We start from the raw sequence: 54,085 nt of genomic DNA on the forward strand, positions 1-54,085 counted from the left end.
TGTAGGTCCGAGATAAGTAGACCCCATTCCCATATCAGATGCTGCAACTTCAAAAGCACATCTTGTTCTTGTACTGTCTTTTTCAAAAATCAGCGCAACATTTTTCCCTTTGTAGTGGTCCACCGGAATTCCTTTTTTCTTTTTCTCTTTTAATTCTGCTGATAAATCAAGCAGGTATGTAATTTCTTCCGGAGTAAAGTCTTTTAATGTCAAAAAATTTCTTCCCTTTAAGTTCATGTCTTTCTTCTCTCCTATTCCCACATATAAACGTGTATATCTTGGTAAATATATATGGCAAAACTATGATTCATGTGTAAATTCACACGTTTTGCCCTGTACCTATTTACTACAATACCATATTCCAGTGATAAATCCAACATTATTTTCGTCTCTGTCTTGCTGCTTCAAACATCAAAATGGAGGCTGCAACTGCTGCATTCAAGGATTCTGCCTGTCCCAACATAGGAATCCGTATCCATGTATCCGCACAATCTGCCACTTCTTGTCTCAGTCCATTTCCTTCATTTCCAATCAGATAAGCTGTGCCATTGAGATAGCACTCCTCATCATACGCATTCTTCCCATCCAAATGAGCCGCATAAACCTGAATCTGATGTGCCTTTAATTCTTCTATTGTATCTGTCAATTTCTCCACATACACAAATGGCATACGGAAAATCGCACCCATCGTAGAGCGGATCACTTTCGGATTGTAAATATCCACGCTGTCTTTACTAAGAATAATCCCTGTAACCCCCGCTGCCTCTGCAGTTCTAAAAATGGTTCCAAGATTTCCCGGATCCTGAAGATTATCTAACACAAGCAGCATTTCTTTTTTTTCTGTACCTTTTTTTAAAATATCTGCCAACGTGTATTTATTCTGCCATACAATTGCCAATACCCCTTGAGGTGTTTTTGTATCTGCAACATATGAAAACACCGTCGGAGTTACAAACTCCGGCTTCACATTTCCCGGCAGTTCTGCTTTATGCTTTTTATAAAACTCTTCTGTTACATAGAGTGCTTTTAGCTTATCCTCAGGTATTTCCCTTACCATACGGATTCCTTCTACAATAAATACACCCTCTGTATTTCTTGCTCTGTTTTTCTTTTGAAGCTGTACAATCTCCTTAATTCTCTGGTTACTTGTACTTGTGATCATTCGTCTGTTAATCCTTTCTTTACCTTAGCTTAAACTTCTCTAAATCAGAATTTTTCCCGATAATAAATAACATATCATCCGGTTGCAATGGTTTTGATGGATCTAATGCCATATCCATCTTGTCTTCCTTTAAAATTCCGATTACGTTAATCCCATATTTTTCGCGGACCCGCAGCTCTGCCAGACTCTTTCCTTCCCATTGTTTCGGAAGCAGTTTCTCTGTCAGACTATAATCCGGAGATAACTCAATCCAATCAATAAATTCTGTCGATATCAGCTTTTTTGCTACACGTTCACCCATATCGATTTCCGGATACACAATCGAGTCAGCACCGACTTTCTCAAGAATCTTTCCCTGCAGTTCGTCCATTGCTTTTACCAATACATAAGAAATTCCCATTTCTTTCGAAATCATAGTTGCCATGATCGCAGCTTCAAGATTTTCTGAAACTGCAATCACTGCCCCATCCAGATTGCGGGCTCCTATCGTTTTCATAAATTCTGGCTCTGTTACGTCTCCGCACATCGCATATGAAACCGAATCTGCAATATCCTGTATCTTCTCATAACAATTATCAACTGCGATCACATCGCATCCAAAACTCTGCAAGGTCAATGCTACACTTTTTCCAAAGCTTCCAAGACCGAACACAGCAAATTGTTTTCCCATCTTCTATCTCCTATCCTATCATAATCTGTTTTTCCGGTAATTCACGATACTGTTCTGCATTTTTCCCTTTTCCTGCAAAAATCATTGCCATCGTGACCGGTCCGATTCTTCCAATATACATTATCACCATCAGTACATACTGACTTGCTCTGCTCAAGCTAGGTGTCAAATCTGCCGATAAACCAACTGTAGCAATTGCCGATGTTGTTTCATATACAATTCTCAAAAAATTCACCTGTGGATCTAAAATCGTGATGATAATTGTTCCCGACATCCAAAACATAATTGTCAAAAATAAAATTGTCACCGCAGATTTTACTTGTGAGAGTGGAATTTTTCTTCCATAACACTCTATATCACGACTTCCTCTTACTACACTTAAGCAAGTCAATAACAGCAGCGCAACCGTTGTCGTTTTGACGCCCCCTGCTGTTCCTCCGGAAGAACCTCCAATCATCATCAGCATACAGCCGATTGCCTTCGATGCGGCTGTCAGCCCTGATTGAGAAACTGTCGCAAATCCTGCTGTTCGTGTTGAGATAGATTGAAATAATGACGCCTGTACTTTCTGCCAGAATGTCAATTTTCCCATTGTCACAGGATTATGATATTCCAATAAAAGAAATGCAAACATTCCAAACAAAAGCAGCCATGCCGTCATTGTAAGTACAATCTTGCTCTGCAAAGACAGTCTGTGAAAGAAATTTCGCCTCACATCTTTTATATTTCGCACTTGTTTTATATTATTCAAAATATCATACCACACTACAAATCCAAGTCCTCCGCTTACAACGAGAAATATCGTCGTAAAATTAATGATTGGACTTGTGACCATATGCATATAACTGGAGCTCCCGAGTATATCAATACCTGCGTTGCAAAATGCTGATATAGCATGGAATATCGCATATGCAATTCCTTTTAACACTCCATATTTTGGAACGAAGTAAAAACTATAGGCAAGTGCACCGATCCCTTCAACGAAAAATGTGCCTTTTATGATCCGAATAATATATTGTACCATTCCACTCAGCGTATCCAACCCATAGCTTTCCTGGATCATAACTCGTCTTCTCAGGGAAATCCTTTGTCCTGCAAGGATCATAAATGCAACAACGCATGCAATAATTCCAAGTCCTCCAATTTGAATCAGGAATAATAAGATTACTTTTCCCACCACAGTAAATTGTACTGCCGGAGTAACTGTAACAAGCCCTGTCACACAGACTGCTGTAACCGACGTAAATAATGCATCGGTAAATTTCATCGGTGTTGTCACGGAAAATGGCATCCATAGAAGTACTGCGCCAATCAAAATTACGAACAAAAATCCCATTCCGATTACCCGCACTGTATTAAAGCTTCCTTCTTGCAAACGCTCTTTTATTGTTTTCTTTCTCATATTTTTATACCTTGAATCTATATCCAACTCCCCAGATTGTTTCAATATACTGTGGATGCGATGTATCGTATTCGATTTTCTCTCGGATCTTCTTTATATGCACTGTTACTGTTGCAATATCTCCCACCGACTCCATATCCCAGATTTCCCTAAATAGTTCTTCCTTCGAATACACATGATTCGGATGGCCTGCAAGAAATGTCAACAGATCAAACTCTTTTGTTGTAAATGATTTTTCTTCGCCATTTACCCATACGCGCCGTGCTGTTGTATCAATCTTCAATCCACGGATTTCTATGATTTCATTTTCATCCACACTGCTTCCGATCAAACGCTCATATCTTGCCAGATGTGCCTTAACACGGGCAACCAGTTCGCTTGGGCTGAATGGTTTTGTCATATAATCATCCGCTCCCAGTCCCAGTCCACGGATTTTGTCTATATCATCTTTTTTTGCTGAAACCATAATAATTGGTGTATTCTTATTGTTTCGTACCTGTTTGCAAATCTCAAACCCATCTACTCCCGGAAGCATAAGGTCTAAAATGATTAAATCAAATTCTTCTCCTAATGCTTTATCTAATCCCAGTTGTCCGTCATTTGCAACTTCCACCTCAAAATTACTAAGCTCCAAATAATCACGCTCTAATTCTGCGATACTTTCTTCGTCTTCGATTATTAAAATTCTTTTGCTCATTCGATTGGCACCTCCTGATATTTTCTGACAACAAAATACATTGTTGTTCCTACGCCTTCTTCGCTGGTCGCCCATATTTTACCGCCATGTTCTTCTACAATCTTCTTCACGATCGCAAGCCCGATTCCACTTCCGCCTTTGGAAGAATTTCTTGACGCATCTGCACGATAAAATCGTTCAAATATGTATGGCAGATCCTTCGTAGCAATTCCCTTTCCATTATCACTTAATTCTACCTGGATAAAATCTCCCACATCCAAAATTTTCATCCTTATTTCTGCCTGTGGCTTGTCTGTATATTTTAATGAATTGGAAACAATATTGTTGATCACTCTTCGCATCTGTTCCGGGTCTACTATGATCTTAGCATCCTCTTCAAGATAATTACGATATTCAAATTTTGCACCTTTTGATTCCAGCTCAATTGCAAGATCCTCTGCACAGTCTCTGAAATACTGTTTTGCAGAAATTGTTGTAAAATCATAAGGAATACGATTCGTGTCAATCTTTGAATATAATGTCAGCTCGTTAATCAACCGATCCATCTCATTTGCTTTATTGTATATGGTTTTGATGTATCTGTCCATCTTTTCCGGTGTATCTGCAACACCATCCATGATTCCTTCTACATACCCCTTGATTGCCGTGATCGGAGTTTTCAGATCATGGGAAATATTACTGATCAGTTCTTTATTCTCACGGTCAAATTCTATTTTTTCTTCTGCATTCGCCTTCAGACGCAATCGCATTTCCTCAAAATCCTGACACACCTGACCTATCTCATCATCATTTTCCGGCTTTATCTCAAAATCCAGATTTCCTTCTTTGATATTTCTCGTTGCTTCCTGCAACTTTGCCAATGGCACGGAAACCGTCTTATAAATCCACCAGACAAGTACAGCTGTTGTAACGCAGACGATAATCAAATACATCTGCTGTATTTCCCCTGCCTTGTTCGGTGCAAGCATATGCATTCCCGCCATTGTAACAAAAGTTGGAAATATCATAACTAGAATAAATGCAATCACCAGTTTCGTTTTCAACTTCATAGGTTCGCCCTCTTTTCATTTTACTCTAGTGGGATTATAACATAATTTTTAAAAAAAAGATGCGGTACACAGCATTTTTCTGCACCGCATCTTTTTATTCTTACAAATATTTTTTCAAATCTTCAACCTTGTCCAGTTTCTCCCATGGAAGGTCTAAATCATTTCTTCCGAAATGACCATATGCTGCTGTCTGCTTGTAAATCGGACGACGAAGATCTAACATCTTGATAATTCCTGCCGGACGCATATCAAAGTTCTCGCGAATGATCTCTACTAATTTTTCATCAGATAATTTACCTGTTCCAAATGTATCCACCATGATGGATGTAGGCTGTGCTACACCGATTGCATAAGATAACTGAATCTCACATTTCTTTGCAAGTCCTGCTGCCACAATATTCTTAGCTGCATAACGTGCTGCATAAGCTGCTGAACGGTCTACCTTTGTGCAGTCTTTTCCTGAGAATGCACCGCCGCCATGACGAGCCATTCCACCATAAGTATCAACGATGATTTTACGTCCTGTCAGACCGCTGTCTCCGTGAGGTCCTCCAATTACAAAACGTCCTGTCGGATTGATGAAGAATTTTGTATCTGCATCAATCATATCCTCTGGGATGATCACGTCAAATACATGTTTTTTGATATCTGCATGAATCTGTTCCTGTGTTGCTTCCGGATCATGCTGTGTTGACAATACAACTGCATCCAGACGTCTTGGAACACCATTTTCATCATATTCTACTGTAACCTGTGTTTTTCCATCCGGTCTTAAGTAAGGAAGTGTTCCATCTTTTCTTACTTTTGTAAGCTGCAGGGCAAGTTTATGTGCCATTGCGATTGGATATGGCATATATTCTTCTGTCTCATCTGTTGCATATCCAAACATCATTCCCTGGTCTCCGGCACCGATTGCTTCAATCTCGTCATCAGACATCTTATTTTCTTTTGCTTCCAATGCCTTGTCTACTCCAAGAGCGATATCCGCAGACTGCTCATCCAATGTTGTGATGACACCACATGTCTCTGCATCGAATCCGTATTTTCCTCTTGTATATCCAATCTCACGAACTGTGTCGCGAACGATTTTCTGGATATCTACGTAAGCGTTTGTTGTAATTTCTCCCATAACCATAACGAGACCTGTTGTTGTACATGTCTCACACGCTACACGGCTCATTGGGTCCTTTTCCAATAATGCGTCCAAAATTGCATCTGAAATCTGATCACACATCTTATCCGGATGTCCTTCTGTAACGGACTCGGATGTAAATAATAATTTTTCCATGTTCTTCTCCTTTTCTTCCGTACTTTCTCTCGGTTTAGGATTTGTTTCGACTTGAATACCGCATAACACCATTGCTTCCCAGCTCTTTATATAGCCTTCTTAGATGCTTATAACGATAAAACAGCCCGCACAAGGTACGGACTGTTTCTATTTCATAACAATCCCCTTATTGTTCGATTACTCGCTCAGGCTGGCACCTTCCTGCTTAGAGGGGTTGCCGCAGCTTCTTTGATCCTTTGTATCTCCACTGCTCTGAATAAGAGAAAGTTTATATTATTTAATTTGTAGTTATCAATCAAACTGTACAACTCATCATTGTCTCTGTCAATACAGTTTATAAAACTTTTAGATTAGCTTACTTTCAATGTGAATTTCTGAATTTCTTTTTCGCTCGATACACGCTCAATGATTCCGCCCAGACTTCTGAGTTTTTCTTCAAAGCGCTCATATCCACGCTGAATATAAACAATATCATCTACAATTGTAATTCCATCTGTAGCCAAACCTGCAATACAAAGTGCTGCTCCTGCACGAAGATCCGGTGCACTCACTCTTGCTCCGGAGAACTTCTCTACACCTTCGATTGTAGCTGAATTACCCTCTACTTTGATATTTGCTCCCATTCTTGCAAGCTCATCTAAATATTTAAAACGATTTTCAAAAATACTTTCTGTGATTGTACTTGTTCCTGATGCCAGTGCTAATACTACACCAATCTGTGGCTGCATATCTGTCGGATATCCCGGATATGGCAATGTCTTAACCTGTGTAGATTTTAATCTGCCTTTTGCAACAACGCGGACTGCATCATCGAGTTCCTCTACCTCACAGCCAATATCAATCAGCTTAGAAATTGTTGCATCCAAATGTTTTGGTATTACATTTGTTACAGTTACATCTCCCTTTGTAGCCGCTGCAGCAAACATAAATGTTCCTGCCTCGATCTGGTCTGGAATAATGGAATACTCTGTCTTATGAAGTGTTTTCACTCCACGGATCTTAATCACATCTGTTCCGGCTCCACGGATATTCGCACCCATACTATTCAGGAAGTTTGCAACATCAACAACATGTGGTTCTTTTGCTACATTCTCCATAATTGTCATGCCATCAGCCATCGCTGCTGTCATCATAACATTAATTGTTGCTCCTACAGAGACAACATCGAAATACAGATGTGTACCCTTAAGTACATCGGCCTCGGCAACAATCTTGCCGTGTTCAATATCAACATCAGCTCCGAGTGCCCTAAATCCTTTCAAATGCTGATCGATTGGTCTGCTTCCGATGTTACATCCACCTGGAAGAGCCACCTCTGCTTTTTTATATTTTCCAAGCATTGCTCCTAATAAATAGTAAGATGCTCGAATCTTTTTAATATAATCATAATCAATATTAAAATCTGTGATCGTTCCACCATTAATCTTCACTGTATGACGATCAATACGCTCTACCATCGCACCGATTCCTTCGATTGCTTCCAACATGACATTGATATCGTTCACATCTGGAAGGTTGTCAATCAATACAGTCTCGTCTGTCATAATTGCAGCTGCCAGTATTGCCAGTGCAGCATTCTTTGCTCCGCCAATCTCTACTTCTCCAACTAACGGATTACCACCCTTAATAATATATTGCTCCATTTTGCACCTCTATTATCCGATATTTATATCGTATCTTTCTAAATCCCCATTCTCGGTTGCATAAATCATTTTTTAGCTTATATACTTATATCCCGCGTTATTCTTTGTCTATTTCAAATGACACGCTGTTGTGTCTACAAATTCACAAACGCTAAAACATTATAGCATAAAAAACAATTTTGTAAAAGAACTTTTTATTTTCGTAACATTATTGCAAAACTTTTTGATATAGACTTAATTATAATCTGGAGAGTTCTTCCAGTACATTCTCAATCGTATCCCCTATCTCGCACTGGTCTTCATTAACAATGATATCTGCATATTTTTCAAACAAAACACATCTCTCATCATAAAGATTCTTTAATGTCTGTCCTTTCCTGAGCACGACACCGCGCTTTTTTGGATTACGGATTCTTTGTTTTATTGTTTGATAAGATGCCTGTAAATATACAATCGTTCCGATTTCTTTATAATGCTGCATCGCCTCTTCGCAATACACAATACTTCCCCCCGGAGAGATTACGGCATTCTCTACATCTACGTCTCTGTTTACCTGATTCTCAATCTCCAAAAATCCATCCTCACCGACTTCTGCGATAATCTCGCGAAGCAGCTTTTTTTCTTGTTCCTGGATCAACAAATCTGTATCAATAAACTTTTTACCCAGTCGCTTGGCAACCACAACACCTACCGTACTTTTTCCAACAGCAGGCATTCCTATAAATATAATATTCTCTTTTTTCATATGTGTCTCCGGCTTATGTTCTTTCATTTTCGCTTTGAATAATATAATTGTTCACATCATTCTCTATTATACCATATTTTCTTTCATTGTAAAATATCTGCGCCACCCAAAACACTTTTAATTCATAAAATTTTTCTTAACATCATGCACAGTCAATAAAAACGGCGTCTGTTTCTCCTGTCATCACTTCTACGTTTGAACAACTCCTGATATAATATGACCTCTATCAAATTTCTAAGCCAGTCCTCCGGCTCCAGTTTTTCCTGACTTACAACCTTATCAAAGATACGATTACACATCATCCGAAGTGAAAAACGGTCCGGATATTCGTCATAAATCATACTGCATGGATATTCATTTCTATCACACTCTTCCTCTACATAGGGAAGTACTTTCTTTGCAGTATCCGGGTACAGACTTTTCATATATTCATAATCTCGTCGTTCCATTCTTTCATCGTCATATGCAAGCGGCATCGGATAAGCCATATAATACGGCAGTTTTGAGTTCATGGTCACCACTCCCTATTTCTGAGTTTATATCATTACTGTATGCCTTTTTTGCAAAATGGTTCCGCTTATATATAGAAAATGCAGCCGGAGCACCTTTCGGTTTTCCAACTGCATCTATAAAATCTAGCTTTATTTTTTTGAATATCCATGTGCTTCTTCGAGCATCATGTCTTTTACTTTCATCAGACGAATCTGCGTACTTCTCTCGTTCTCGTCCAGCTTCATCGTAATATATTTAATATTTTTCTCTGTTTCCGGAATAATGACATGCTCCAACGCATTTACACGTCTTCGTGTCTTTTCAATCTCTGCCGCCATTAACTGACATGCTTTTTCGCATTCTGCTAATCTTATCATATCCGGCAGAATATCTGCAAGAGATTTAACAGCCCCATCCAAATCGCTGGATGTAAATGCAAATCCATATGAATAAATATCATTTTCATCCGCTGTTCTTGTTTTATATTCAAATTTTGGAATCTCTACACTCATGACATTTTCTTCCGAAGGAATCAAATTAATTTCCTGTTTCGGTGCCATCAGTGCTGTGTGAAGTTCCGCCTCCGACATTCCAGCCTTGGCAATAACAAAATTTTTATTCGCTGATAAAATGCCGGCTTCGACCCGTTTTCTAACTTCCATGTTTTCTCTTACAAGATCAAGATACTGGCGCATCAGTTCATCACGTTTATCTTTCAACAATTTGTGACCTCGCACTGCAGTAATCCGTTTCTTTTTCAAACGTGTCAGTTCCATACGGGTTGGATTTACCTGTGTGGATGCCAAGCGTCCTCACCTACCTTTCCTTTGATGCTTCTCAGAGTCTTTTTCGTCACTTTTTTGCAGCAACTTACTTTCCGTAATATTCATCAAGATATTTGTCATCGATACGTTTTAACTCTGTTCTTGGCAGCATGGAAAGTAGTTTCCATCCAATTTCCAAAGTCTCTTCAATACTTCGATCTGTATTGTATCCCTGTGATACATATTCCTTTTCAAATGCATCTGCAAACTTCGCATACAACAAATCAATCTCTGTCAACGCTGCCTCACCAAGGATTACCATCAGCTCTTTCGCATCTTTACCACGCGCATACGCCGCAAACAGCTGGTTCATTGTATTGGCATGATCTGCACGTGTCTTACCCTCGCCGATACCTTTGTCTTTCAGACGAGACAATGATGGAAGTACATCTATCGGTGGTGTTACACCTCTTCGATACAGATCACGACTTAAAATAATCTGTCCTTCTGTAATATATCCTGTCAGGTCAGGGATTGGATGTGTCTTATCATCTTCTGGCATTGTCAGAATTGGAATCATTGTGATACTTCCTTTTTTACCATTCTGACGTCCCGCTCTTTCATACAAAGAAGCAAGGTCTGTGTACATATATCCCGGATATCCTCGACGTCCCGGAACCTCTTTACGGGCTGCTGATACTTCTCGAAGTGCATCCGCATAGTTTGTAATATCTGTCAAAATTACAAGTACATGCATATCTTTTTCAAATGCCAGATACTCTGCTGCCGTCAGTGCAACTCGAGGTGTAGATATACGCTCAATTGCAGGGTCATTTGCAAGATTGACGAATAAAACTGTACGGTCTATTGCACCTGTCTCTTTAAAACTTTCAATAAAGAAGTTTGACTCTTCAAATGTAATACCCATTGCCGCAAATACAACGGCGAATTTATCATCTTTTCCTCGAACTTTTGCCTGTCTTGCAATCTGTGCTGCAAGGTTTGCATGTGGCAGACCCGATGCTGAGAAGATTGGTAACTTCTGTCCACGTACAAGTGTATTCAATCCATCAATGGCTGATACTCCTGTCTGGATAAATTCTTCCGGATAACTTCTTGCTGCCGGATTCATTGGCAGTCCGTTGATGTCCATACGAGCTTCCGGAAGTATCTCCGGTCCTTCATCAATTGGACGTCCCATACCGTCAAAAACTCGTCCAAGCATATCTTCTGAAACACCCAGTTCCATGCTTCTTCCAAGGAAACGCACTTTACTGTTCGATAAGTTGATACCTGTTGCACTGTCAAATAACTGCACCAGAGCATCGCTTCCATTAATTTCCAATACTTTACAACGTCTTACTTCCCCACTTGCCAGCTCAATTTCGCCCAGCTCGTCATAAGTAACATTTTCCACATCGCGCACCAGCATCAGTGGTCCGGCTACTTCCTGTATGGTTCTATACTCTTTTGGCATTTAGAAGTCCTCCTTTCCCAATGCATTCGCAATCTCAATGTGTAACTCTTCTGTTACTTTTTCATATTCTTTCTGAATCTCATCTTCAGTCACATATTTGAATCGGCCAATCTGTTCACGTACAGGCAGATTGATCAAATTCTGTAATTTCGCACCCTTTTCTAAGGCTTCTACAGACTGATCATAATATGCGAGAACAAGATCCATCATCATATACTGCTTATCCAAGGAAGTATAAGTATCTACTTCATGGAAAGAGTTCTGATGCAGGAAATCTTCTCGAATAGAGCGTGCAGCTTCCATCTTCAGACGGTCGCTTGCTGATAAGGCATCCATACCAACCATCTTTACAATTTCGTCTAATTCCGCTTCTTCCTGAAGCAGGGTCATCATTTCCTGACGTTTTGCCATCCAGTCCGGCTCAACTTTTTCATTGAACCATTTTTCCATATTATCAAGATACAACGAATAACTGTTTAACCAGTTGATTGCCGGGAAATGTCTCTTATAAGCAAGTGCTGAGTCCAATCCCCAGAATACTTTTACGATTCGAAGTGTAGCCTGTGATACCGGTTCTGAAATATCTCCACCCGGAGGTGATACTGCACCGATTACAGACAATGCTCCTTCTCTTTCTTCCTTACCTAATGAAATCACATGACCTGCTCTTTCATAGAACTGTGCAAGACGGCTTCCCAGATAAGCCGGGTATCCTTCCTCACCAGGCATCTCTTCCAGACGTCCTGACATTTCACGGAGTGCCTCTGCCCAACGTGATGTTGAATCTGCCATTAACGCAACTGAATACCCCATATCTCGGAAATATTCCGCAATTGTAATTCCTGTATAAATAGATGCTTCACGTGCTGCAACCGGCATGTCTGATGTATTTGCGATCAGAACGGTTCTCTGCATCAAGGACTGTCCTGTCTTTGGATCTTTCAGTTCCGGAAATTCATTCAGAACATCCGTCATCTCATTACCACGCTCTCCACATCCGATGTAAACAACGATATCTGCTTCCGCCCATTTTGCAAGCTGATGCTGGATTACTGTTTTACCACTTCCAAATGGTCCCGGTACTGCAGCAACTCCACCTTTTGCAAGCGGGAAAAATGTATCAATAACACGCTGTCCTGTTACCAGTGGCATATCCGGAGATAATTTCTTTTTATATGGACGTCCCTTACGAACTGGCCATTTCTGCATTAGTGTCAATTCCTTGTCACCTTCTGCGGTCTCTACAACAGCCACTGTTTCTTCCACCGTAAATTCTCCGGCCTTTATTTCTTTTATTGTTCCTTTGATTCCATATGGAACCATGATCTTCTGCTGTACGACAATCGTCTCCTGCACTGTTCCGATCACATCTCCGGCTTCTACTTCATCTCCAACTTTTGCAGTAGGTACAAATTCCCATTTCAAATTTCTCTTCAGAGACGGTACCTCTACACCACGTTTTAAGTTATTTCCGGATACTTTCATAATGTCATCCAGCGGGCGCTGAATTCCATCATATATGCTGGTAATCAATCCAGGTCCCAATTCAACAGACATTGGCACTTCCATAGATTCTACCGGTTCTCCCGGTCCAAGTCCTGATGTCTCTTCGTATACCTGAATAGATGCCTCGTCTCCGTGCATCTCTATGATTTCGCCAATCAGTCTTTGTTCACTAACACGAACGACGTCAAACATGTTCGCATCTCGCATTCCCGAAGCAATAACAAGTGGGCCTGCGACTTTCTTTATTACGCCTGTACTCATTTGACGAACTACCTCGCTTTCTATCTATTGTTTTATTCTTCTGAGAACAAAATATCGCTTCCGACAGCCTGTTCCACCGTCTTCTTTACGCCTTCCACACCGGCACCGGTATTCCCCGATACGCCCGGAATTTGTATGATCGCTGGAAATGTCCGTTCCTGATATTCTTCTATCACATCTGTCAACTGCGCTGCAACTGCCTCTGTAATATAGATAACGCCATATTTTCCATCTGCCAGCTGACGCAGCTTATCTTTTGCTTCTTCCCGGTTCTTGACAGGACAGATGCTAAGACCGAGTGTTGCAAATCCATATATGCTGTCATAATCTCCGATTACTGCAATCTTATACATACATCTCCCTTATCCTTTCCCGGATCATCTCGTCTGGAAATCCATTTTGTTTTCCTGTCAGGATCATCCGCACCGTCTTAATTTCATTTTGTCTTGCCAGCAGATACGCTACCAGCGGCCCTGCAGAAAAGGCATTATATTTCTGTGGCTTAATTGCCTCGATCATCCGGTTATCACACCATCTTTCAAATGCCGATGGCGATTCTTCCAATGCTTCTACACCGTCTGCATAAACTGTATCTTTCAAATATTCTCGCAATGCATCTGCTCCCGACAATGCTGCTTTTGCCAGCTGTTCCACATTGATGCTCTCACATGGAGCCATAGCACGTTTCATAAACTCCAGCGATTTTCCTGTCTTCTGACATCTCACTGCGATTTTGATATTTGCAAGTGCCACCGTTGACTCAGCATATACACGGATAATCTCATCTTTTGCGTCATGTCCTGCCTGTGTAATAGCCTCCAAAGCTGCACGATCTACAATCACATCACATAGCTGTCCATCTCTTGTCTGAAGCAATGTCTCATAAGCCTCTTTTGCAGCCGCCTCCATATTTCCCGGAAGACGTTCAAACGCTTTATTCTCTACAATTGACAACATTTCCTTTCCCGGAATCTCGCAGTCATCATAAAAAATTTTTTCATTTGTCACCTCTGTACAAACTTCCTTGATCGCTGCTTTTAGGTTATGATATAGTTTCGGATAAGACATCACATCAAACACTGTTAAATCCGGAGATACTTCCTGGATAACCTGCCATGTTTTCTCTTCCTCGCAATTTAAAATTGCTTCCACATCATTCTCTGTCTCAGCATTTCCCCAGCCTTTTTCATTTAAAAGCCCAAGACACTGTGCTTCATCTTTGCATGCAAGGAGCTGGTCAATCACAGAATCTGTAAGCAGTGATGCCTCCAACGCACGTATTCTGGCAACTGCATAGGTATATTCTAATTCATTCACATTCAATCCTCCCGGCTGCTTTATTTTATACAAACATTATTTTTTGCACCAAGTCAGACCATTCATCACGTTTGGATTCAAAGATTGCCCGTATGGTACAGTTCTCTTCAATCCCACCGTATACCAGAATAAAACCGCCATCAATCTGCTTTGTTTCCGAAGCAAATGTCAGCTTTCCACCTTTCGATGCTGCGATTTTCTCTGTTTCTTCTACAAACGAAGCCGGAATTCTCTGCTTATCTTTTTCAGAAAAATAAATCTCACCATCACCTGACTGCACATATGTCTTCAACAGATTTGTAAGTAATTCAAAATACTCTTCATCTGAAAGATTCATTACTTTTTCATATGCCTTTTGAAGCACTTCGGAGATCATTTCCTGTTTTGCCTTCAAAACGGCCGTCTTTCTCTTCATGTCACAAGAGGAGGCAATGCGTTCATGATAATTCTTCACTGCAGTTTTTGTTTTCTGATCCATTCGCTGCTGTGCTTCTTCTACTTCCGCTTTTACTCTTGCCTGTATTTCCTCTGCCTGTGCATTTGCTTGTGCGATTCTCTCTTCGGCTTGTGCGTTTGCATCTTCCAGGATCTGACTTTTCATCTTGTCTAATCCACTCATTTTCTTTACCTCGCTCTATTTCAATTCATCTTCATTCTCCGAATAACATTCTCCTGAAGTAACCCTTCAGCTTATACCGGAATTGCACTTACTGCGAGGATAGAAATCAGCAGTGCTAAAATTGCATATGTCTCAACCATCGCCGGGAAAAGCATTGCCTTACCAAACTGTTCCGGTTTCTTTGCCACGATTCCGATTGCTGCTGCAGCTGTTTTACCCTGAGATTTTCCTGAGATCAATCCAACAATACCAATTGGAAGACATGCTGCCAAAATCAAAAGACCTGTTGCAACAGATACTTCTTTGATACCGCCGCCAAGCAGACCAACCTTCGAAAGTGTAATAAATCCAACCAACAATCCGTAAATTCCCTGTGTACCCGGAAGCAACTGCATGATCAATACTTTTGCAAATTTACTTGGGTCTTCTGATACAACCCCTGATGCTGCCTGACCTGCTACTCCAACACCTAAAGCAGAACCTGCTCCTGCCAACAATACAGCTAATGCTGCTCCAAGAAGTGCATATACAATACCTAATTTATCCATAACTTTTTATTCCTCCTTAACATCCGCATACTTTGTATTTTCTCTAAATGGATGGAATGCTCTTCCTCCACCTTCATAGAATTTTCCGAAAAATTCTACATACTGTAAACGATTTGTGTGCACATACGCGCCAAGTAAGTTGATCGCAATATTAAATACGTGTCCGATAATAAATACAATTACGAACAGGATCACTCCAAATACGCTTTTTCCTCCCATACTTCCCATCTGGTTTACAACCTGAGCAATAACACCTGTTGCAAGTCCCAGTGCCAGAAGTCTTGAATAAGATAACACGTCACTTAACCATCCTGTCACATTGTACAGATCATATGCTCCTAATGCGATACGAAGTCCAAAATTTTTATTTGCTCTGCCTGACATCAACACGATACCCACCGCTCCGAGGATGGACGCCCATTTTGCAATTGCATTGACAACCGGCGGAAATGTAATCTGAACTTGTGCAATAGATGCAAAAATATCTGTCGGAATTAATAACAAGATCAACCCGAACAAAAAAACATACCACAATACTACGTCACATAAGAAATCCACATATTTTTTATCTCTGATACACATGTATCCTTTAATCCCTAATCCTGTAAATAAATGGATCAATCCAAATACCATAGAATAAATCAACAATTTCATTGGATTATTGAGTGGAACAAACCATAATGCTTTGATTCCCACTTCATGTCCGAAGAATGTTCTGGATACAACGTTGATCACGTCTCCGAAATATCCGCCAAACATGATTCCCCAGAATAATGTTGATAATCCGCACCAGAAAAACAACTGAATTGACTTCTTCATCCCCTCTGACATACGCGGGAATTTTAAAATCAGTACACCACAGGCAATAGAAACAATTGCTCCATATGCTGCATCTGATAACATCAATCCAAATAAAAATACATAAAATACTGACATGATCGCTGTCGGATCAATCTCACCTTTTTTCGGAAGACCGAAAGATTCCAAAACACCTTCCGCACTTGCTGAAAATTTATTATTTTTCAAAAGTACCGGCGGTTCTTCCTCTTCTTTTAACTCCTCCACATCAATCGCACAGTCATATTTGCTTTCCAGAACCCGTTTCACCTTTTCTACATCCCGATGAGGAACATAACCGCTCAGCACAAAAGTATTTGCCGATTGTGGTATCTCTCCTAATACTTCGTACTTTTCCGCTCGTACACGATAATAATCTGCAAGCAGATAAATCTCTTCTCTTTGTTCTGCGAGCCTGATTACTTCCTGCTCGATCTGTGAAATCCGATTCTCTTTTTCTTTGATTGCCTGCTTTAACTCCTCCGTTTCTCCTGCCGGAGTCTTTGCGCTGCTCTGCGCTATTCTTGAAAATCCTCGACTTCGAAGTGCTTCTTCTATACTCTGTTCTTCTTGTTTCAAACAGATGACTGCAATACAAGTCATATCCTGTCCGGATGAAATCACATAAGCATCTGCCGCCTCAACTTCCGGTGCTGCATCTGCCAAAATCTCGTAAATTCCAGAAATATCAGCCTGTCCCGGAATACTTCCTAAAATCACAGAAGTTTTCTTTGTTCCTGTCGCATTCATCGGGATATCCAGACTCAGCCATGGGACAAGGCTCTCAATCCGATTCTCCAGCTTAAGGATTTCTGCTTTATTCTCTGCTTTTTCCTTATCCAATACCTGGATCCTGCTCACCAGTTTAAGCAGTTCCTCTCGCTTTCGAATCACTTCTTCATGTACTTTTGCATCAACCAGCTTCTTGCCTTCCAGAGATGACAGCATCGATGTTTTTACCGGAGCATATTCATTCAATATCTCCAAAGCTCTGTCAGCAGAATTAGCAGCTTTTTCAAAGCTGCTTCTGGCATTTGCAGTGTCCATCCGGCGGAAATCTTCGTCTTCGTCCAACACATGGTTAATCTCCATAATTCCCATGCTCTGAATCTTTTCCAGAATCGCTTTTCGGTCCTTCTTCAACGCGCAGATACTCATTCGCTGCATCTGCAATACCGCCATAACACAATCCCTCCTTTTTCATTACAGTTTACCTGCAAACTGTAATTCTTTTTACCTTCCCGCAACACGCAGCTTATGATACCAATTGTGCTATTACGAGGCTGACCGCTTCCTCTTCCTTCGCGGAAGCAAGTTCTTTTAACGCTATAACTTCTTTCTCAATCTTTGACAGCGTCTCTGCTTGTACCCGTTCTCCTTCTTCGCTTGCATCTGACATGGCTTTCTGCATCTTCTCTTCCATTACAGCTAATTGTTCTTCTTTCCATTGTTTCGCCTGTTTTTCTGCATCGTCCACGATCTGATTGCCTTTGACTTCAGCATCTCTTGTTATTGCATCTGCTTTTGCTTCTGTCTCCCGGATTACCTGAATGGTTTCTTCTACCATATTCTAGTCACCGCCTTTCCCTAAGGTACATATTCTCATCCTAGCACATCTTTTGTATAAAATCTATAAATTTTTTAGACTTTTTCAAACTTTTTTGTGAATAAATTGTTTGTTTTTTGTCAATAATATCAACAACTTAGTAGAATATGCACAACTTTTATTTATTATGCGATTTTTATCCTATATTTATTCCATTCTATCTAAAAAATTTTTAGGTTTTTAAAAAGGGCGTGTGAAAAAACTCTCGTTGTTTCACACACCCTTTTTCTTTTATTTATTCCATTCCAAATGATGAAGATGTCCTTCCAAATTCATCCCTGCAAACTGATTTTGTCTCAATGCCTCATATAACATAATTGCAACTGAATTTCCAAGATTCAAAGAACGAATCTCTCCTACCATTGGAATTCTCACACAGTTCTCCTGATTTTCAACAAGAATCTCCTCCGGGATACCTGCGCTTTCCTTCCCAAACATAATATAACAATCTTCTTCATATGCTACATCAGTATATACTTTTTCAGCTTTTGTCGTTGCCATGTAAATCTTTGCTCCCGGATTTTTATCCAGAAAATCCTGATAATCAATATAAGTTGTAACATCAAGATCTTTCCAATAATCCATTCCTGCACGACGCAAGGCTTTCTCATCAAGACGAAATCCTAATGGTTCGATCAAATGCAGTCTTGTATTTGTTGCAACACAAGTACGTCCGATATTTCCTGTATTCGCCGGAATCTCAGGCTCTAATAACACAATATTTAACATATTTTTTCTCCACTACAGTTTTTTCTAAACAAAATAATTATTTATTTTGTTCTGCACGTAATTTTTCAATAAAATGCTCCAGTCTTTCCAATGCGGCCTTTAAATCTTCCAAAGAATATGCATAAGATATTCTCAGGAAACCTTCTCCACAGTCTCCAAACGCTGTTCCCGGAACAACTGCCACCTTTTCTTCGTATAACAGACGAGTTGCGAACTCTTCCGATGTCATATTGAACTCTTTAATACTTGGAAATACATAGAATGCACCAAATGGTTCAAAGCACTCCAATCCCATACGTTTGAATTCGTGCATTAAAAATCGTCTTCTTTGATTATATGCTTTTCGCATTTCTATTACTTGATCTCCGCAATGACGCAATCCTTCAATCGCTGCATACTGACTGTTTGTAGGTGCACACATAATTGCAAATTGATGTAATTTAATCATCTGCTTCAAAATTGCCTGCGGACCACAGCAATATCCAAGGCGCCATCCCGTCATCGCAAATCCTTTTGAAAATCCATTGATCACAATTGTTCGCTCTCTCATTCCAGGCAGACTAGCGATAGAAACATGGTCACCTTTGTAGCTCAATTCCGAATAAATTTCATCGGAAATAACAAACAGGTCATGTTCTTCCACAAACTTTGCAATTGGTTCCAAATCCTCTTTTGTCATAATTGATCCTGTCGGATTATTTGGAAATGGCATGACCAGAATCTTTGTCTTTTCTGTCACTTTATCTTTCAAATCATCTACTGTCAGCTTAAACTCATTTTCATGCTTTAATTCTACGATTACCGGAACACCATCCGCCATAATTGTACATGGCAGATATGATACATAACTAGGCTGCGGAAGTAATACCTCTTCTCCCGGATCAAGCATACAGCGAAGTGCCAGATCAATAGCCTCACTTCCTCCGACAGTGATCAAGGTTTCTTTTTTCGGATCATAATCGACATGGATCGTACGTTCAAGATATTTGCAGATTTCTGTACGAAGCTCCATCAATCCTGCATTAGATGTATAAAATGTTCTTCCCTTTTCCAGAGAAAAAATTCCTTCTTCACGTATTCTCCATGGCGTGTCGAAATCCGGTTCTCCAACACCAAGTGAAATGACATCTTCCATTTCATTTGCCACATCAAAGAATTTTCGGATTCCTGATGGCTGTACTGATACAATCTTTTTTGATAATGGATTTCTCATTATGGTGTCACCACCATTCTGTCAGACCCTTTCTTAGGCAGCATGATCGTACCATGGTCTTTGTATTTTTTCAAAATAAAATGAGTCGCTGTTCCAATAACCGGTTCAATCGGAGAAAGCTTCTCTGATACAAACAATGATACTTCCTGCAATGTTTTTCCTTCCAATGTAACAAGAAGATCATATGCACCGGAAATCAAATATACCGCATTCACTTCCGGATAATTGTAAATACGTTCCGCAATGCGGTCAAATCCCTGATTTCTCTGTGGTGTAACACGAACTTCAATCAATGCTGTCACTTTTTCCACCCCGGTTTTATCCCAATTAATCATTGTATGATATCCGCAAATAATTTTTTCTTTTTCCATTTCTGCTACTTCATTTGCAATCTCTGCTTCTTCCATACCCATAAGAACTGCAAGTTCTCCAAGATCAATCCGGCTGTTTTTCTCTAGATTTCTCAAAATTTCATTTCTTAATTTCTGTTTTGTATCCATAATTTTTACCTTCCTATAATTTCTGTTTTCTCCATAACATCAGTTCATCCGATGTTGGCCGATCCAGGTATCTGATTTCACTTCCGCTTGTGATCACCCTCGCATTCTCTGCGGTGGTACTCCCAAGCCTAACGGCTCGTGCGCCGTTCTTTTCTAAAATCTCAATTAGCTTTTCGCCTTGATCTGTGAAAAACAGAAGACTTCCTGTTGATGTCATCTTATATGGATTCAAATGATAATATTCACAAATTTCTACCGTTTCCTGTCGAATCTGTATCTTCTGCATATCAATCTGCAACCCAAGTCCTGCCACTTCAGCTGTATCCCATAAAGTTGCAAAGAGCCCGCCGCTTCCTACATGCTGCACAGCGGATAAAATAATATTTTCCTCTTTCACTTCTTTTTCAACATTCTCCAATAACTGAAGCTTGAGTATCTGTGGCTCTAGTTCTTTGGTCTGACGTAAAAATGCCGGAACAAATCTTCCTTTTAGTTCTTTTTCCTGCTCGTCCAAAATACGCAGCGTACCTTCTAACCCCACAAAACCGCACATGATAATGTCTTGTTCCGGCTTAATATTCTCGATATTTCTAAGCATCCTCTTTTCTGCAAATCCCATTGTCTCCACACGCACAATTGCCTGTGTCACTGCCGGATTCACCTCTACCTGAACATTTGAAATTGCGATATTCATCATGGTACACATTTCTTCCATTTCTTGTACCATGCCTGCCACCTTTTGCTCTCCGATACGCTCCGAGATCAAAATAAAAATCTGCACATCTACAGGTTTTGCCCCTCTGGATGCCAACTGATTGATTGCTGCTGCCAAAGCATAATTTCCCAGTTTTTTTGTATCACCTGATGTAGATGCCGCCGATTTTATGAGCACTTGTTCATCATCTACAGCATAAGCACTGCAACTTTCCGCCGCTGATATCTTCAATAAATTTTGTTCTTGCTTTTTATATAATTGTTTCATCACTGCACGATTCCATGCAGTTTGTGATAGTTTTCCTACTTTCATACTACTCCTTGATCATCCGGACTTCTATGTTCTTTGCACTCTTAATCAATAACCATATATAATTTCCTGAATTGCTGCATTGATCGTTGCTAAATCCTGTGTTCCAATCGCTTGTCTCATTTTGGCTGTAGCATCTGCATCATCTGATGCTGTTCCCACAGAATAGGTCTCCGGAGATGATACATACTCACTATGATTCACAACTTCTCTGCTCACCTCTGTCCCATTCTCTGTCACAACCTTCCACAACTGTGCAGAAAGTTTTGGATGTGCTTCGCTTACAAAGTTGATATATCCTATCGGATCATCCGATTCAATATATTTCTTTTCTTCGTTTGGTTCATTTGAAAGTGTCTCACTTACATAAGTAACTGTTCTGTTCGGATCTCTTGTTTCTTTCCCGTATATATTAAATGTTATGCATCCTCCGCCAACAATTGATTCAATATAAACTGGATATTCCTGATTATTTTTAAATACCAGATCCATCACATCATCTGCTATTGCTGCATCCATAGATGGCTCCGCATAAGATACGATCATAGAATGTGCGTGTCTTTCTACAATTTCAAGTTCTGCATAAAGCAATGCCTGATACAATGTCGTAGACACCTGGCAGATTCCTCCACCCATTGTCTGTTCTACCGTGTTCCCGGAGAAAGATGCCGCTTCCGCATATCCGTTTTCTTCTGTATATGGTCTCATCGTTTCATCTGCAGATTGTTCTTCACCAGGCTGCAGTAAAATATCATTCAGGTGTTTTGCTCCACTTTCTACGTTTTTTGCACGCCCACTTTCATCCGCATTATAATACATCGTACAACTGCCAAGCAAATCTGTCATATCTTTCAATGCTTCAGCCGTAATCTCCGGAGCATTTTCATCTATTGCTGCCTGAATTGTAGCATTTTTTCCATCCCAATCTTTTAAAAGCTTCTTTATATTCTCGATTGTCTTACTTGTGTTTAAAACTTCTCCGTTTTTTTCTTTCTCGACGCTTATATTTCCTGAAGCATCCTGTGCTACATAGGCATTCTGCGGCTCATTAAGAGCAGGTACTGCTGCTGTTTCTAACGCTTTTTTTGCAGTATTTTCATCTACTGTATATTGCAGTGGAATGTTATGTGTCAATTTTCCACGTTTTGCATCTTTTTTAATTTTATATGCTTTTAATGCATTTCCTCTTCTGCCATAGTCCACTGCCTTTTGTGCTGAATCTTCCAAATCACTTACTTGAAGCCCCAATGTATTCACTTCGACATCAAAAGATCTGTCATCTGCCACTTTGAATGTAAAGGCCACATTATTTCCCTGGCTTATAGCACCCTGCACTGTCTGGACAGCTTCTTCTTTTGTCTGCCCGGATACATCGACTCCTCCAACCGTAATCCCTGATAATATTTTTCCATTATCCTGACGATTCATATAGCGTTTTAAAGCAAACTGTATCCCTGCCATAATGATCAATATAAGTATCAATACCATACCCAGCAAATAAAGATTTCGCTGGAGTCTTCGATTCTTTTTGCGTCTTCTCTTTCCTTTTTTCTGCTGCATCTTATACCCCTTGGTCTTATCTGGCACCCATATTCTTTACATAAGATATGGAATTATCATCGTTGCAACCATTGCTAATATTATTACAAGAATAACAATAGACACTGTTTTCTTAAATTTTTTATCATAAAAATTCATTTCGATACCTCTTTTTTATTTCTTATTTTGAATTGGTTTTATTCTATACTTTTTGCTCATTTTTTGCAAGAACCTATATAGTTGCTGGTCACAGCAGCCCTATACAACCTTATATGTTGTAGCCTGATTTGTGAGTGGATTGCGGTTTTGATAATCAAACAAAATCAAATGTCCATCTATATTTTCCAAATGTGTCATCTTACGCAGCTGACGTTTATCATACTTTTCATACCCTTTCAAATATTGATGTTCTTCTGCCTCTGTATCGTAAAATGTCCGCTCCACCACTTTACTTACTAAAGAGTCACCTGCAAATGCCGGACGATTTTTCATATTTTCCCGCAGATATAAATCCATAACTAACGTCTGACGAAATTGCTCTTCTGTTAATAAAGTCTCGTATTGTACTAATGCCACTTCTTTTATAAACGCATATAATATTTCATATCGTGCGACACGATTATGATTCACCCCGTAATATCCATGTTCTTCATAATAGTTACTCATTTCTTCAAACATCACAAACGAATCTCCAAAAACTTGTTCAAGCAATTCCATAGTATGTTCAAATTGTCTGCTGTTATAATACACCTCTACCATTTCTTCCAATCCTTTGAGACGAATCACATCCGAATATGGAAGCCATTTTGTCGACAGCACTTCATACGGCGGTCTGTTCTGATACAACAACTCATAATCTTTTGTTTTTTCTTCCATATATGAGCCTTTTAAAACTTTAAGAAATCCAAGCTGCAGCTGTTCCGGTCTTAATGCATATACGTCACAAAATGACTTATGGAAACTATTGTAATCTTCAAAAGGAAGACCCGCAATCAAATCTAAATGCTGATGAATATTTTTCGCAGCATGCACACGATTCACCACTTCTGTCACCTGCGAAAATTTCATTGTACGGTGAATTTCCTTAATCGTCTGTTCATTTGTTGACTGCACACCAATTTCCAATTGGATTAATCCAGGTCGCATAGTACTGATTAAATTTAATTCTTCATCATTTAATAAATCTGCTGCCACCTCAAAATGGAAATTTGTTTTCCCTTTATCATGTTCTTTTATATAAGACCAGATTTCCATAGAATGTGAATGCTTACAATTAAATGTACGGTCTACAAATTTTACTTGTGGAATCTCATGATCTATAAAAAACTGTAATTCTTTTTTTACCAGCTCTAAGTCTCTAAAACGAAGACATTTATCGATAGAAGAGAGACAATAACTACATGAAAACGGACATCCCCTGCTTGATTCATAATAAATGATCTTATTCTTGAAAACATCTAAATCTTCATATACAAATGGCACTTTACTTAAATCCATCACATTTCGATCTGCAGTTTCTATGATTTCTTCTCCATCTCGGAAAGTTATCCCCACGATTTCTTTCAATCGTTGGACTTTTTCACATTGTTCCGGCTTTTTCCCACTGTTGTTGTGATAAAACTCTGCCAATTCTAAAAATGTCTCTTCTCCTTCTCCTCGCATAATGCCATATACCTGTGGAAATTGTTCTAACATATGAGACGCATGATATGAAACCTCCGGTCCTCCAAGCCAGATATCTGTCTGTGGCATAATCTTCCCCAGTTCTGTAATCAGCTGTTCTACATATTCAATGTTCCACAAATAGCAGGAAAAGCAAAGTACTTCCGGTTTTCTTTTATACAGATCCATCAATATCTGATCCAACGGCTGGTTAATTGTGTATTCCGCAATTCCTATCTCTTCTTTATATCTCTCACATTTTCCTGCTGCATAAGCTCTCAGACTATATACTGCTAAATTGGAATGAATGTATTTTGCATTGATTGCAGTCAATAAAATATTCATCTATATGCTCCCTTTTTTCTAATATGTCGCTTTTATATTAAATAACCCGATACTTTTTTCATTTCATTATAAACGCTTCCCCCTCTATTTTCAATTATTCTTCTTAGGCATCTTGACTTTTTCTTAAAAACCATGTAAACTTAAGACTCGTGCAGCCGGGGTGTTAGCGGTACCTTGTACCTGCAATCCGCTATAGCAGGGGTGATATTACGCAGAGGGTGCTGATTTGCAAAGCTGCCCTTGGAAAGTGGCGTTGAAAATCTGGGTCTCACACGACGGGAACCTGTGAACCGTGTCAGGTCGGGAACGAAGCAGCACTAAGCAGGACCTTCCGGGTGTTGTGAGGGTGCCTGGATCGAGTCAACTACCAAGGTAACGTTTGTGGAGATGCATTCGAAGCGTAATGCACGTAAAGTAAGAAATTCAAGACACTGGAAGGCATGTCCTCACAGTGTCTTTTATTTTTATCTATATTTAACTGATTGTTCTATACAATCTTATCTAATCCTCTTTTTTCAAACTTCTTTCATATTTTATTTTCTTCTGCTTTTCCCTGAGTTCTTTAAAAAACTGCTTCATCATCGCACTACATTCTTCGCCCAGTACACCTGTCGTAAGCTCAACCTGATGATTAAATTCCTGCATATCAAGCAGATTTAAAATAGAGCCTGCACACCCGGCCTTTGGATTCATACATCCGACAACAACACGCTTTGTCCGTGCCTGTACAATCGCACCCGCACACATCTGGCAAGGTTCCAAGGTGACATATAATGTGCACTCTTCCAATCTCCAGTCATTTATTTTTTTACTCGCTTTTTTTATCGCAGCAATCTCCGCATGTGCCAATGGATTTTTATCGGTTGTTCTTCGATTATAACCTCGTCCAATAATCTTTCCTTCATGCACAATCACACATCCTATCGGAACCTCTTCCAGCGCATAAGCCTTCTTTGCCTGCCGAATTGCCTCTCTCATATATTTTTCATCCAACTTTTGGTTCATCTCATCCATGAATATTTCTAATCCTTTCATGTATTTTCAGTTCTTTTCTTATTATTACAAGAATACATTATCTTAGAGGTTTTGAACAGCATTTCCTCAATTCTTATTTTATTAATCTATTGGAGGTACTCTATGAATCCAGGTATTTATTATCTTTATGAATATAAAAATAATCACCGTATGCGCAACACCGGATTTTTAAAACTTACAAAAAAGCCTGATTGCTGGCTTCTGCAGATTCAAGCCAGAAATATTCCTGTCACGAATCAGCACCTTGTCCCACTCTGCGCTATTTTAACTGAACAAGAACATAGCATTTCAAAAAAAATAAGTGAGCTTCCATGCAATTCTCATATCATTTCTGCTCAACTTACACTACCGGATTCTGCCATCAATTCAATTGCATCCATGGAGAATCTGCATGGTTTTTTAATTTTACTGCCCGATGAATGTTTTCTTACAGCTACAGAATCACATTTCCATCTGGATATCAACGAAATTTTTTCGACAACTGTACAATCCGAAACTTCTGAGCAAGTTCCTGCGTCCGCTCCTGATCTTTCAGCTTCTGAATACAACGATAATGATAATTTATTCGAAGCCAGTGATACAACAAACTTATTATCTCCTTCTAAAACCATACAGAAAATCCATCGTTCAGATTTGAAAATTCTTCCTAAAAAATGTTGGAATCTTGCAAACAACAGTTTTCTTCTGCATGGATATCATAATTATCATCATCTTCTCCTTATTGAAGAAAATGGTCATTATCAACTCGGAGTGCCCGGAGTATATGATATTCAGGAAGCCCGAGCCGCAGAAATTTTTGGTTTTCCGAAATTCATAGATTCCTACAATGATCAATTAGAACTTTCTTCTGACGAATGTAATACCCAGGAAACCTTTGGATATTGGTGTCATTACATTTATTAGAAAATATTTTTCTAAAATTTCTTTGCACTATAAAAGGGGAGCATATCAGTCTATTGTAGCTCCCCTTTTACCTTAGTCTAAATAAATTGGTGGTTCATAATCTTTGCCAAGCTCTGATTTCATCCGCTCCTGGTATCCAAGATATGCCCATTCTGTCATATCGTCCCAACGATGCTTTGCACGATCGTATACCTGCACATATCCAATCTTATTCGGATGCATTCTCACACTATTAGATAAATATTCGTGTCCTGTATACGGATTCAACTCTCCTATTGTCAAATCTTCTTCGATTTCGTTTCTCTTTACAAAACGCTTAGGCTCTTCCTCCGGCTCGATCGTTGCCTTCTCCCATTCCGAAGTAAGTCTCGCTCTCTCATATGCACTCTGCACAATCTGCGGCTCCCAAACGGTTGTCTTACGAGCATCATAATTCTCTGTTTCGTCCTGCGGTATCTCCTCCGCATCCTCCAGAGTCAATTCCTCTAATTCATCCCAAGGTTCTTCATCTTCAGGCAAAATCTCTTCTTCCGAATCATCATCTACTTCTTCAACTTCTGCTTCCTCTGTTTCTAATTCTTCCGATTGCACTGTTTCTAATTCCTGCTCTTCTGATTTCACTTCTTCAGCTGTCGTTTCTTCTGCATCTTTATTTTTCAGCCCTGCATTGTTTGCATATTGAACCGCAAGTTCCTCTGATGCGGTTTCCTCTATTTCCAACTCCTCTGGAAATATACTCAACTTAAATGGACATCCCAAAATAGCTGCAATCAATCTCATGTCTTGTTCCTGAAAGTTATCTCTGCTCAAACGCTGGGTCAGATTCTGACGTGACATTGCTTTCCCAGTTCGTTCCTCGATCATCTCAGCCAGTTGTTTAATCGTCATGTTTTTTCTGCTTAACATAATTTTAACTTGTTCGCCAAACGTTAAATCTCCCATAAGAAACCCTCCTTACATCTACCCCTTATTCTAACAAAAGCACATTCCATCGTCAATGCAGAACCCCTCCCTAAAAAATTTCTTTCCCACTATATCAAAAAAGGAACCGGATTACTCACTGTCATTTACAAGTAATTCCTGTTCCTTTTTAGAAAGAAGATAGATTTTTCTGCTGCATCTGGTTCAACAATTGTCTCTACTTTTACTTTCGGTAAAAGATTCGCACTATATTCTGCACCTCGATAAATCTTTTTAAAACAAAAGAGGCGCTTTTCCGTAATGGAAAAACACCTTTGTTTTTGTGACTATTTATAGATTTCATCTGATTTTCCAGATTATTTTCCGTCTTTTTGCTGTTCCAAATATTCTTCAAGCGTAATGCCCTGTCCCATAATTTCTTTTGCCGCTGTTTTACCGACATAACGGAAATGCCATGGCTCATATCCAACCCCTGTAATATCTGACTTTTCAGCAGGGTAACGCAAAATATAACCATAATTTGCACAGTTTGCTTTCAGCCACTTTGCTTCGTCAGTATTTTCTTCTTCGTCATCTGCACCTAGGTAATCTGATGATGTAATATCCATTGCCAATCCGGTAGCATGCTCACTTGTTCCCGGAAGTGCTACAGACTGTTTTGTTTTATCATAAGCATCCAATGGTGCTTCACCTTGATAAATCCAATTCAACATTTCGTTGTTAAAAGACTCTTTTAATGTCTCATTATCACAATATGCCGATACAATATTCAAACTCATTCCTGCATCCGCAGCATCCTGGAACATCTTCTTTGTATCATCCGCAATACGACTGTCTACAGAATAATCATCTGTTATTTTTGTCAGACTCGGTGCATAAGATGTATCCAGCGGGCTCTCGCTATTAATCAGGACAAGACTCCAGTCATCATCTTTAGAAGCCAGTTTTTCAGCATTTTCCTTTGCAATCGCCTCTGATGACGGCTGCACCTTAGCCTTTTCAGCTTCTGCCTGCAACTGTTCATTTTCTTTTTTCAGCTTATTCTCTGTAGTTTTACATTCTTCTCTTACTTCTTTGATTCTTGCTCTTCCACTCAATCCCATAAGAAGCATTCCTATCAATGCTCCAAAGATGATTCCGATACAAAGTATTTTAATCAGACGATACTTCATCTTTTTTTTCTTCATCTGTCTATATCTCCCTCTTACTTTTTTACATCTACTGCATATATCTCACTTCAAATGTCTCAATCGTAATTGCTTTGTTAAATAAATTCCCCTGAACATAATCACATCCCAATTCTTGCATTACATTCAATTGATCTTGTGTTTCTACCCCACAGGCATAAACAGACGCCCCAAGTCGACGACAAATATCAATCACTGCTTTTGCCACAATTCTGCTTCGGCTGTTTCCTACAATATTAGAGGTAATTCCTTTATCTAGTTTCAAGCCGTCAAACTCCATAATAGACAAAATAGAAAAACTGGAATCTTTTGCCCCAAAATCATCCAAAAGAACCCTCACATTCGCTTTTCGGATTTTATTACTTGTCTCAGCAAGCATCTCTGGGTTCATCTCCTGATTTGTCTCCGACACTTCCACTTGCAAATACTCACTTGACACATGATATTTTTCAATCATCTGCAGAATCTTATCTCCAACACTCTCATATCGTAAAGTTGCTCCTGAGAAATTAACTGAAATCGGTAACATCATCCGTCCTTCATTCTCCCATCTGCGAAGTGTCTTACACACTTCTTCAAACACATACAAATCCAGATACTGCGAAAGCTTTGTTTCCTCCAAAAGTGTCAGATAACGCCCCGGATCCACAATCCCCAAGTCTTTATGATGATACCTCACAACTGCTTCGGCCCCGACAACATCTTCTGATTCCGCTTCCAGCACTGGTTTCAGACATACAATAAAATTCCCCTGCTCAATATCATCTAATAAATCCTGTTTAATAATCGGTTCATGATGACCTTTTTTCAGATTCTTATAATATTTACGTTTTTCTTTACGCATCATATTCCCTGCATCCATAACAAGATTATCTATATTGATATCCAGTTTTTCCCAGGCATATCCCATCGTAACCAGTCCAAGACTGATATTGTCTAATTTCTCGCTACTGCTGTGAATACGATTCATAAATTCTTCATATGAAATATTCTCCGCAAGGATCAGGTATTCATCTCCTGTCATACGAAAAACCATAAAACCTTTAAAGAACTCTTCCAGTACTTCTCCTACTCGGATAACAACCTCGTCTCCATATTCCCTTCCAAATTCTTTGTTAAAATTCTTCAGACCATTTACATCGACAGAAACCGCACCCAAAGATTTTAACGCTTCTTGATTCACCTCTGAAAGATATCCCACAAAACTATTCCTGTTCAGCAAGCCTGTCAAGTCATCATGGTAACTTAGATATTCCTGCTGTCTTTGTAATTTCTGTAAAACTGTTGTCTGTGAAATATACGGGAGTAGCGAACGCAATAAAGAAAGATCGCACCCTCCTCTGTGAACATTCACAACTGCCAGTATTGCCTTCTGATTTTCCCCCATCGGATAAAATACACTGTAACTGTCTTCTGTGGTGTCTGTAACTTCCTCCCTCAACCATTTTGGAAACTGGTCCGGGGATAACATCTTGATTCGGTCTCTCTGCCACGGAATATTCTCCGCACACCACTCGTAGACCATTGTAATTTCTTCATCATCCCGTTCAACGTAGTATGCATATTCTGAATCATAGTAATCACGCACTGTTCTCAAAGCATCATTCATCAGCTCTACCATCGAACGTAATTTATCTTTTTCACTCATTGTAATTCTCCCTAATATCAATTCAGCTAAAGTATATTTTAGTATAATAGCGTGAAAAAAGCAACACTACGCATCATAAACGGAGCGTTTTTAATATATTAGAAAAGCACTTTCCTAATATATAAAAAAGAACCGTACAACTCTGACATAAAAAGTCTTTTTGTACAGTTCTTTTATGATTATTTACAATATTTACACATTCCAATGCTTTCCATGTGATACTTTCAAACGGTTCATCGCCCTGGCAAGAGAAGCCTGCGTATGATAGTATTCCTGAATACTCTGTTTCTGACGCAGCTGCTCCTGTGCACGTTCTTTTTGTTCCTGTGCATGACGGATATCAATCTCTTCCGGACGTTCTGCTGTCTGCACAAGTACGGTTACACGATTATTAACAATCTCCATGAAACCACTTCCGACAGCAATCTCACGCCAGTCCCCCGGCTCAATCTCCATACGGGCAACTCCGACATTTACTGCAATCACCATATTCTCATGGTTCGGCAAAATTCCTATTGTACCGCCATCATACGCCGGTATAACAATTTGCCTGCATCGTCCTTCGTAAAACACACGGTCACTTGCAATTATTTTCAGACCAAATGTTTCCATATGCGCACTCCTTTACTCTTCTGAGCTCATTGTCTTCGCTTTCTCAATAACATCGTCAATTGTTCCGACATTAAAGAATGCATTTTCCGGATATTGATCCATGTCTCCATCAATAATAGCTTTAAATCCACGGATTGTCTCATTCAAAGGCACATATTTTCCCTGAATTCCTGTAAATGTTTCTGCAACGGAGAATGGCTGTGACAAGAATTTCTGAATCTTTCTTGCACGCATAACTGTTGCCTTATCTTCATCAGAAAGCTCTTCCATACCAAGAATTGCGATGATATCCTGCAACTCTTTATATTTCTGCAAAATTGCTTTTACCTGATTGGCAATTCTATAGTGTTCCTCACCTACAATATCCGCTTCCAAAATACGTGAACTTGATTCCAGTGGATCTACCGCCGGATAAATTCCCTGTTCTACAACTTTACGTGAAAGTACAGTTGTTGCATCCAAATGGGCAAATGTTGTTGCAGGAGCCGGGTCAGTCAAATCATCTGCAGGTACATATACTGCCTGTACAGATGTAATGGATCCATTCTTTGTAGATGCAATACGTTCCTGTAACTCACCCATTTCTGTTGCAAGTGTAGGCTGATAACCTACGGCTGAAGGCATACGTCCAAGCAATGCAGATACCTCTGAACCAGCCTGTGTAAAACGGAAAATGTTATCGATGAATAACAGCACATTCTGATGTTCCTCATCTCTGAAATATTCAGCCATTGTCAGTCCTGTCTCTGCCACACGCATACGTGCTCCAGGTGGCTCGTTCATCTGACCGAATACCAATGCTGTCTTCTCCAGAACTCCTGAAGCTTTCATCTCTGTCCAAAGGTCATTACCTTCACGGGAACGCTCTCCTACACCGGTAAAAATAGAATATCCACCATGCTCTGTTGCAACGTTATGAATCAATTCCTGAATCAATACGGTCTTACCTACACCGGCACCACCGAACAGACCAATCTTACCACCTTTTGCATATGGAGCAAGAAGGTCAATAACTTTAATACCTGTTTCCAGAATCTCTACTACCGGACTCTGATTTTCAAATGTCGGAGGATCGCGATGGATAACCCATTTCTGAGCATCGTCTTCGATTTTGTCTCCGTTATCAATCGTTTCACCAAGCACATTGAACAAACGTCCAAGTGTCTGATCTCCAACAGGAACGCGGATACCTGCTCCTGTTGCAGTTACTTCCATATCTTTATGAAGTCCTTCACTTGCAGCCAGCATCAGGCAGCGCACTTCATTGTTTCCAAGATGCTGTGCAACTTCCATAACGCAGACTTTACCATTATTTTCTACCTCCAAAGCATCTTTGATGCTAGGAAGATTTCCATCTTCAAATAATACGTCAACGACAGGTCCCATAACCTGTACAATTCGTCCTTTATTCATATGCTATTCTCACTTCCTTTTCCGCTTCTGCGCATTTGCGCCACTGCAGACCTCAGTAATTTCCTGAGTGATTGCAGCCTGTCTGGCTCTGTTATATTCAATAGAAAGTTCTCTGATAATATCCTGTGCACTGTCTGTTGCTGTCTGCATCGCAGTCATTCGAGCATTATGCTCACTTGCATATGCCTCAACCAGACAACCATAAATCATACCTACAATATAGTTTGGTACAATAATGTCCATCACTGCCTGTGCAGATGGATACAATGCAATCGCTTCACGATACACGTTAAGCGGCATCTTCATCTCGTTGAATGAGCTTCTCTCCAGCGGAAGCAGACGAACCTTCTCCACTTCAGACTGAATTGAATTTTCCATTCGTGTATATACAATATATACTTCGTCCAGCTCTCCATTTCCAAACTGTTCAAGAAGAGTTGCGGCAATATCTCTTGCCCGGTGCATCGTTGGTTTCTGTACAGTGTACTGGAAATTTGTGTCAATCTTTACTCCACTTTTAGCAAAATAATGTCTTCCCAGCTCACCTACAACAAATAATTTGTGCTCTCCCGGACCTGCAAGTATCTCTTCTTCTGCCTTCACTACATTGTGATTGTAGGCTCCTGCCAGACCTTTATCCGCAGTTACTACGATTGATGCAATCTTACGCTTCTCTGGCGGAATCTCTTCTCGAAGATCAAAAAACCGTTGCTTCTCCATCTCCGGTACATGTCGGAGGATTCGTGAAATTTCTCCCTGTAAGCCATAGAAATACGGCTCTGTGTCAGCCAGTTTTTTCTTTGCCTGACGCATCTTTGTTGAAGAAATCATATACATGGCATTTGTAATCTTCATCGTGTCTTTTACACTATTAATACGAGTCTGTATTTCTCTGATATTTGCCATCTTAACACCTGCTCTTCTTAAATTCCTTTGCAGTCTCTACAATCTTCTCTGCCAGTTCATCGGACAATACCTTTGTCTCTTCAATTTCTTTGCCGATTTCAGGATGTTCTGTTGCAAAATACTGCAACATATCGTGCTGGAATTCTTTAATTTTTGCTGTTTCAACTCCAAGCATCACTTTATTTCTTGCAGCACATAATGTAATAACTTTATCCGCCAATCCCATCGGTGCTCCTAATGGCTGCTTCAAAAGTTCCATTAAACCACTACCATATTCCAGCTGTTCTTTCGTTGCAGCATCCAAATCTGAACTGAACTGCGTAAATACTTCCATCTCACGATACTGGGCAAGATCGATACGAAGACTTCCTGCTGCCTTCTTCATTGCTTTTGTCTGTGCATCTCCACCTACACGGGATACAGACAAACCAACGTTAACCGCCGGACGCATACCAGATGCAAACAAATCACTTTCAAGGAAAATCTGTCCGTCTGTAATAGAAATTACGTTTGTAGGGATGTATGCAGACACATCACCAGCCTGTGTTTCAATAATTGGAAGTGCTGTAATAGAACCTCCGCCAAGTGCATCATTCAAACGGCTGGAACGCTCCAACAGTCTTGAATGCAAATAAAATACGTCTCCAGGATATGCTTCACGTCCAGGCGAACGTCCAAGTAACAATGATAATGCACGGTAAGCAACCGCATGTTTGGAAAGATCATCGTATATGATTAATACATCTTTTCCTTTGTGCATATAATATTCAGCCATAGCAGTTCCTGCATATGGAGAAATATATTGAAGCGGTGCACAATCACTTGCTGTTGAAGCAACAACGATTGTGTAATCCATCGCACCTGCTTCCTTAAATGTATTTACTACCTTAGCAACTGTAGATGCTTTCTGACCAATTGCAACATAGATACAGATTACATCTTTTCCTTTCTGGTTCAAAATTGTATCGGTAGCAATTGAAGTTTTACCAGTCTGACGGTCTCCAATGATCAACTCACGCTGTCCACGTCCAATTGGGAACATAGAATCAATTGACAGAATACCTGTCTCCATTGGTACACTTACAGATTTACGGTCAATAATACCAGGCGCCTCATTTTCGATTGGGCGATAACCATCTGCTTCAATCTCACCTGCTCCGTCAATTGGCTCGCCGAGTGCATTAACAACTCGTCCGATAAATTTATCTCCGACCGGAACACCGGCCTTTTTCCTTGTTCGAGCAACCTTTGTTCCTTCTTTGATCTCTGTGTCATGGCCAAACAAGATACATCCGATAGCATCTTTCTGGATATCCTGAACCATTCCCTTCAGACCATTTTCAAAGGTAAGAATTTCCCCGTACATGGCGTGATCAATCCCGTAAATGGTTGCGATTCCGTCACCAACTGTAATTACAGTACCGACTTCGCTGTCCTTACTGATCTGATCAAAATTCTCTATTTCATTTTTCAGAATAGAAATGATTTCTTCTGAATTGATTGAACTCACCTTGTTCACCTCCAGGTCAATTTTTGTTCTAATCGTGTCAGTCTTCCTTTAAGACTCCAGTCATACTCATCATTTTCAACGTGAAGAATAAATCCACCAAGAAGAGAAGTATCTTCTACGATTTGAATCTTCACATCTGCTTTCTGATATTTGTCACAAAGGAATACCTTCATCTTGTCGAGCTGTTCCTCACTTGGAGGCTCTACACAGGTCAATACTGCCGTCAAAATATGAGCCTGTTCATCGCAATATTCATCATACGCATCAAATATCTCATTGATCAGATCGACACGCTGATTTTTGCATACGACTTTCAGAAAATTCTTCATACTCTCCGGAAACACCTGATCGATGACGCTCATTTTTGTTTTTGCAGAAATCGTTGGATTGATAAATACTTCTCGTAACTGTGGTACTTCTGCAAATGTTTCTTTTGTTTTCTCTATATCTGTTTTTGGAACGTTAAGCTCATACAACACTCGCGCATAATGTCCTGACATTGATGAGCGGTACATCCGTTTAGTCAATGTCTGCGTTTCCATGAGCTTCACCTACTCCTTCCAGAAACTGATCATAAATTCCTTTGTTTCCTTGATTCTCTGTCTTTTCATCAACAATCTTCTTAGCTGCCTGCATTGCAAGTCCCGCAATTTCTGACTGCAATGTATTCATTGTCTGCTGACGTTCAACCTCGATTGTCTTCTTCGCATTTTCCAGCATAATTCCGGCTTTTTCATTTGCCTCTGATAAAATACGATTGTATTCTTTCTTAGCTTCTGCATGTGCTTTATCAACAATCTGGCTGGATTGTTCTTTTGCTCCGCTCAGGGCTTTCTCATAATCTGCCTTTAACTGCTTTGCTTCATTCTGTGTATCTGTTGCATTCTGAAGTCCATCAGCAATCATTTTTTCACGTTTTTCCATAATGCCCATAACCGGTTTAAATAAGAACTTTTTCAGTAAAAGATAAAAAATCACAAGGTTTATAATGGTATAGATAAGGCTTGCATTAAACTGTATCACCTTTTACACCTGCCTTTCTTCTTTACTCGTCTTGCTAAACAACTTCTTATTTCAGCATTAAGATAATTAACAGACCAATAATGAAACCATAAATAGCAGTTGCCTCTGCAAGTGCACAACCAAGAATCAAGTTCTTACTGATTTTGCTTTCTGCTTCCGGCTGTCTTGCGATAGCATCAACAGCTTTTGCTGTTGCAATACCAATACCAACTCCTGCTCCTAAACCTGCTAATACTGCGATACCTGCTCCAATTGCAATAATTGTTCCCATAATTCTAATCTCCTTTTTCTTTTCCACTAAATGATTGTAATTTTATTATTCTTTGCACAACTCTCTGTGAATTTATTCCTGTTCCTCGTTCATAAATAATGCTGTCAGGAACACAAATACATAAGCCTGTAATAATCCATCGAATATATCAAAATAAAAACTAAATGGGATAGGAACCAAAACTGGAACTACTGTCTTCAAAAGTTCCATAATAACAAATGCTCCCAATACATTACCAAATAATCGCATACAAAGCGACAGCGGTCTGATTACAATTTCCAAAATCATAATCGGTGCTACAAATGGTACTGGTTCAGCAAAATGCTTCACCCAATGCTTCACTCCATTTTTATGAATTCCTGAATACTCAATAAGAATCATACTCATAATTGCTATGGCTGCTGTAACATTCAAATCTTTTGTCGGCGGCTTAAACCCAAAAAGACCTATAATGTTTGAAATTCCAATATAAATCAGAACAGTCAATAAGTATGGAATATATTTTCTGTTTTCCTTACCCATGACATCTTCGAAGAAGTTCTGACCCGTGCTAATAGCGGATTCTAATAACAACTGCCCTTTCCCCGGATTCTCAACTTTGAGATTTCTCACAAAGACGATACACAAGGCGACTATCACTGCCATGATAATCCATGTGACGACTACCGATTCCTTAATATCCAGCAACCCATTCAAGAATGGAATCTTAATGACCGTCTCACACTGCAGTTCTTCCAGCAACCTGTCTGTCAAATTGCCCGTATCGCTCCCTCCCTTTCTTTATCAAATTGTTATTTACGATAAGTTCCCATTTAATAAGAAGAAACTCCTCATTTTTGGTACAAAAAAAGAACTTCTTTCACAGAAGAACTTTTGCCTTATCGCATCTTTCAAGATTGTATCTCCCAAAAGCTATTGTAAATATACTCCCACAAAATTCTTTTGTCAATCTTTTGTTATTGCTGTTTTTGCTTCTACTTTTTATCATTTTTTCATGGAATTTTTATTCAAAATTCCTTTTATTTTCATTGATTTATTTCTCTTTTTCATGCATTTTTTCTTCCATTTTTTTTGTACGGAAACACATTCTCAAATTTGTCGTCACGTATTTATTCTATTTGCTATGAAAAAATGTGAATTTTTGTGAAATTTGCACACTACTTTCTTTATTCATATATATTTCATCCATTTACTTTTATCATTTTTTAACGCTTATAAATACTTTCACTCACATTCTCCCCAATAGATTGTAGGACTGTTTCTGTTATTACTGTGAATTTTTTGCTATTTAGTTCACGACAGCCCTAAGCAAGAAAAAGACTATGCACTCCTGCTCAGCTTCGTCGGGCAAGCCCGACTCCAATTCGCTGAATTGCATAGTCTTTTTCTTGCTTTGTGGTGTACCGTGGTTGAAATAGGTGGAGCGATGAGGGATTTACTTTTCTGGGATCTGAGAATACTTCCCACGTATCCTTTGAGTTCTATTTACTTCACAACTTGAGCCAATACATTACTTACCAAAAAATTGATATAAGAAATTCGAGCGAATATGGAGTGAGCGTTGGAGACACATAGAGCGTAAATTTTTGCGTTAATGAATTTGAACGAACGTGTTCGAAGCTGCGTAGCAGCAAGTTTGAGTTCAAATTCATTTGCTTTTAGCAAAAATTTACGCTCTTATGTGTCTCCCGCTCATGGAATCTGAGCAAGAATTCTTATATCAATTTTTTGTAAGGAACGTATTGCCACCCAGTGAACTAAATAGCAATCCCACTCGCTTCCGCTATCTTCTCCTTCGCGGTCTGCCAGATCACATACTCATCCTCTCCCGGCATCCCAATACTTACTCCCTTTTTTCGGTATTCCATCCGACTGTTCAGAACGATCTTCCCTGACATATGATAGGACATAATCCCCGTATACGGGATAAGCTTTTTGATTTCTTCTGCACAGATCCCGGACGCTGCAAGAATCTCAATTCTGCCCTGGGATTTTTCTTGTAATTCTTTCAGAATTGTTCTTCCTTCCCACGCAGTTTCTTTCTGACCACTTGTAAGAATCGTATCAAATCCGATTTCTATTGCCTCTTCCAATGCTTTCATCGGATTTACACACACATCAAATGCCCGATGTAGTGTTTTCTTTTTATTTCCTGCTAGTTTAAGCAACTCTTCCATTCTTTCCACATCCAAGTTGCCATCCGGACGTAACAAACCAATGACAATTCCGTCAGCACCCGCCTCACAATACATCTGTACTTCTTCTTTCAATTGCTCAAACTCATATCCGTCATAACAATAATCCCCATATCTTGGACGAAGCAATACACGTATCGGAATATCTGTATTTTTTCTCACTTGATTATATAATGCTTTTCCCGGTGACACACCGCCAATAAGCAAATTACTGCAAAGTTCCAATCTGTCTGCTCCGCCTTCTTGTGCATAAATAGCAGACTGCACACTATCTACACATGCCTCTAATATTATTTTCTTCAATCTGATCATTCCTCTACTTTCATAATAATTCAGCACTCGCTCTGCTCACATTTTCAATTTTATTTTTACATCTGCTTTCTCACAATACGGTATTCGTCTCCAAATTGATAATATGGACAATCATGAAAGCTTCCCTGAACAAATCGGTACATTTCATCCTCATCCAAATTTTGTGTACAAACATAATATTCATATTCTTCGTCATATTCATAATTCATACAACTCTCACAATTCACATTGCTTTTCTTTTTTTGCAAACTTATCCACCTCCGGACCATTTTTTTCACACTTATTATTCACATATCCCAGTAAATTTCTTATTATCGACGTTATTTACGCATCCAGTGCTTTCAACTGCTGATATACATACGCCACCGGAAGTCCGACCACATTATAATAATCTCCCTCTATCTTATCGATGTATGCAGCAAATTTACCCTGAATTCCATATGCACCTGCTTTGTCCATCGGTTCTCCACTCGCAATGTAGTTTCGAATCTCCTCATCACTCATTTCATGTACAAATACCTCTGTCCTTTCTGCATGACAGATTTCTTTGGCTTCTCCATCTTCTCCATACACAAGCATTGCAACTCCTGTATAAACCTGATGTGCATCTCCTGCCAGACTCTTTAACATGCGAAATGCCTCCGCTTCATCTGACGGTTTTCCCAATATTTTATTATCATGAACAACAACCGTATCCGCTCCGATTACAATTGTATCTATCACATTTCCTTCCACTTCTTCCAGCTCCATTGCCACATTTCCTGCTTTCATCAATGCCAGTTCCTGAACAATTTCTGTCGGAATTGTACTTTCATATATTTCTTCCTTATCACTTGTTTTAATTTCAAATTCTACGCCTATCTGCTCTAATAACTCTTTTCGTCTTGGTGAAGCCGAACCAAGTACTATTCGCTTTTTATTTTGTTTTGTCATGTAATTCCCACGCTTTCTTCAATAATTCCGGCTGTTTCACCAGCTCTGTTGCTCCCAGTGCCATACACTCCGCCACATACAGCATCGCTTTTTCCCCAATACTCATGCCGACCTGTGCTGTAGCTGCCCAATGATGCAATGGCGTTCCTTTACACATTGCCGCTGCGCTCAACATTACTGTTGGAACTGTATGGCTTACGTCAGACACATCTGTTCCAATCGATAAGATAACCGGTTTTTCTTCTAAAGGCTCTAATCCCGTGAAATATACTCCATCATTTTCCAGTCCTGCCTCTTCACTGATTTCTTTTGCAAATAAAATTTCTTCATCTGTATACTCCGGTGTGTCGATTTGTTCCATTGCATGATAAAATGTCTCTGCCAGGACACGATTCACTTTCATTTCCTTATTCTTCGTCACACGTTCAATTTCGACTCTTGTTCCAGTCATAAGTGCCGCACCTTTTGCACAATTATCAACCCTCTCAGATGCATCTTTTGTTCTCTCCCATTTTGCTGAGCGGATAAAATAATTTGTTGAAGCATATGGCGGTACAATATTAGCCGGACCGTCCGTATTGGTATAAGTGTAATGCATCCGCACATCATCTGCCACATGTTCCCGCAAATAGTTTACTCCCACATTCATCAATTCTGCTGCGTCAAGTGCACTTCTTCCCATTTCCGGATGCTTTGAGGCATGTGCAGCTTTTCCGTAAAATTTATAGTTTTTAATATCCTGAGCCTGCCAGATATCATAACTCACACGATTTCGATCAAACGGATGCCATGTGATCGCTGCGGATAAATCATCAAACACTCCCGCCTCATTCATACGAATCTTACCAATTACAATCTCCTCTGCCGGGCATCCATATACACGTATCGTTCCTTCTTTTTCTTCCGTTTCCATCCAGCTTTTAAGTGCTCCGGCTGCCCCGGCACATGCTGTTCCAAGTAAATTATGACCACATCCGTGTCCCGGTCCTTCGATTGCTTTTCGTGTACTGCAGGTTTCCTGTCCAAGTCCCGGCAAGGCATCATACTCTGCCAGGAATCCGAGAACCGGCTTACCATATCCCCATTCAGCGACAAATGCTGTCTCAAATCCGGCAATTCCCCAAGTTACCGTAAATCCCTGCTTTTCAAGATAATCTGCCAAAATCTTCGAAGACACCTTCTCCTCCAAAGAAATTTCAGGATGTTTAAAAATTTCATTTGCTGTCTCAATCAGGTCTTCTCTATTTGTATCCACCCATGTCGTAATCTGTTTTCTTGTATCCATACTCACTATTACCTCATTTTCCCAGTAAAATTTCTTTCATATTCTAACTTTTAAGATTATATTTCCCGGATCATACAATACTGCTTCAAATCAAAATGTGAATTTTCCACCACACCATATACTTTAAATCCAAGATGCTCATAAAACGGTACATTCTGCGGATTATGCGTCTCTAAGGACAGCATCAAATCATTCTTTTCTGCATGTTCGATCAATTCTTTCATCAAATGTTCTGCCAGTCCATGATGCTGATGGCTCGGTGCAACCGCTAAATATATAATATGTATCCGCTTTGTCTGATGGAGCTGACTTGTCCAGCTTGCATTCAAATAATCCTTGCCAAGTGCAAAGTTCCAAAATGTTTTCAGGCTGTGGTCTTCTTTGATCAAGCTTTCGTCTGTTCTAATCGTCCCTCTAAGCTGTGCCAGATAATGGTAGATTGGATTCTGATGCTCCGTCTCATCTGACACTACAAGAATGCTGTTGAGTTCCTCACTATCGGAATAGATGTCACAGGTTTCAAAGAATTCTGTCAAGTCACTCTCAAACAACTCCGGTAAAAGTCGTTCCCTTGTTTCTTCATCTTCAATCAACGTACAATAGAGCGGATCTTCTGCAAAACATACCGTCAGTATTCGCTTTAATCTCTCCAAATCCTCTTCTTGTACTTTATATAAATTATCCATTATACCTCTCCCATCATTTTTCGGATTTTCTCCAACGAACGAATCATGTATCGAATATCATCCTCATAACAATTTTTCTGTCTGTAAATAGCTGCTTCCAATCGTCTTATTTCCTCATTCAATTTCGGATTCTCTTCCTTCATCTTACCTCTCAACCGCTGCACGATTCCATAAAGATTCTCATGGTGCCAGATTCTCCCTGCGCCCCACATTAATCGTTCCTTCGGCTGGTGTAAAATATATTCTGTAAAATGATAATACACTTCATCATCAAACAAAAATGCAAAACAGTTATTATCTACTTTATAAATGGATTCCAGTGTATCATGAATTTTTCCCTCTTTCAACGCATCCAGCGCACACTTAAGTTCCCTGATATTGCGTTTCACCGCCTCCTGTGGAAATTTCACCTCATCTTCCCAATCCAGACGTGTAAAATAATCTTGCGTTTTTTGATAAATTCGAAGCAATGCTTCTCCCTTTTTCGAATATTGCTCCCGATAAACTTTTCGTTCTTCCTTTGATTCCAAATTTTGATATTCCAGATTTACCCTCTGTATCCACTTGTATATCTCGTCTGCCTGATAGATTCCGCAATCTATCAGTCTTTCTAATACATGAACCGGATTATCCTTCACCTCGTCTGACTGTTCTTTTTCCTGAATCACTGCATTCTCTGTTTCCTGCAATATCTCCTTCTCATCCAGACTTTCTTTCATTGCCTTAAACATCCTTCCAAAATCCAGCGGCGGAAGTACCAGTTTGTCCATTTCCAAGATCAATCTCAAATACAATTCATGGTGAAAACGATACACAGGTTCTTCATACAGTTCTTCATTGTCGTACTGAGAATGATAATAATTTTCCATAAATGGTCCGTCACTGAAATCATTTACCAGGGAAGGAATTCCTGCAATTGAAATAGAGAAATCATCCGACCATGTCTCAATCGGATACAATACCGTTATTCCATCCGGATATGCTTTTTTCGGCACATCAATCTGTTTTATAAACTGTTCGAAATAATCCGCATATTCATATGTTCCCCGGATTGCATCCCGGCTGTGATGTGCATGTGCCGGCAATTCAAAATTCAAATCCGCAATTATATGTCCCCGCCACTCCGGATGCACTCGAAAGACCTGATTGTATGCACCGGTTGACCAGTCAAATTTAGAATCTGATACACCCCACTCTTCTGCAGCCACCGCACAAACTACAATCGTATGTGCCGGGCGATAACCGCCCTCCAACACTGCCTTCGCCATTCCGATAATCATTGCGACTGCGGCATTGTCATCCTGAAACCCATCAAAATATGAATCGTAGTGTGCCGTCAACAAAATCATCTGTTCCGTCTCTTCTCCCGGAATCTTTCCCACAATATTATATGCCGGTACATTTCGCCGAACTATAGATTTGGCATCCAACCATACTTTTGCTGAAATTGACTGCTTTGCTTCCACACATTTTGAACCCATATTATACTCAGCCGATATTCCCATACATTCTTTTAATTTCTTTGCATCTGCCTGTGACATGGAAAATGCTGCCGCATATTCCGGACCTGCGATATCCTGTGCATTTAGAGAGGTATCGTATTTTTCTCCGTATCCATGTTCCTGCACTGCAATAAATCCGACCGCACCTTTCAAATATGCCTGATAAGCAGGATAATTAATCCACCATTCATCCCGCTGATTGATTTCTGCAAGAACTAATTTTCCTTCTACATCAATTCCTTCATAATCTGCGGCAGTTCCTTTATTCACATATACAATCTCATATTCCTGAAATCCATCCGTTACAAAGTTAGTCTGATACGCCCCTAACTGACAACTATATTCCTTTCCTTTTTTGTCTTTGAATTTCAAAACAGCTTTCTCAAACTCCCACGAATCTAGACGGAACTCATCTTTTGTCACATCCGATAAACCAATCCGTTTCATTTCCTCATATAACATATTACCCGTGGCAATCTCCGCCTTTGATCCTGCTGTTCGATATCCCAGCACCGGATTTGTTTTTTCCTTTTCCATTCGTTTTGCAAGTTGATACGAATATTCAACATCCAACTTGCTCAAACATGTCTGCAGCTGCTCTTCCCACAATTCTTTCTGTTTTATTACTTCCATGATGCATCTTCTTTCTTTTCTGACTAAATCTATAAACTGTCTGTTCCATAAGAACACGCAATGATAATCTTTTGTTTTCTATTCCCCATTATAACGCACTCTGGTATATTCTCAATATATTTTTATCTCTGTCTCTCTTTGAAAAATTGCCAAATAGTTACTGTTCACAGTATTTGTGAACAGCAAGAGGCATCCTGGCGGAAACGCCGGGATGCCTCCTATATTTATATGAGCTACCATATAACCTTATTTAATTATGCCATTATTCAAATTTCTATGAGCACGGCAACTATTTTGGTTACTGTTCACAGTGCCTGTGAACAGTAAGCTATTTTGTCTCTCCGTCATATTCTCTGATTTTCTGTCTTACAGGATAGATAAATGTTGGAGATACTGACAATTCATCTACACCCATCTCCATAAATCTGTCGGTAAGCTCCAGATCTGCTCCAAGTTCTCCACAGATTCCAGCCCAGATTCCGGCCTTATGAGCATTTTCAACAACCATCTGAATCATTCTTAAAACTGCTTCATGATGAGGATTATAGAACTCATCTAATTTTGCATTCTGACGGTCAATTGCTAATGTATACTGTGTTAAATCATTTGTACCAATACTAAAGAAATCAACTTCCTTTGCAAGCAAATCACTTAAAATTACTGCTGCAGGTGTCTCAATCATAATTCCCTGTTCTACATTGCCATATGGGATTCCTGCTTCATCCAGTTCAGCCTTTACTTCTTCCATAATGGCTTTAATCTTACGAACTTCTTCAACAGAAATGATCATTGGATACATCACTGCGATATTACCAAATGCACTTGCTCTTAAAAGTGCACGCAACTGTGTCTTAAAGATTTCCGTTCTTGTCAGGCAGATACGGATAGCACGAAGTCCCATTGCCGGGTTTTCTTCTTTATCTAACTCAAAATAATCTACCTGTTTATCAGCTCCGATATCCAATGTACGAATAATAACCTTCTTACCTGCCATCGTCTCTGCTACCATCTTGTAAGCCTTAAACTGTTCCTCTTCTGTCGGATATGTATCAGACTCCAGATAAAGGAATTCACTTCGGAACAATCCTATTCCAGCTGCATCATTTTCCATTACGGATTGAAGGTCTGATACAGAACCAATATTTGCAAAAAGCTTAATTGCTTTTCCATTCTTTGTCACAGTCGGTTTGCCCTTCTGTTCTGCAAGAAGACGTCTTCTTTCCTGTTGTTCTGCCTGTTTCTTCTGATACTCTTCCAATACATCTGCTTCTGGTTCGATAATAAATTTACCACTGAAACCATCAATGATCGCCTGTTTTCCATTCCACTCTTCTTTAATATCTACTTGAATCAGAGCAGGAATATTCATTGTTCTTGCAAGAATTGCTGTATGAGAATTAGAAGAACCAAGTCTTGTAACAAAACCAAGTAATTTACTCTTATCCATCTGAACAGTCTCGCTAGGTGCAAGATCCTCTGCAACAATAATAGATGGCACATCAGACACTTTTGCTTCTCCGATTCCCATCAAAATATTAATGATACGTTCAGAAATATCTTTAACATCCACAGCTCTTGCCTGGAAATATTCATCATCCATTGCTGCAAACATTGTCGAAAAATTGTCTCCTGTAGTAGCCACTGCAAACTCTGCATTAAGTCCCTGGCTAGTAATAATATTTTTAACAGAATCATTGTAATCATCATCTTCCAACATCATCTGATGTACTTCAAAAATCTGTGCTTCAGATTCGCCCACTTCTTTGAGGGCTTTCTCATACAATGCTCCCAACTGTTCAATTGCTGTTGCTAATGCTGCTTCATAGCGTGCAATTTCAGCTTCTGTATCCTCAACTTTTGTACGTTTTACCTGTTTCTGCTCTTTTGCAAAAAACGAAATCGGACCGATTGCAATTCCACCGAAAATAGCTTTTCCCTGAATAATTTCCATAATGACCCCGCCTTAACTTAATAATAAACTAATAATAAATTTATAACTGTCCAGCACACCCTATTTCTGTACCGAACAGTTATTCAAATGCTTCTTATTCTTCTAATTACAGATTTTCTTTGAAGAATGCTTCTAATTCTGTAGCTACTGCATCAGCATTGTCACCTTCAACAGTTACTTCAACTTCCATATCTTTCATAACTCCCATAGCCATGATTGCCATGATCTTTGTAGCATCTGCTGTTTTTCCATTGCATGCAAGTGTGATTTTTGCTCCAAGCTCTTTTGCTTTCTTAACCAGAAGTCCTGCTGGTCTTGCGTGAAGTCCTACCTCATCTGTGATTACATAAGTAAATTTTGCCATTGTTTTGTCCTCCTCTTATTATCTTTCTTTTATCATATTTAATGCTGTTTTTAACACTGCCTCTGCATCCATCGATGCATAAGCCTGAGAGTCGATTACCGCAATTGGGATTCCGGTCGATTCGAACTGTTCTTTCAGGACATCATACTTATATCTGACCTGTGGTCCAAGAAGCAATACATCGGTTGGCTTGTCATACTTTTGAAATGCAAACTCTGCCATCGCATGAATCTCTACTTCTATATTCTGCTCTGTCGCAATCCTTCTCATTTTATTAACCATGAGACTGGTAGACATCCCAGCGTTACAAAGTAATGTAATGTACTTCATATCGTTTCCTCTCTCTCTTAATCTCTACTTTACCATTCCTTTACTTAAAACTCCAACGAAAAAAAAGCCACATTTAATGTGGCAATTTTTGTATTACTATTCTAACCTGGATTTCAAAAAATATAATCAGACCAGACATTTTTATTTTTTCAGCATTCCAATTAAAGAGTCAAATGTTCTTCTGTGTATAAGCTCTGAAATATCTTCTGTCCTCAGCAATAAATCCGTAGTTGCTTCATAAAATTTTTGAATGTCCGGATCTTCCTCACTTCCTATCAGAGTCAAAATAATTATTTGCACCTGTTCTCTATTCCAGATTATCGGCTTTTCTAATATAGCTACTGCCACTAACGTAGTTTCCAAAAATACTTTATCAGGATGCGGAATTGCAACCAGATTGCCATAGTCTGTAGGAGACAATTCCTCTCTGCTTAATACAGATGCAAATAAATCTGCAGCTGATACAACATTTCCCCATACAGTATTCTTTCTCGTAGCCATCTCCACACGACCGCATAATTTTGCCAACACTTCATCTCTTGTTGTTCCGTGTATATCTGTAAAAAACAATTCCGGCCGATAATATTTTCTCAAAAACTCTTTACTTTCCTGCTCAAACAACTTTCTGACCGCTGTAATATCGCTCTCTTTTAAGAAAGAACTCACTTCTAAAATCGGCACCGGTACATATGTCTGAATTGGAACAGTTGTAAAAACATAATCTACTTTTGAAAAATCAAATGCTTCCACTTCATACAGATTACATACATATATTTCTTTGATATTTTCTTTGAACTCCTGGCTATATCGGTATTTCAAAAGCTGCGAACTGCTTCGCCCAGAAGCACATACGATTAGAATGGAATATTTCTTCTTGTCACTCTCCCTCTGCTCAAGAGCCAGTTCAAAAATTTCAGCCAGTTCTCCTATTTCATCCTCAGGAATATCACATTCATAGTATTCCTTCAAAATAGATGACACTTGAAATGCGACTGTATACGCAAAAATATAATTCTTTTTAATTTCTTCCAGCATCGGATTTCTGAAAAAAATATGATACTTTAATCGAATACTAAGCGGAACCAGATGTTGATTCAATTCCATACGCAGTCCCAGATTATTGCGAAAATCAATTTGAAATTCTCTGTAGACCATATTCAACATCTGATCTACGAGCTCATCCATCTCGCTTTGCATCACAAAATTGTCTTGCTGCTGTCCTTCCTTCACTATACCTTTTCCCGCCAATTGCAGCAACAGATACTCCTGCTCCACTTTTGGAAATGTCACATGATACTCTCCTTCAATAAACTCTGCCAGTTCTTTAATAAACTCTGTCTCGGCCTGTCCTGTTTTCAGACCCTGCATCTCCTCCACAAATTGCCCTTGACGGATTCTTCGAATCGCAATATAAATATGTTCAATAAAATCATTATATGCGATTTCTGAAAATTCTATCCCGTACTTTTGCATACACTGATAAACGTGTTTGCCAAGTGACCGAATCTCCTGCGTCTGATAAATTCTCCCAACACCTTCTAAGCCGTCCTTTTTAACAAACACATCCATCATACATTGACGGATATCAAATTCTCGTCCCTTAACCTTAATTCCATAATTCGGTTTCTTATCTATAGTAATATGATATTTTTGATAAACTTCCTCCACCTGACGAAGCGAATTCGTAAGAGTTCCTTTCGAAATGTAAAGAAACTCACATAAATTCTCAGACTTCACATAATCCTTCTGATTCAACAAATATGCAAGTAAATAGTGAATACGTTCCCTTGATGTTGCCGGGATTTGTCCTTCATTATGGATTCCATTTTTCAAAAGTACCTCTATCTGTTCTTTTTCTTCCTTATTCAAATAATATCCATAACGTGGCTTTGAAGAAATCGCCACATCATATTGCGTCAGCTGTAAATTTAACTCTTTAATTCTTGTTCTCACCGTTTTAACACCAATACCAAGCTTCTCTGACAATTCTATTGCTGTCATATATTCCGTTTTTACTAATAAATGTAAAATCTTCTGTTCCTGTGAATTGAACATCTTCTGACTCCTTTCGCAACGATTTCCTTACATATTCTAATTGTAACATATTTTCACCTTGTTTTTTTAATCTGTTTTTTACAACTTTTCTTCTTAATTATCTGTTAATTTAAATATTTTTAATATTTTTTCTGATTTTCTATTGACTTTTCCAGCATAGTGAGATATTATAAAGACAACAAAACAAGGAGAACAAAAACCTCCTAAGAAAATAAATCTTATTTAAAGATAAAATTTAAAGAAAGAGGTACGGACCACCAGAAAGAGTATTTTAAAACAGACACAATATTAACGAAAGAGAGGTAAAGTCCAATGGGACAGACATAAAAAACAATATTTAATTTAATGAAAGAGGTAAAATCCAATGGGACGTTAAATAAAATATTCGAATACAAATTTAACGAAAGAGGTAGAATCCAATGGGATACTAAATAAAAACTGAATATCCAAATACGTGAAAGAGGTAAAATCCAATGGGAAATTAAAATAAAATACCATAAGAATACTATTTGAGATAATAGTTTTAAATAGATATCAAATAAATAAGGAGGACAACATCCGATGGATGAAATAATTTAAAGTCCACTGTACTACAATTATTATGATAGTGCAGTGGATTTTAGTTTGTTCTTTTTTAATATCCACATTTTGTTTTTCTATAAAAACTTACTAAATTTCTGATTATCTTTTCATAAGTTGGTAAATGCCGATATATCCCGTATTTTAGGGCTTTATCGGTATTTTCTTTTTGGAAGATACCTTGCATAAGCTGGCATTTACCAGCATGAAAATGCAACCAAAAGTAGTAAATGAGTAGTAAATATAAGCTCCGATATTAACAAGCCAGTCTTTCCAGTTCCGCTTTTGCAGATTGAAATGTACCGTGTGCGTAATAGCCAAGTGTCATGGTTATGTTAGCGTGTCCCATGAGATATTGCAGGGTGTTTGGGTTCATTCCTCTATTTGCCATATTCGTACAATAAGTATGCCTGAATGAATGTGGTGTGATGTTCGGTAACTTATCCGTGTGATACTTGTTATATTTCTTAATCAATCCTCGCACCATACCCTCATAGTTTCCTGCAACTTTAGGCAAGCCCTCACGGTTTAAGAATAGGAAATTGCTGTAACCACCTACAATCAGCGGTTGTGCTTTTCCTCTGCTCTTTAGTATTCTTTGGATTGCTTGATAAGCCCGTTCTGTCAATGGAAGTTCCCGTTTTCCGTTTTTGGTCTTTGGTGTTTCAATATAGTAGCCTATTTCGCTATCTTTCAATAGCTGGTGGTCTATATTGAGTATTCTGTTCTGCATATCAATATGCGTCGTCAGTCCGCAAAATTCAGAAATACGAAGTCCCGTTTCCAGCAGAAGCACAACCTCATCATAATACTTGCTGTAAATCTTGTCCTTTTCCATAAAGGCAAGCAGGCGTTCTTCCTGCTCTGGTGTAAGGATAACTTTCTGCTCCGTATCATCTTCCAGAACATCACTTAGCTTAAATTCAAACGGGTTCTTTCTGATACAGTCGTCTTGTATCGCCATGTAAAATGACGCTTTCAAGGAACGCTTATAGTTATCAATCGTTTTATAGGCATATCCTTTTTCACTCATTCTGATAGCCCATTCTTTAGCGTCCGATTGCTTCACAGTATCAATCGCCCTCATACCCAACGGGTCGTTTTTCAGAGCGTTCATAAGATACTGTCGTCCTTTTTCAGTAGCCCTTTTGATGTTCTTTCTTTGGCTGTTCTTCTTGTCGTAGAGCTGGCAGACTGTCATTTTACCGCCGACTGTGTCGATACCGTCGTTAAGGTCTTTTTTTATCTGTGCTTCTTTTTCCCTCAACGATATATCATCACGCTTTCCAGCAGGTGTCTTGTCTGTCGGTACAAGTTTCCAAGAATAGACAAATTGTGGCTTTCCGTATATATCGGTATATTTATAAACGTATCTTCCGTCTTTTCGCTGGCTCTCTCCATTACGCAAATTGCGATTTTTACCGTCTTTTCGTTTTACATTAGACATAGTGTAAAGCTCCTTTCCGTCATGGAATGAGCCGTGATACGCTATATTTATTATACCATATCTACGGCTCAATGACATTAGATTTCGTCCAATGTATCTATGATTTTTTCAAATTGTTTTCGCTTAATCTGAATACGGTTACCGTTCACGATAACCCAGCCAGCGTCAATATTTTCTTCGGCTAATTTACGCAATTTCTTTTCGCCAATGCGGAAGTATTTGGACGCTTCTTCAATCGTCAGCGTATATTTTTCCCAGATAGGCACATCAGTATTGTTCATAATCTATGCACCCCCTTTACTGTGTGTCATTTTTTACAAGCAGGCAGACGGCTTTGGAAAGCTCCGTTAGTATCTCAACTATTCCCATTCTTGTGGGCAGAACCGCACCATGCGGACGTATCATTATTCTGTGAGGATAGGTCGTGGCAAAACGACTTTTCCAACAGTCGCTCTCGGATCACTGCGTGGGTCGCTCGCTTTCTTTTGAAAAGGTCGTGGCGTACAGTCCCCGTGGCTCGCTATCTCACAAACGTATCTGTCTGCTTTATTCAGTTGTCAAAGAGCTGTGGCGAAAGCGTGTTGCTTTCATGTAAAAGCAGGGGCAGAGCAGGAAAGAGGGGATTGAACAAATCATGCTCTGCGGTTACTGCTTGTTATTCTTCGGTTTCTAAAGGAATATCAAAGTCCAAAATCATTTTGATAAGTGCTTCTCTGATACGTCCTTTTAATTCCATGTCTACGACTATGCAGACATTACCATATTTGTCGTAGAACGGACGCAAACAACATTTTGATATGTACGGGTCATACAACGCCAGTATCTTTTCAATCGCATTTACGTTGCCGTCCACAGCCGACGAAATAAGGTAAAATGACGGGCGTGTGTTATTCATCATTCATGTTCTCCTTTAATTTTTTCTTGATTTCTTCAAGTGAGTTCTTCCTACTGCGGAACGACGTTGAACGGTTAATCTTTAATCTGTCGCCGATTTCTGTATCGCTCATGCCTAAGAAGAAATACATCAACAAGATTTCTCTGTCTTTTTCAGACAGATACTTAATCGCTTCTGCTAAATCATCATCAAGGACACGAACCTCAATACCACATACATCAAAGGCGGTATAATCGCTTTCGTATTCGTCCCAGACTGCCAGCTTTTCTACGACGATTTCTGGAAGTTCACAATAGGAAATTTCCTTATTTCTTCGTCGCTTTAATTCTTTGCGATAATTACGGACAATGCCTTTCACTACACGTTTGAGCTTGCAGTCAAATTGACATTGTATTGTCTTTTGGAAGTCCGACGGTTTCATATCATCACACCCCCTTTCCGTTATGACGTGAAAAGTGTTTATCCCTCTTTCCGCACCATATCTGTACAGCAAGGTGTGATTTGTTGCATGATTTTGAAAAAAAATGAAAAAATTTTTTCGGGTACAAAAAAAGCCCGCACAAAACATATAGTCTGTACGAGCTATTAAAGCTGTGAGATATTCAGTTGTTAATAAAATGCTGTTAGGTAGTGTATGACCGTATAAGATTATGCTTAAAACTTTCCATGACACAAGCCCCCTTACAGCACTTGATTTCTATTAAACTTTTGTCTTTTTTGTAATCTTGTAAATATATTCTTCTGGAGTAGGGCGTTTATTTCCAAAATACTTTCTGAAATTCTCCTGCACTTCTGGGTCGGTGCTGTTCATAGCTTCATCAATCGTCGCTTCAATATCAGCTCGAACATCAGCTAATGACACACCGCCAGCTTTTGCACCAGCTTTCAATGCTTTTTTAATATCTCGTTTTTTAAGTCCTATCATAGTATTACCTCGTCACAATTTACTGAATGTTTTAGAAATGTTTTTCAAAATGCTTATATAGAATAATCCCTAAAAATGTTTGCAGTAGGAATAAACCAAATATAATGCCTATAATCCATGCTTCAATATGAAGTAACGCAAGTACAAAAGCAACAAACAAGTACACGAAAGTCATTAACTGATATACTAAAGAACCAGCTTTCATTCTTAAAAATATTTTTCTTTCATCAACATTATTGATGTGATTTTCTCTATTTATATTTTGTAATTTTTCTTTATTTTTTGGCATTTCATAATAACAAATTTTCAATAATTGAACACCAGAAGCAAAAGCTAAACCGAACCCCATTGCGTAAAAAAGTGTAGCGTAATAATCAGTATCAATAACGAAATATCCAAAACATATAAAGATTATACCTATAATAATCTCAATGATAAATGATAATTTTTTCTTCATTGTTAATTCCACCTTTCAAAAGACTACATTTTCTGTATTAAAAAAATCGTTTTATGGTTGTTCAAATTATCCTGAATGTAAGTTTACTTTAGCTGAACATTTTAGAAAGAAAAAACTAACCAAAACGAATGTAAAAGAATTACTGGAGGGAAAAGAAACCCTGGTAAAAGGAATCAAAAACAAAGAGAAAAAGCCCTACAATGCCGTTGTAAAAATTGGGGAAAAGGGATATATTGATTTTATATCTTTCTCAAAATAAACATAAAAGCCCTTTAAAGAGGGCTTTTATATATTAATCACAAATCACTTATCACAAATCACTTATCACAAATCACAAGTGATTTGTGATTGTTGATGATAAAATAAGAATAAGAAGAAATAGAAAGAAGTGAGTGATTGTGGGAAATTTAGGCGCACAAAAAGAAAAACGAAATGATACACCAATCAGTGCAAAAAAAGATATAATGGGAGATAAGACGGTTCGTGTTCGTGCTGACTTGCACCATATCATAAAAATCGAAACAGCAAAGAATGGCGGAAACGTAAAAGAAGTTATGGAAATAAGACTTAGAAGCAAACTTAAGAGTGTGTTGATATTGCAGTATCTTAAAATTTTGTGTATAATAGGAATTGAAGTTAAATTAGATGCTAAAAATTTGTAATTAAGAAGGAGGGATTCGTCATGTTGGTATTCCAAATGCGTAATGTAGATAAAACATCTACTATTTTGAAACAGACTAAAAACAGTGATTACGCAGATAAATAAATACGTTAGATTAATTCCTACCAGTGACTAATCTTATGACTTTTTAAACAGATAACTAAAATTACAAACAAATCGTTTAACTTCTGTATTTATTTACAGATGTAATCACTTCAGGAGTGATTACATGAACAAAAATATAAAATATTCTCAAAACTTTTTAACGAGTGAAAAAGTACTCAACCAAATAATAAAACAATTGAATTTAAAAGAAACCGATACCGTTTACGAAATTGGAACAGGTAAAGG

The 54,085-nt window shown here is 39.0% G+C and carries 56 protein-coding genes, 1 other RNA gene, 2 pseudogenes and 1 riboswitch (1 of these 60 running past the window's edge); of the genes and pseudogenes, 6 read left to right on the forward strand and 53 right to left on the reverse strand.

Translation table 11 applies throughout. The annotated features are described in order from the left end of the window. The 25 genes from argF to D8Q48_RS09825 all read right to left on the reverse strand — a co-directional run. On the reverse strand, positions 1 to 237 hold the 5' portion of the coding sequence (gene argF, locus D8Q48_RS09705) for an ornithine carbamoyltransferase (RefSeq protein ID WP_117990990.1). It extends 759 nt beyond the left edge of the window; 237 of the gene's 996 nt are visible here — the first part of the coding sequence; it begins with the start codon at positions 235 to 237; its stop codon lies off the left edge, out of view. Positions 238 to 379: 142 nt separating this feature from the next. Next, a complete protein-coding gene (rlmB, locus tag D8Q48_RS09710; protein ID WP_121056372.1) occupies positions 380 to 1,162 on the reverse strand; it encodes a 23S rRNA (guanosine(2251)-2'-O)-methyltransferase RlmB in 783 nt (260 codons plus the stop codon). Positions 1,163 to 1,181: 19 nt separating this feature from the next. Beyond that, the gene (locus D8Q48_RS09715) at positions 1,182 to 1,832 is read right to left on the reverse strand and encodes a TrkA family potassium uptake protein (protein ID WP_117990993.1); all 651 of its coding nucleotides are present in this window, start codon (positions 1,830 to 1,832) and stop codon (positions 1,182 to 1,184) included. 10 nt (positions 1,833 to 1,842) lie between these two features. Then, complete coding sequence (locus D8Q48_RS09720; protein ID WP_191855122.1) at positions 1,843 to 3,234, reverse strand: potassium transporter TrkG; 1,392 nt, start codon at positions 3,232 to 3,234, stop codon at positions 1,843 to 1,845. 4 nt (positions 3,235 to 3,238) lie between these two features. After that, positions 3,239 to 3,931, reverse strand: coding sequence for a response regulator transcription factor (locus D8Q48_RS09725; RefSeq protein ID WP_022075285.1), 693 nt, complete (start codon positions 3,929 to 3,931; stop codon positions 3,239 to 3,241). Further along, the gene (locus D8Q48_RS09730; RefSeq protein ID WP_117990995.1) at positions 3,928 to 4,980 is read right to left on the reverse strand and encodes a HAMP domain-containing sensor histidine kinase; all 1,053 of its coding nucleotides are present in this window, start codon (positions 4,978 to 4,980) and stop codon (positions 3,928 to 3,930) included. The genes D8Q48_RS09725 and D8Q48_RS09730 overlap by 4 nt, the downstream gene beginning before the upstream one ends. 100 nt (positions 4,981 to 5,080) lie before the next feature. Next, the gene (gene metK, locus D8Q48_RS09735) at positions 5,081 to 6,268 is read right to left on the reverse strand and encodes a methionine adenosyltransferase (RefSeq protein WP_022075283.1); all 1,188 of its coding nucleotides are present in this window, start codon (positions 6,266 to 6,268) and stop codon (positions 5,081 to 5,083) included. Positions 6,269 to 6,431: 163 nt separating this feature from the next. Next, positions 6,432 to 6,531: riboswitch (SAM riboswitch) on the reverse strand. An 87-nt stretch (positions 6,532 to 6,618) separates the two neighbouring features. Beyond that, on the reverse strand, positions 6,619 to 7,911 hold the full coding sequence (locus tag D8Q48_RS09740; RefSeq protein ID WP_118688761.1) for a UDP-N-acetylglucosamine 1-carboxyvinyltransferase: 1,293 nt from the start codon (positions 7,909 to 7,911) through the stop codon (positions 6,619 to 6,621). Between the two features lie 238 nt (positions 7,912 to 8,149). Continuing rightward, positions 8,150 to 8,656: a shikimate kinase gene (locus D8Q48_RS09745; protein ID WP_117991104.1), complete on the reverse strand. Its 507-nt coding sequence runs from the start codon at positions 8,654 to 8,656 to the stop codon at positions 8,150 to 8,152. 152 nt (positions 8,657 to 8,808) lie between these two features. Next, positions 8,809 to 9,168: a hypothetical protein gene (locus D8Q48_RS09750; RefSeq protein ID WP_117991001.1), complete on the reverse strand. Its 360-nt coding sequence runs from the start codon at positions 9,166 to 9,168 to the stop codon at positions 8,809 to 8,811. Between the two features lie 129 nt (positions 9,169 to 9,297). After that, positions 9,298 to 9,954, reverse strand: coding sequence for a V-type ATP synthase subunit D (locus tag D8Q48_RS09755; RefSeq protein ID WP_022075279.1), 657 nt, complete (start codon positions 9,952 to 9,954; stop codon positions 9,298 to 9,300). Between the two features lie 64 nt (positions 9,955 to 10,018). Next, complete coding sequence (locus tag D8Q48_RS09760) at positions 10,019 to 11,389, reverse strand: V-type ATP synthase subunit B (protein ID WP_022075278.1); 1,371 nt, start codon at positions 11,387 to 11,389, stop codon at positions 10,019 to 10,021. Beyond that, positions 11,390 to 13,156: a V-type ATP synthase subunit A gene (locus D8Q48_RS09765; RefSeq protein WP_117991003.1), complete on the reverse strand. Its 1,767-nt coding sequence runs from the start codon at positions 13,154 to 13,156 to the stop codon at positions 11,390 to 11,392. Between the two features lie 32 nt (positions 13,157 to 13,188). After that, positions 13,189 to 13,509 carry a V-type ATP synthase subunit F gene (locus D8Q48_RS09770; RefSeq protein WP_022075276.1) on the reverse strand — a complete coding sequence of 107 codons (321 nt, stop codon included), beginning with the start codon at positions 13,507 to 13,509 and terminating at the stop codon, positions 13,189 to 13,191. Further along, positions 13,502 to 14,473, reverse strand: a complete 972-nt coding sequence (locus D8Q48_RS09775) for a V-type ATPase subunit (RefSeq protein WP_117991006.1) — start codon at positions 14,471 to 14,473, stop codon at positions 13,502 to 13,504. Before D8Q48_RS09775 ends, D8Q48_RS09770 begins: the two co-directional genes overlap by 8 nt. A gap of 25 nt (positions 14,474 to 14,498) precedes the next feature. Then, on the reverse strand, positions 14,499 to 15,092 hold the full coding sequence (locus D8Q48_RS09780; protein WP_117991009.1) for a V-type ATP synthase subunit E: 594 nt from the start codon (positions 15,090 to 15,092) through the stop codon (positions 14,499 to 14,501). Between the two features lie 71 nt (positions 15,093 to 15,163). After that, complete coding sequence (locus D8Q48_RS09785; protein WP_022075273.1) at positions 15,164 to 15,640, reverse strand: V-type ATP synthase subunit K; 477 nt, start codon at positions 15,638 to 15,640, stop codon at positions 15,164 to 15,166. 6 nt (positions 15,641 to 15,646) lie between these two features. Further along, positions 15,647 to 17,659: a V-type ATP synthase subunit I gene (locus D8Q48_RS09790; RefSeq protein ID WP_121056373.1), complete on the reverse strand. Its 2,013-nt coding sequence runs from the start codon at positions 17,657 to 17,659 to the stop codon at positions 15,647 to 15,649. 73 nt (positions 17,660 to 17,732) lie between these two features. After that, entirely contained in the window at positions 17,733 to 18,044 is a 312-nt protein-coding gene (locus D8Q48_RS09795; protein WP_117991014.1) for an ATPase, read from the reverse strand. A 270-nt stretch (positions 18,045 to 18,314) separates the two neighbouring features. Next, positions 18,315 to 18,812, reverse strand: a complete 498-nt coding sequence (locus D8Q48_RS09800; protein WP_121056374.1) for a tRNA (cytidine(34)-2'-O)-methyltransferase — start codon at positions 18,810 to 18,812, stop codon at positions 18,315 to 18,317. A 37-nt stretch (positions 18,813 to 18,849) separates the two neighbouring features. Beyond that, positions 18,850 to 20,025 carry an aminotransferase class I/II-fold pyridoxal phosphate-dependent enzyme gene (locus D8Q48_RS09805; protein WP_117991020.1) on the reverse strand — a complete coding sequence of 392 codons (1,176 nt, stop codon included), beginning with the start codon at positions 20,023 to 20,025 and terminating at the stop codon, positions 18,850 to 18,852. Then, entirely contained in the window at positions 20,025 to 20,525 is a 501-nt protein-coding gene (locus D8Q48_RS09810; protein ID WP_022075269.1) for an Lrp/AsnC family transcriptional regulator, read from the reverse strand. Before D8Q48_RS09810 ends, D8Q48_RS09805 begins: the two co-directional genes overlap by 1 nt. Positions 20,526 to 20,538: 13 nt before the next feature. Continuing rightward, entirely contained in the window at positions 20,539 to 21,552 is a 1,014-nt protein-coding gene (locus D8Q48_RS09815; RefSeq protein WP_121056375.1) for an AIR synthase-related protein, read from the reverse strand. Positions 21,553 to 21,597: 45 nt separating this feature from the next. Next, positions 21,598 to 23,109, reverse strand: a complete 1,512-nt coding sequence (locus D8Q48_RS09820; protein ID WP_121056376.1) for a VanW family protein — start codon at positions 23,107 to 23,109, stop codon at positions 21,598 to 21,600. Between the two features lie 237 nt (positions 23,110 to 23,346). Further along, positions 23,347 to 25,095, reverse strand: a complete 1,749-nt coding sequence (locus D8Q48_RS09825; RefSeq protein WP_121056377.1) for a B12-binding domain-containing radical SAM protein — start codon at positions 25,093 to 25,095, stop codon at positions 23,347 to 23,349. Positions 25,096 to 25,242: 147 nt separating this feature from the next. On the opposite strand from D8Q48_RS09825, the gene ffs reads away from it, so the two are divergent. Further along, positions 25,243 to 25,506, forward strand: an RNA gene (ffs, locus tag D8Q48_RS09830) — signal recognition particle sRNA large type. Between the two features lie 90 nt (positions 25,507 to 25,596). Here ffs and tadA read toward each other — a convergent pair. Further along, on the reverse strand, positions 25,597 to 26,130 hold the full coding sequence (tadA, locus tag D8Q48_RS09835) for a tRNA adenosine(34) deaminase TadA (RefSeq protein WP_330514253.1): 534 nt from the start codon (positions 26,128 to 26,130) through the stop codon (positions 25,597 to 25,599). Between the two features lie 102 nt (positions 26,131 to 26,232). Here tadA and D8Q48_RS09840 point away from each other — a divergent pair, with 102 nt between their 5' ends. Further along, positions 26,233 to 27,033 carry a DUF6128 domain-containing protein gene (locus D8Q48_RS09840; RefSeq protein WP_121056378.1) on the forward strand — a complete coding sequence of 267 codons (801 nt, stop codon included), beginning with the start codon at positions 26,233 to 26,235 and terminating at the stop codon, positions 27,031 to 27,033. A 72-nt stretch (positions 27,034 to 27,105) separates the two neighbouring features. Here the strand turns inward: D8Q48_RS09840 and D8Q48_RS09845 are convergent, their stop codons facing one another. The 27 genes from D8Q48_RS09845 to D8Q48_RS09990 form a co-directional block, all read right to left on the reverse strand. Continuing rightward, positions 27,106 to 27,975 carry a hypothetical protein gene (locus D8Q48_RS09845; protein WP_121056379.1) on the reverse strand — a complete coding sequence of 290 codons (870 nt, stop codon included), beginning with the start codon at positions 27,973 to 27,975 and terminating at the stop codon, positions 27,106 to 27,108. A gap of 335 nt (positions 27,976 to 28,310) precedes the next feature. Continuing rightward, complete coding sequence (locus D8Q48_RS09855; protein ID WP_121056380.1) at positions 28,311 to 29,141, reverse strand: D-alanyl-D-alanine carboxypeptidase family protein; 831 nt, start codon at positions 29,139 to 29,141, stop codon at positions 28,311 to 28,313. Positions 29,142 to 29,172: 31 nt separating this feature from the next. Continuing rightward, positions 29,173 to 30,789 (reverse strand): GGDEF domain-containing protein, encoded by a 1,617-nt coding sequence (locus D8Q48_RS09860; RefSeq protein WP_121056381.1) that lies wholly within the window; start codon positions 30,787 to 30,789, stop codon positions 29,173 to 29,175. Positions 30,790 to 30,981: 192 nt separating this feature from the next. Beyond that, on the reverse strand, positions 30,982 to 31,401 hold the full coding sequence (gene atpC, locus D8Q48_RS09865) for an ATP synthase F1 subunit epsilon (RefSeq protein WP_117991046.1): 420 nt from the start codon (positions 31,399 to 31,401) through the stop codon (positions 30,982 to 30,984). Positions 31,402 to 31,413: 12 nt separating this feature from the next. Continuing rightward, a complete protein-coding gene (atpD, locus tag D8Q48_RS09870; protein WP_121056382.1) occupies positions 31,414 to 32,814 on the reverse strand; it encodes a F0F1 ATP synthase subunit beta in 1,401 nt (466 codons plus the stop codon). 9 nt (positions 32,815 to 32,823) lie between these two features. Further along, the gene (atpG, locus tag D8Q48_RS09875; RefSeq protein ID WP_117991051.1) at positions 32,824 to 33,720 is read right to left on the reverse strand and encodes an ATP synthase F1 subunit gamma; all 897 of its coding nucleotides are present in this window, start codon (positions 33,718 to 33,720) and stop codon (positions 32,824 to 32,826) included. 1 nt (position 33,721) lies between these two features. After that, a complete protein-coding gene (atpA, locus tag D8Q48_RS09880; protein WP_347562297.1) occupies positions 33,722 to 35,239 on the reverse strand; it encodes a F0F1 ATP synthase subunit alpha in 1,518 nt (505 codons plus the stop codon). After that, positions 35,236 to 35,772 carry an ATP synthase F1 subunit delta gene (gene atpH, locus D8Q48_RS09885; RefSeq protein WP_121056384.1) on the reverse strand — a complete coding sequence of 179 codons (537 nt, stop codon included), beginning with the start codon at positions 35,770 to 35,772 and terminating at the stop codon, positions 35,236 to 35,238. Before atpH ends, atpA begins: the two co-directional genes overlap by 4 nt. Next, positions 35,750 to 36,253 carry a F0F1 ATP synthase subunit B gene (gene atpF, locus D8Q48_RS09890; RefSeq protein ID WP_117991058.1) on the reverse strand — a complete coding sequence of 168 codons (504 nt, stop codon included), beginning with the start codon at positions 36,251 to 36,253 and terminating at the stop codon, positions 35,750 to 35,752. Before atpF ends, atpH begins: the two co-directional genes overlap by 23 nt. A 46-nt stretch (positions 36,254 to 36,299) precedes the next feature. Next, on the reverse strand, positions 36,300 to 36,524 hold the full coding sequence (gene atpE / locus D8Q48_RS09895) for an ATP synthase F0 subunit C (protein ID WP_022075251.1): 225 nt from the start codon (positions 36,522 to 36,524) through the stop codon (positions 36,300 to 36,302). Between the two features lie 72 nt (positions 36,525 to 36,596). Next, positions 36,597 to 37,277 carry a F0F1 ATP synthase subunit A gene (locus D8Q48_RS09900; protein ID WP_330514249.1) on the reverse strand — a complete coding sequence of 227 codons (681 nt, stop codon included), beginning with the start codon at positions 37,275 to 37,277 and terminating at the stop codon, positions 36,597 to 36,599. 1,004 nt (positions 37,278 to 38,281) lie between these two features. Then, the gene (locus tag D8Q48_RS09905; protein WP_243116273.1) at positions 38,282 to 39,022 is read right to left on the reverse strand and encodes a copper homeostasis protein CutC; all 741 of its coding nucleotides are present in this window, start codon (positions 39,020 to 39,022) and stop codon (positions 38,282 to 38,284) included. 65 nt (positions 39,023 to 39,087) lie between these two features. Further along, positions 39,088 to 39,279: a DUF6472 family protein gene (locus tag D8Q48_RS09910; RefSeq protein WP_186865702.1), complete on the reverse strand. Its 192-nt coding sequence runs from the start codon at positions 39,277 to 39,279 to the stop codon at positions 39,088 to 39,090. A gap of 76 nt (positions 39,280 to 39,355) precedes the next feature. Further along, the gene (locus tag D8Q48_RS09915; protein ID WP_121056385.1) at positions 39,356 to 39,964 is read right to left on the reverse strand and encodes a Maf family protein; all 609 of its coding nucleotides are present in this window, start codon (positions 39,962 to 39,964) and stop codon (positions 39,356 to 39,358) included. After that, the gene (locus D8Q48_RS09920; RefSeq protein WP_121056386.1) at positions 39,948 to 41,249 is read right to left on the reverse strand and encodes an amidohydrolase; all 1,302 of its coding nucleotides are present in this window, start codon (positions 41,247 to 41,249) and stop codon (positions 39,948 to 39,950) included. The genes D8Q48_RS09915 and D8Q48_RS09920 overlap by 17 nt, the downstream gene beginning before the upstream one ends. Before the next feature lie 56 nt (positions 41,250 to 41,305). Beyond that, on the reverse strand, positions 41,306 to 41,935 hold the full coding sequence (locus tag D8Q48_RS09925; protein ID WP_022075245.1) for a GNAT family N-acetyltransferase: 630 nt from the start codon (positions 41,933 to 41,935) through the stop codon (positions 41,306 to 41,308). Further along, positions 41,935 to 44,070, reverse strand: coding sequence for a M28 family peptidase (locus D8Q48_RS09930; protein WP_243116274.1), 2,136 nt, complete (start codon positions 44,068 to 44,070; stop codon positions 41,935 to 41,937). Before D8Q48_RS09930 ends, D8Q48_RS09925 begins: the two co-directional genes overlap by 1 nt. A 328-nt stretch (positions 44,071 to 44,398) precedes the next feature. Continuing rightward, entirely contained in the window at positions 44,399 to 46,021 is a 1,623-nt protein-coding gene (ptsP, locus tag D8Q48_RS09935) for a phosphoenolpyruvate--protein phosphotransferase (RefSeq protein ID WP_121056387.1), read from the reverse strand. Between the two features lie 106 nt (positions 46,022 to 46,127). Next, the gene (locus D8Q48_RS09940) at positions 46,128 to 46,385 is read right to left on the reverse strand and encodes an HPr family phosphocarrier protein (protein ID WP_117991076.1); all 258 of its coding nucleotides are present in this window, start codon (positions 46,383 to 46,385) and stop codon (positions 46,128 to 46,130) included. Between the two features lie 18 nt (positions 46,386 to 46,403). After that, positions 46,404 to 46,715, reverse strand: a complete 312-nt coding sequence (locus D8Q48_RS09945) for a PTS sugar transporter subunit IIB (protein ID WP_117991079.1) — start codon at positions 46,713 to 46,715, stop codon at positions 46,404 to 46,406. 141 nt (positions 46,716 to 46,856) lie between these two features. Further along, positions 46,857 to 48,770 (reverse strand): BglG family transcription antiterminator, encoded by a 1,914-nt coding sequence (locus D8Q48_RS09950; RefSeq protein WP_121056388.1) that lies wholly within the window; start codon positions 48,768 to 48,770, stop codon positions 46,857 to 46,859. 835 nt (positions 48,771 to 49,605) lie between these two features. Then, positions 49,606 to 50,796, reverse strand: coding sequence for a site-specific integrase (locus D8Q48_RS09955; protein WP_009271880.1), 1,191 nt, complete (start codon positions 50,794 to 50,796; stop codon positions 49,606 to 49,608). 77 nt (positions 50,797 to 50,873) lie between these two features. Then, positions 50,874 to 51,077 carry an excisionase gene (locus D8Q48_RS09960; RefSeq protein WP_004613735.1) on the reverse strand — a complete coding sequence of 68 codons (204 nt, stop codon included), beginning with the start codon at positions 51,075 to 51,077 and terminating at the stop codon, positions 50,874 to 50,876. A 374-nt stretch (positions 51,078 to 51,451) separates the two neighbouring features. After that, positions 51,452 to 51,691: a helix-turn-helix domain-containing protein gene (locus D8Q48_RS09975; protein WP_025487352.1), complete on the reverse strand. Its 240-nt coding sequence runs from the start codon at positions 51,689 to 51,691 to the stop codon at positions 51,452 to 51,454. Further along, on the reverse strand, positions 51,684 to 52,112 hold the full coding sequence (locus tag D8Q48_RS09980; protein WP_008787630.1) for a sigma factor-like helix-turn-helix DNA-binding protein: 429 nt from the start codon (positions 52,110 to 52,112) through the stop codon (positions 51,684 to 51,686). Before D8Q48_RS09980 ends, D8Q48_RS09975 begins: the two co-directional genes overlap by 8 nt. A 279-nt stretch (positions 52,113 to 52,391) precedes the next feature. Continuing rightward, the gene (locus D8Q48_RS09985) at positions 52,392 to 52,616 is read right to left on the reverse strand and encodes a hypothetical protein (RefSeq protein ID WP_008787629.1); all 225 of its coding nucleotides are present in this window, start codon (positions 52,614 to 52,616) and stop codon (positions 52,392 to 52,394) included. A 31-nt stretch (positions 52,617 to 52,647) separates the two neighbouring features. Next, entirely contained in the window at positions 52,648 to 53,073 is a 426-nt protein-coding gene (locus D8Q48_RS09990; protein ID WP_008787628.1) for a hypothetical protein, read from the reverse strand. A 34-nt stretch (positions 53,074 to 53,107) separates the two neighbouring features. Between D8Q48_RS09990 and D8Q48_RS09995 the strand changes: the two are divergent. The 4 genes and pseudogenes from D8Q48_RS09995 to D8Q48_RS10010 all read left to right on the forward strand — a co-directional run. Next, positions 53,108 to 53,332, forward strand: a pseudogene (locus D8Q48_RS09995) (topoisomerase C-terminal repeat-containing protein); the annotation flags it as partial. A 133-nt stretch (positions 53,333 to 53,465) separates the two neighbouring features. Continuing rightward, positions 53,466 to 53,707 (forward strand): annotated as a pseudogene (locus D8Q48_RS17795) (peptide-binding protein). A gap of 48 nt (positions 53,708 to 53,755) precedes the next feature. Continuing rightward, positions 53,756 to 53,839, forward strand: a complete 84-nt coding sequence (locus D8Q48_RS10005; protein WP_023948524.1) for a 23S rRNA methyltransferase attenuation leader peptide — start codon at positions 53,756 to 53,758, stop codon at positions 53,837 to 53,839. Positions 53,840 to 53,963: 124 nt separating this feature from the next. After that, positions 53,964 to 54,085 (forward strand): rRNA adenine N-6-methyltransferase family protein (locus D8Q48_RS10010; protein WP_222358137.1); only part of this gene is annotated, 122 nt, incomplete at its 3' end.

The sequence above is a fragment of the Ruminococcus sp. B05 genome (assembly GCF_003628495.1).
Classification (GTDB): Bacteria; Bacillota; Clostridia; order Lachnospirales; family Lachnospiraceae; genus Schaedlerella; species Schaedlerella hominis.

What these genes read in the sequence shown, in the direction of transcription:
- rlmB (WP_121056372.1), bottom strand. Translation starts at nt 1,162, where the DNA reads ATGATCACAAGTACAAGTAACCAGAGAATTAAGGAGATTGTACAGCTT.
- D8Q48_RS09715 (WP_117990993.1), bottom strand. Translation starts at nt 1,832, where the DNA reads ATGGGAAAACAATTTGCTGTGTTCGGTCTTGGAAGCTTTGGAAAAAGT.
- D8Q48_RS09720 (WP_191855122.1), bottom strand. Translation starts at nt 3,234, where the DNA reads ATGAGAAAGAAAACAATAAAAGAGCGTTTGCAAGAAGGAAGCTTTAAT.
- D8Q48_RS09725 (WP_022075285.1), bottom strand. Translation starts at nt 3,931, where the DNA reads ATGAGCAAAAGAATTTTAATAATCGAAGACGAAGAAAGTATCGCAGAA.
- D8Q48_RS09730 (WP_117990995.1), bottom strand. Translation starts at nt 4,980, where the DNA reads ATGAAGTTGAAAACGAAACTGGTGATTGCATTTATTCTAGTTATGATA.
- metK (WP_022075283.1), bottom strand. Translation starts at nt 6,268, where the DNA reads ATGGAAAAATTATTATTTACATCCGAGTCCGTTACAGAAGGACATCCG.
- D8Q48_RS09740 (WP_118688761.1), bottom strand. Translation starts at nt 7,911, where the DNA reads ATGGAGCAATATATTATTAAGGGTGGTAATCCGTTAGTTGGAGAAGTA.
- D8Q48_RS09745 (WP_117991104.1), bottom strand. Translation starts at nt 8,656, where the DNA reads ATGAAAAAAGAGAATATTATATTTATAGGAATGCCTGCTGTTGGAAAA.
- D8Q48_RS09750 (WP_117991001.1), bottom strand. Translation starts at nt 9,168, where the DNA reads ATGAACTCAAAACTGCCGTATTATATGGCTTATCCGATGCCGCTTGCA.
- D8Q48_RS09760 (WP_022075278.1), bottom strand. Translation starts at nt 11,389, where the DNA reads ATGCCAAAAGAGTATAGAACCATACAGGAAGTAGCCGGACCACTGATG.
- D8Q48_RS09765 (WP_117991003.1), bottom strand. Translation starts at nt 13,156, where the DNA reads ATGAGTACAGGCGTAATAAAGAAAGTCGCAGGCCCACTTGTTATTGCT.
- D8Q48_RS09770 (WP_022075276.1), bottom strand. Translation starts at nt 13,509, where the DNA reads ATGTATAAGATTGCAGTAATCGGAGATTATGACAGCATATATGGATTT.
- D8Q48_RS09780 (WP_117991009.1), bottom strand. Translation starts at nt 15,092, where the DNA reads ATGAGTGGATTAGACAAGATGAAAAGTCAGATCCTGGAAGATGCAAAC.
- D8Q48_RS09785 (WP_022075273.1), bottom strand. Translation starts at nt 15,640, where the DNA reads ATGGATAAATTAGGTATTGTATATGCACTTCTTGGAGCAGCATTAGCT.
- D8Q48_RS09790 (WP_121056373.1), bottom strand. Translation starts at nt 17,659, where the DNA reads ATGGCGGTATTGCAGATGCAGCGAATGAGTATCTGCGCGTTGAAGAAG.
- D8Q48_RS09795 (WP_117991014.1), bottom strand. Translation starts at nt 18,044, where the DNA reads ATGGTAGAAGAAACCATTCAGGTAATCCGGGAGACAGAAGCAAAAGCA.
- D8Q48_RS09800 (WP_121056374.1), bottom strand. Translation starts at nt 18,812, where the DNA reads ATGTTAAATATTGTGTTATTAGAGCCTGAGATTCCGGCGAATACAGGA.
- D8Q48_RS09805 (WP_117991020.1), bottom strand. Translation starts at nt 20,025, where the DNA reads ATGAGAAATCCATTATCAAAAAAGATTGTATCAGTACAGCCATCAGGA.
- D8Q48_RS09810 (WP_022075269.1), bottom strand. Translation starts at nt 20,525, where the DNA reads ATGGATACAAAACAGAAATTAAGAAATGAAATTTTGAGAAATCTAGAG.
- D8Q48_RS09815 (WP_121056375.1), bottom strand. Translation starts at nt 21,552, where the DNA reads ATGAAAGTAGGAAAACTATCACAAACTGCATGGAATCGTGCAGTGATG.
- D8Q48_RS09820 (WP_121056376.1), bottom strand. Translation starts at nt 23,109, where the DNA reads ATGCAGCAGAAAAAAGGAAAGAGAAGACGCAAAAAGAATCGAAGACTC.
- D8Q48_RS09825 (WP_121056377.1), bottom strand. Translation starts at nt 25,095, where the DNA reads ATGAATATTTTATTGACTGCAATCAATGCAAAATACATTCATTCCAAT.
- tadA (WP_330514253.1), bottom strand. Translation starts at nt 26,130, where the DNA reads ATGAAAGGATTAGAAATATTCATGGATGAGATGAACCAAAAGTTGGAT.
- D8Q48_RS09840 (WP_121056378.1), top strand. Translation starts at nt 26,233, where the DNA reads ATGAATCCAGGTATTTATTATCTTTATGAATATAAAAATAATCACCGT.
- D8Q48_RS09845 (WP_121056379.1), bottom strand. Translation starts at nt 27,975, where the DNA reads ATGGGAGATTTAACGTTTGGCGAACAAGTTAAAATTATGTTAAGCAGA.
- D8Q48_RS09855 (WP_121056380.1), bottom strand. Translation starts at nt 29,141, where the DNA reads ATGAAGAAAAAAAAGATGAAGTATCGTCTGATTAAAATACTTTGTATC.
- D8Q48_RS09860 (WP_121056381.1), bottom strand. Translation starts at nt 30,789, where the DNA reads ATGAGTGAAAAAGATAAATTACGTTCGATGGTAGAGCTGATGAATGAT.
- atpC (WP_117991046.1), bottom strand. Translation starts at nt 31,401, where the DNA reads ATGGAAACATTTGGTCTGAAAATAATTGCAAGTGACCGTGTGTTTTAC.
- atpD (WP_121056382.1), bottom strand. Translation starts at nt 32,814, where the DNA reads ATGAATAAAGGACGAATTGTACAGGTTATGGGACCTGTCGTTGACGTA.
- atpG (WP_117991051.1), bottom strand. Translation starts at nt 33,720, where the DNA reads ATGGCAAATATCAGAGAAATACAGACTCGTATTAATAGTGTAAAAGAC.
- atpH (WP_121056384.1), bottom strand. Translation starts at nt 35,772, where the DNA reads ATGGAAACGCAGACATTGACTAAACGGATGTACCGCTCATCAATGTCA.
- atpE (WP_022075251.1), bottom strand. Translation starts at nt 36,524, where the DNA reads ATGGGAACAATTATTGCAATTGGAGCAGGTATCGCAGTATTAGCAGGT.
- D8Q48_RS09915 (WP_121056385.1), bottom strand. Translation starts at nt 39,964, where the DNA reads ATGACAAAACAAAATAAAAAGCGAATAGTACTTGGTTCGGCTTCACCA.
- D8Q48_RS09920 (WP_121056386.1), bottom strand. Translation starts at nt 41,249, where the DNA reads ATGGATACAAGAAAACAGATTACGACATGGGTGGATACAAATAGAGAA.
- D8Q48_RS09925 (WP_022075245.1), bottom strand. Translation starts at nt 41,935, where the DNA reads ATGGATAATTTATATAAAGTACAAGAAGAGGATTTGGAGAGATTAAAG.
- D8Q48_RS09930 (WP_243116274.1), bottom strand. Translation starts at nt 44,070, where the DNA reads ATGGAAGTAATAAAACAGAAAGAATTGTGGGAAGAGCAGCTGCAGACA.
- ptsP (WP_121056387.1), bottom strand. Translation starts at nt 46,021, where the DNA reads ATGGAAATTATTCAGGGAAAAGCTATTTTCGGTGGAATTGCAATCGGT.
- D8Q48_RS09940 (WP_117991076.1), bottom strand. Translation starts at nt 46,385, where the DNA reads ATGGCAAAATTTACTTATGTAATCACAGATGAGGTAGGACTTCACGCA.
- D8Q48_RS09945 (WP_117991079.1), bottom strand. Translation starts at nt 46,715, where the DNA reads ATGAAGTACATTACATTACTTTGTAACGCTGGGATGTCTACCAGTCTC.
- D8Q48_RS09950 (WP_121056388.1), bottom strand. Translation starts at nt 48,770, where the DNA reads ATGTTCAATTCACAGGAACAGAAGATTTTACATTTATTAGTAAAAACG.
- D8Q48_RS09955 (WP_009271880.1), bottom strand. Translation starts at nt 50,796, where the DNA reads ATGTCTAATGTAAAACGAAAAGACGGTAAAAATCGCAATTTGCGTAAT.
- D8Q48_RS09960 (WP_004613735.1), bottom strand. Translation starts at nt 51,077, where the DNA reads ATGAACAATACTGATGTGCCTATCTGGGAAAAATATACGCTGACGATT.
- D8Q48_RS09975 (WP_025487352.1), bottom strand. Translation starts at nt 51,691, where the DNA reads ATGAATAACACACGCCCGTCATTTTACCTTATTTCGTCGGCTGTGGAC.
- D8Q48_RS09980 (WP_008787630.1), bottom strand. Translation starts at nt 52,112, where the DNA reads ATGAAACCGTCGGACTTCCAAAAGACAATACAATGTCAATTTGACTGC.
- D8Q48_RS09985 (WP_008787629.1), bottom strand. Translation starts at nt 52,616, where the DNA reads ATGATAGGACTTAAAAAACGAGATATTAAAAAAGCATTGAAAGCTGGT.
- D8Q48_RS09990 (WP_008787628.1), bottom strand. Translation starts at nt 53,073, where the DNA reads ATGAAGAAAAAATTATCATTTATCATTGAGATTATTATAGGTATAATC.
- D8Q48_RS10005 (WP_023948524.1), top strand. Translation starts at nt 53,756, where the DNA reads ATGTTGGTATTCCAAATGCGTAATGTAGATAAAACATCTACTATTTTG.